The following is a 50,431-nucleotide window of genomic DNA, read 5'->3' on the forward strand; positions in this document are numbered from 1 at the left end:
GAGAGAAACAAGAGAGAAACAAGAGAGAAACAAGAGAGAAACAAGAGAGAAACAAGAGAGAAACAAGAGAGAAACAAAGAAGTAAAAATGCCTGGGCCGGGTTTTCAACCCGACACCAGGCAATCAGGATCAGCCTCCCCCGGCATCATGTCAGCCCAGGAAGAGCCTGATTAAAAATCAGACAGCAGCCAATACGTCGGTGCTATTGGCGATCCAGCCAAACAAATGGCCTTCACTCTGAATCGTGGTCAATGTCCCACGCTGCAAGCTCTCTTCGAAAGCACCACAACTGTCAGCCAGAGTCAGAACAAAATAGCCGCGATCAACCGCCTCCCGCAAAGTGCCTTCAACGCAGCACTGTGTCGTCACGCCACAGATGATAACGTGCGTTACCCCTTTGCTACGCAAGATAGAATCCAGCTCGGTGTAAGTGAAAGCACCAAAAGTGGATTTATCAATGATCGTTTCACCTGGCCGAGGCTTCAGTTCAGGAACAATCTGAAAACCGGGTTCGCCTTGCGTCAGAATGCGCCCCAAAGGACCCGCGGTACCATACTCTCCACCCGCTTCCTTGCTTTGTAACCGGACAGGCTCTGGCAGATCCGACATATCGGGTTTGAATCCATACCGTGTATGAACGACAGGAGCCCCCTTTTCACGGAACAGCTGCAACATGGATTGCACATGGGGAATAACGGCTTGCAGCGGTTTTACGTCAGCACCGCCAGCACCACAAGCGCCACCGTCTTCAATAAAGTCGCGCTGCATATCCACGATAAGCAGTGCCGTGTTGGCAAAATCGAAGGTGAATTGGCGTTCACCAAAAGCATTAATGGCCAGCATATGATTAATCCTGTTATTCAGCCGGTGCGGCAGCAATGGCGTCAATTTCGATCAACCAGGTAGGTTCAATCAGAGCCGGAACCGTAATAGAAACCGAGGCCGTGCGATGAGTGCCGAGCATCTTGGCGCGTACGGCATTGGCTTCCGGGTACATAGAGGCATCCGTCAGATATTGGGTAGTCCGTACAATATTCTCGATACCAAGACCTGCGGCCTTGAGAGTCGCTTCGATGTTTTGCCAGCAAACCGTTGCCTGACCTTCCATTGTCTCAGGCACGGTGCCATCGAAGGCAACGGGGATTTGTCCTGAAACGAAAACCATACGTGAACCGACCGGCGGCTCGATACCGTGTACGTAAGTGCCATAAGGATCGGAAATGCCTTCAGGCTTGTAGGTTTTGTACTGAGTCATGAGAAGTTCTCCATCGGTTGTCGTTCCCCAATAGAACGACGCCCGCGGCGAACTTGCAATTTTCAAATACTTAGCCCCTGGTATTTAAAAAACTTATACCAGGATAAAGCCTTATTTGACGATGCCTACCGAGGCCGCCTTGATAAAGCTCTGAAACTCCTGGGCACTGGGCGACAGCGTGGCCCCCAGCCGCCAGGACAAGCCGATATCCATTGGTGGCACCCGGGTGGCGAGATCCCGGGCTTCGATCCGGTCTCCTTCCAGCGACCAGGTCCGGAACACCATATCTGACAGGATAGTCACGCCCAGACCGCTGGCGACCGCCGTGCGAATGGCTTCGACGTTGGCGCTGCGTAATACGATGCGAGGTTCCTGGGGCAGATGACTCCAATAGTTCAAGGCGCTTTCTTCCGCTTCGTCTACTGTCAACATCACCATTGGCTCTTTGGCAACATCGGCCAGTGTAATGGACTGCTTCAACAGCAATGGATGACGTGACGGCAGCCACAAACGCCGCTGTGACGGGCGCAAAACGGACGCCGCCAGCTCATCCTGTCGCTGCAAATTGGACACCAGCATAACGGCAATATCGAGCGTACCGGCGATCAGGGCATCCTCAATCTGCTGCCGTCCCATCTCGATGATATTAACGTCGATATGTGGAAACCGTGATTTGAAACGTGCCAGATGCGGCATCAGAAAATAACCCATCACCGTATCGGTGGCCCCCACCGTAATCGAGCCACTGTGTTTGCTGGCTTCTGATTCAACGCTGGAAATCGCTGCATTGGAGACCAGCGAGAGAATTTCGCGGGCTTTGCCTAAAAAACGCTGTCCTTCAAAGCTGAGATTCACGCCGTGGGCGGTGCGCTCGAACAGGTCAAAACCGATCTGCTCCTCAAGGGATTTGATCGACAGCGTAATGGCCGATTGCGTCACATTACACATCGACGCTGCCGACGACATCATGCCCGACTCCGCTGCGCTGACGAAATACCGGAGTTGGCGTAGCGTTATAGACATAAATTTTTCTCATACAAGTTGGGAAGTATAATAAAATTGATTAATCACCTGCCGTCAACCCTAATACCTCCTGAACACACTTCACTGAGTTTAGGAGACATTAACGATGCGGCCACTGATCAACTGCGACATGGGCGAGGGCTTCGGCAAATACCGCCTCGCCAATGATGAGGCGATCATGCCCCTGATCGATCAGGCCAATATTGCCTGTGGTTTTCATGCATCGGACCCGGTCATCATGCAGCAAACCGTCGATATGGCGATTGAGCACGGCAAGCAAATCGGCGCACACCCGTCACTGCCAGACCTGCAAGGCTTTGGCCGCCGAGAAATGAAGATTGCACCGGCTGAGCTGCTCACCATGATCAAGTATCAGGTTGGTGCGCTGGACGGCATGCTGCGCGGACGCGGTGTCACCCTCTCCCATATCAAACCGCACGGCGCCTTATACGGCATGGCCTGCCGCGATCACCGCATTGCAGAAGCCATTGCCGATGCGGCACTGGCATTCAACTTGCCGGTGCTGGGTTTGGGCGGCACCTGCCAGGAAACGACCTATAAGGCCAAGGGCGTCACCTTTGTTGGTGAGTTCTATGCCGATCTGGACTACAACGAGCATGGTCATCTGCTCATCGTTACAGACCCGGGTTCCCTCGATGCAACACAAGCCGCCGCCCGGGCCCGTCAGGCCATCGCCAGCGGCTATACCACAGCGGTCAACGGTGCCACTGTGCGCGTCGATGCAGAGTCGATTTGTGTCCACTCCGACAACCGCGGAGCCATTGATTTACTCACCGCACTGCGCAAGGCCTTCCGCCTCGATGAAGCGATGGAGGTGCTCTCATGAGACTGGGCAATATTACGCTGGCCCTGATCCTGCTGGCCATCGCCACCACAGCAACGGTGTTTGGCAGTACCGCCATGAACAATACGGTGAGCTACTTCTTTATTCTGGTTGTACTGGTGGTGGCTCTGGGTATTTACGTCGGCAACACCGGAATTGTCAGCTTTGGCCATCCGGCTTTTATGGCCATTGCCGCGTATCTGACCGCGATTCTGGTCATGCCAGCGGCACGCAAGAGTGCCTTGCTGCCCAATTTGCCGGATTTTCTGAGTACTTTCAGCGCCCCGCCACTGCTGGGTATCGTGATCACTGTATTCGTGGTTGGGCTGATTGGTGCAGGTATCGGTCTGGCGATCTCGCGCTTGAACGGTGCTTCGGCCACCATCGCCACTCTCGGCTTGCTGATTGTTGCCCATAGCCTGCTGGTTGGCGGCACAACATTCACCCGGGGAGCACAAGCGCTCTATGGTATTCCGAAACTTGTCAGCCCGATATCCGCGGCCATCGGAGCCATCATCACCATTTTTGTTGCCGACTGGTTCAAGCACAGTCGCTGGGGCCTGGCTGCCCGGGCAGTCCGGGAAGATGAAGCAGCGGCGGCGGCATCCGGTATCTCGATCAAGCGTAACCGTACCATTGTGTTCTGTTTATCCATCGCCTTCACCGCGCTTGGCGGAGCCATGTTTGCGCTGCACCTGGGGGTATTCTCTCCCAAGGAATTTTATTTCACGCTGACCTTTTCCTTGCTGGCCATGTTGATCGTTGGTGGTGCCTCCAGTACTGCCGGTGCCGTGGTCGGCGTTGCCGTGATCACCATGATTACTGAAGTGCTCCGTCAGGCTGAGCCAGGTTTCAGTCTGGGGCCGATCCAGATTCCGGCGCTATTTGGCCTGACAACGATCGGTATCAGTGTCGCCTTGATCCTGACGCTCTACCGTCGCCCCGAAGGTATCTTTGGCCTGAAGGAGCTGGATGATTTTCTGCCGTTTGACATCAAGCCACGAGTCTACAAACGCTCCGTTATCAACACGCCTCGTCCCACAGCCAGTCAGACACCCAAATCGATCCGGGTCCAGTCACTGACCAAGCGTTACGGTGGCGTAACAGCACTGGATGCCGTCTCTATTGATCTTCAGCAGGGTGAGATTCTGGGCCTGATTGGCCCGAATGGCTCCGGCAAGTCGACCTTTCTGTCCTGTGCCTCCGGTATCCAGCGGTTTGATGAGGGCGAAGTATGGGTACATGACACCCAAATGGCACAGGGCAATCCGGTTGCCTATGCTCATAACGGGGTAGCCCGCACCTTCCAGAACATTCGCCTGTTCGCTCGCCTCAGTGTTGCAGAGAACGTCTCCGCAGCCATGGTATCGGTTCCCGGCCCGGCCAACAGTCCAACGGTCGCAGACATCCTGACACGGGTGGGTCTTGATGGCATGGCGCTGCGCACAGCCAGCACGCTGTCTTATGGCCAGCAGCGTCGTCTTGAAATTGCCAGAGCCTTGGCTATTTGCCCGGACTTTCTGCTGCTTGATGAGCCTGCGGCGGGTATGAACAGTACCGAAACAGATGATCTGGCCGCACTGATCATGTCACTGCGTGATGAGAATGGTCTGGGGATTCTACTGGTCGATCATGACCTGCCCATGATTTTGCGCCTGTCCAACCGGGTCGCAGTACTCAATGAGGGAAAACTGATCGCGCTCGCCTCGCCGGAACACATTAGAGAAAACCCCGAAGTCGCTGCGGCGTACTTCGGCGAAGGTCAATCCACCCTGTCCGAATAAACCCACAACCTCGCATAACAGAAAGGAAAAGCAGATGAAACAGTCTCAGATGATCCGCCATTTTGCCCTCTCGCTTGCCGTCTCCATGACAGCGGCACCCGCATTTGCCCAGGACACGTTGAAGATCGGATTCGCCGTTTCTCTGACCGGCTATCTTGCTCCTTACGACACGCCGACCGTTGAAGGCGCCAAGATTGCCATTGCCGACATCAACGCCAGCAATGGCCCCTATAAAGTTGAAGCCATCATCCACGATGTACGTTCCGACACAGTACAAACATCCGTGGTCGTGCAGGAAATGATCGATGATGGCGCCAACGTCATTGTCCTGCCTTGCGACGATGATCCGGCCATTGCCGGTGGCCTGATTGCCCAGGATGCCGGTATCCCATCGTTTTCGACCTGTGCAACCAACGCCAGCCTGACCCAGGCCATCGGTGAGTTCTACTTCGTCAACTACGCCGCCGACATTGTTCAGGGCGCAACGCTGGCCCAGTACGCCCACGAGCAAGAGTTGGAAACCGCCTATTTGCTGGTTTCTCCAGAAACCACCTACACCGGTAACCTGCCGCTGTATTTTGGTGAAGTTTTCGAAAAACAGGGCGGCAAGGTCGTCGGCAAAGGGACTTACTCTTTGGGTCAGCAAGACTTTTCCGCCGAAGTAACCCACATTACCAACCTCGACCCACAGCCAGATGTGGTCATGACGTCGGCCTATGAACCTGACTTTCCGGCCTTTTTGCGCCAGTTGCGTTCCGCTGGTGTTACCTCAGCCGTATACGGCAGTGATGGCATTGACTCTCCCACCACGGTATCACTGGGCACGATTTCCGAAGGCGTGGTGTTCACCAATGCGGGTTATCCAACACCAGGAACCCGGTTGGGTGATTTCTTTGACCAATACGAGGCCTTTTACGGCAAAAAGCTGAGCAACAGTTTTGCCGCCACCGGTTACGACATGATGCAGGTTATCGAAGCAGCGGCTATTGCAGCTGGCAGTGTTGATGGACGTGCCTTGCGCGATGCCATTGATGCCATTGATGGTCTCGACGTAGTAACCGGCAAGATCAGCTATGCCGGTCGCGAACGGGTTCCTGCACGATCCGTTTCGATCAACCAGGTATCAGACGGTGCTGTGATCCATCTGGATACCCGTGTGATTGACGCCGCCATTCTGCCACGGAGCAAATAAATGGAAGCCCCGACCCAAAGACACACACAGCCCGCGCTCGAGGTGCGCGGGCTGGACGTCAACTACAGTGGCATCAGAGCCGTTCGCCAGCTTGACCTGACAGTCAACGCCGGGGAAATCGTCACGCTGATCGGGCCAAACGGGGCAGGGAAGTCATCAACGCTGATGGCCATTGTGGGGTTGGTGCAGCGCTCGGGCCAGATATATCTGGATGGACAGGATGTGTCCGGCTTTTCGACGGAACAAATGGTACGGGCTGGGCTGACCTTGAGCCCGGAAGGTCGCCGGGTGTTCTCCGGGCTGACAGTGGCAGAAAACCTGCGACTGGGCGGTGCTTCCAACAAGGATCGTGCGGCCGAGCAGGTACGCCTGCTCGACACCTTTCCGGTGCTCAAGGAACGTTATCACCAGCGAGCGGGCACTCTCTCCGGCGGTGAGCAGCAAATACTGGCCATCGCCCGGGCGCTGATGTCCAGGCCCAGAATACTACTGCTTGATGAACCGTCGCTGGGACTGGCTCCAAAGATCGTCGATACGATTTTTCAGGTTATTGCCGAGCTGCGGCAATGGGGCATTTCTGTACTACTGGTCGAGCAGGATATCGAGCGGGCTTTACGCGTATCCGACCGCGGTTACGTGATGAGCCATGGCGAGATCCTCGCCACCGACACCGCCGCTAATATGTTGAGCGACGCCAACCTTAAAGATCTCTTTTTTGGAGCACACCAATAATGGAAGTGTTTGCACAACAGGCCCTCAATGCCATTGCTCTGGGTGGTGTTTATGCGCTGCTGGGGCTGGGCTTGGCGATGGTTTTTTCGGTACTGGGAATGATCAATTTTGCCCACGGCGAAATCATGACCTTGTCTGGCTACGCGCTGGTATTTGTCGCCACCACATTGGGCTGGCCATTTGGCCTGGCAGTCATCAGTGCTTGTCTGCTCGCCGGGGCGGCAGCGGCGATGACCGAACGCATTGCCTTTCGTCCCGTACGGGGTGCGTCGTTAACAACCATGCTGCTGACGACCTTTGCGGTCAGTTCAATCCTGCATGTGGTGTTCCAGAACTTTATCTCGCCCCGACCGATTGCGGTCCCGGTTCCAGAATGGCTCACCCAGTCATTGAATGTGGGCGGGTTACAAATAGGTACATTGCAAGCAATCTCAATTGCCGTCTCTCTGGTGGCACTGATTGGGCTGGTCGGCTTTTTACGGTTCTCAACCTTGGGGCTGGCGATGCGATCGGCGGCGCAGGATTTTTCGGTAACGCGTCTGATGGGAATTTCTGCCGACCGGGTGATTATTGGCGCCTTTGCCATTTCAGGCCTGCTGGCTGGACTGTCGGGCTTTTTATGGGTGGCACAACGCGGTTCGGTTGATCCACTGATGGGGTTTGTACCGGTACTCAAGGCGTTTACCGCTGTTGTACTGGGCGGTTTGGGCAGCCTTAACGGTGCCGTTCTGGGAGGATTCTTGCTCGGCATTCTGGAGGTCAGCTTGCGGGCTTCTTTGCCTCAGGAGCTACTGCCGTTCCGCGATGCCATCTCGCTGTCGATCGTAATTGGTCTGCTGGTGATGCGCCCTCAAGGCCTGATTGGTCGCGCTGAAGCAGTACGGTGATTGGGTTCTTTGAAATACCACCAGAAAACAGGATGACAGATTCAGTCCTGACTCCTGCCGGATCAGGAATCTGACCCGGCAAGTGGGCATTCAGGCACTTGCCAGTGGAAGTGTCTGAAACCTTCACCAGCAATATCGCTCAGAACGGCACATCATCATCGTAATTGGGCATGGTCTGGGCAAACGGAGAGCCGCCACCTGACTGCACCGCATCTCCGACACGCTCAACCCGCCAGGCTTGCAGGCTGGTAAAACATTTTTCCGGCTTGCCTGCCGCACTCCATAAACGACCCGACAGGTTGAAACTGACCTGCACTTCATCACCTGGGTTATAACTGTCCATCAAGGCACATTTATCCTTGATCAGCTCCAGCGCGATATAGTTCGGGTATTCTGGTTTCTCGCCATCACCGGTCAGCTTGACCACAAATTCCCGTTTGGTGAAGCCGTTCTGGCCGTAGGCTTTGGTTTCGTCAATGGAATGTACGATCCCCTGTAATTCAAATGCTTTCGACATAATGATCCCCTCAATATTGATGGCCAAATTATAACATTGAATCAATCGGAGGTTTTCTGCTGATGGCACAACCGCTGCCGGTTGGTTTATCGACGACAACACAGCTTCGGAATAACCAGGAGTCTGGAGGGTTCGGAGCAACAAAGAAGCTGGAGAAGCTGGAGAAGCTGGAGAAGCTGGAGAAGAGGAATACCGGTTGGGATTATGAACTGCGCGTCCGGAAGGACGCGCAGTGCAATCAGGCTATTTAGAAAGTAATGCTGACACCAGCCCAGAAGTTACGGGCCTTGTCTTTGTTGTTGTAGTCATCCGTGTAGATAACTTCATCATCATCACTGTCGTATACACCGTCGTTATTGTTGTCCTCAAACGCGGTGGTGTAGCTGGTAAAGTCTTCATCCAGCAGGTTGTTGATACGGCCATGAATGGTCACCGACTCGTTGAGTGCGATAGAGCCACCCAGGTGTAAGACCTGATAGCTTTTGTAGTAGAGGTGACGATCGTATTCATCCACCCCACGGAAGCGATCCGAGCGTTTTTCCATGGTCAGGAACAGGTTGGTGCGTTCATCAACCTGCCATTCCAGCGTGGCATTGGCCATGTGTTTGGCGGTATCGGTTAACGGCTGGCCTTTTTCAGAACCACTGGTTTGCTCGCTGTCGGTGTAGGTGTAGTTCATACGGAACGCCAGGTCATCCAGAATCTGGTAACGACCCGCCAGCTCAGCACCCTTGATTTCAGCTTCGTCGATGTTGATCTTTTGGCTATAGCTGTCGTAGCCAATATCTTCATACGCACCCAAGTTAGCACAAGGTTTCACGCCACCTGTCTGGGCACAGCTATAAACGGTGTCACCACTGACAATTTTATTTTCAAACTTGTTGTGGAACACGGTGATATTGGCATTATCGCGCTTGACCAATGATTCCCAGTACAAGGCCACTTCGGTATTGACGCTGGTTTCCGGTTCCAGATCCGGGTTACCGACAAACGGGCTGGTGCCCTGGCCACCAAAGCCGGTAATACCATCGTACAGATCGGTGGTTTTAGGTGTCTTGTAACCGGTGCTGACACCACCTTTAACAGTCCAGCCAGGCTGTACATCGTACACACCATAAAGGCGCGGGCTGGTATTGCTACCAAACTGAGAGTGGTCGTCGTAACGGATACCCGCGGTAATGGTCAGAGGGGTAATGGGAGTCCAGTTGTCTTCGACAAACAGTGAGTACATTTCGTGATCGGAAACAGCACCACTGCCTTCATCACCGTCTTCCATGCCAAAAACGCCGTCTTCCAGTTCGCCGTCAATATATTGGAGGCCAACCACCAGCAAGTGCTCGCCGGCCAGGTCTTCAATCGGCAGATCCAGTTTGGCATCCAGAGTGTACTGGCTACTGGTCATGACCCGGTCAGGACGAGGCAGGAATTCATCTTCCATGATTTCCATACGCTCTTCTTCACTTAAGCCTGCGTAATCGCCCGTTCCTTCGTAGATTTCCGTTTGCAGGGCGCGCTCGGTGGCTGTCAGCGGTAAGGTACGGCCTTTGTTGGCTGTCTCGATATACGCCAGAGAAACGTTGCTGTGACCGAAGTCCCAGTCGCCTTCGTGAGCCAGTGACCACTGGTCACGAGTAAAGCTCTGCTCTTCTTTGTAGCCTGCCCGAGGGCTGCTTGACCACAAGCGATCAATACTGTCCACCGTACCTAGCGGATAGCTGCCGTCAGAGTTCATTGAGTTGTCATACACCTGTTCCGAGGTGTCGATATCGAAGACGACGGTTTGACGGGCATCCGGCGTCCAGCTCAAACGGAAACCCAGGGATTTGTTGGTGTTATCGACGGTTTTACCACCGCCGCCAAAGCCCAGGGAACGGGTTTGTGTATCACCGTAGGGATCGATAACGGAATCATATTCCGGGTTGGACGCTTCACGGTCATAGAGGCTACCACGTACCGCAACACCGAGTTTGTCTTTGATCAGTGGCCCCATAACGTTGAAATCAATGGTGGTATCATCACCAAAGTCATCGTTTTCTTGCAGCGTACGGCTGAAGTTGATACCGCCGGTCCACTCGTCAGTGACCTTTTTGGTAATAACGTTAATCACACCACCCAGTGCATCGGCACCATAAAGCGTGGATGCCGGTCCACGAATCACTTCGACCCGTTCAATCGCAGTCAGTGGTGGAATGTGGTTGAACTGGTTACCACCAAAGCTGTTGGGGTAAATATCGCCGTGGTTATTCTGGCGACGGCCATCCACCAGAATCAGTGTGTAATCGGAACCCATGCCCCGCATGCTGATGGTGCCCTGACCGGTTTTGTCACGGGTTTCGCCAATGTCGACCCCTTCCAGCTCCCGCACAACATCCAGCAGCGTTGTGTAAGGACGGCTGTTCAGTTCTTTCTGATCAACAACCGAGATACTGGCCGGTGCATCGGTGAGTTTCTGCTCGAAACCTGCTGCAGAAACCACCATGGTTTGCAGCATCAGCGGGTCACCGGCGTTCAATACAGCCGCTGCAACCGGGGTATCAGTCAACAGGTAGCTGCCATTGGCTTGCTTGCTGGCTGTCAGACCGGTGCCTTCCAGCAACAGCTTCAGAGCTTGTCCGATACTATAGTTGCCTTCCAGGCCTTGGGTCTGGCGGTTGGCCAGCATGGATGACGAAACACTCAGTGATACACCGCTTTGCGCCGCAAAACGCGTAATGGCGGTACCAAGATCACCCGCAGGAATAGAGAACTGGCTAAGGTTCGTGGAGGCATCCTGAGCAACCGCAGCCGGAGCGGCAACACCCAATCCCATCGCTGCAGATAGCAGCAGTGCATGACATCCTACCCGCGGGCGGAAATTTCTAAATAACATCCATTACTCCTTTTTCAGGGCTGTTGATCTGTTTTTTGAGGAACTTATACAGACATATCGAATTAGCCATCAAAAAGGTGAACCATTCTCATAAACAAATGAGAATTAATCTTCTTATCAGCTATGAGTGATATTGACCCACCAGGGTAACGGGTACTCTACCTGCACCGGCAAGCTGGCACTGAGCATATCCAGCGCCATATCGGTATCCTGGGTCGGGAAGGAACCCGTCACCCGCAAGCGTGCCGCGGCCGGGTCAACATGAATAAAACCATGGCGATAGCGTTCCAGTTCTGCCGTCAGCTCTGCCAACGGCTCATCGTGGGCCAACAATAGATGATGTATCCAGGATTCATGGCGAGGGTCTGCCGGCCCCAGAGCGGACATACTCCCCCGGTGCACATGGCATTGTTGCCCTGCTCGCAGGTGTCGTTTTTTGCCATCACGGCCATGCAGTGTTACGGCACCCTCAAACACAGCCAACAGATCGCCGCCGGTGTTGCGACGACGCAAGGCGAAGCGTCCACCACGACAGCGCACATCGGCGTTTGCCGTCGCCGACTGCAACTCGGCAGACCCATGACTGGTTTCAACAAAAAGATCGCCTCGTTGCAGTAGGATTTGTCGCCGGCCATTGTGGAAGTCCGTATTCATACTGCTGTCGGTATTCAGCCAGGCCCGGCAGTTATCGGCCAATTGCAACTGCCTGATTTCTCCCACGGCGCTGCGTTCATCTGCCTGCCAGTGCTGGTAAGGCATGGCAACCCAGCAACCTCCAGCCACGGCTCCCAGCACAGCCAGACTCTTTAGTGCGCCGCGGCGACTCTGGCGCTGCTGTTGCAAGCCGGTCAGTGTTTCCCTGACCGGCAGCGCATTACTGGCACCACGCAGGCCATCAAAACGTTCAGCAACACTTTCGATATGACGCCAGGCCTGGCGATTGGCGTCACTGCTATCCAGCCAGGCTTGCCAGGCCTGCTGTTCAGCAGGGTCCAGCTGCTCATCTTCCAGGCAGGCATACCATTGCGAGGCCTCACGCAGGGCGCGCTGGCGATCATGATCCAGTGTCATGGCTGCGCTTCCATGGTGTTCATTTCCAGCAAGGCACATTCGTACATGGCACTGGCCATATATTTTTTGACCATGCGCTCAGAAACCTCCAGGCGTTGCCCGATCTCGCGATAGGTCAGCCCTTCCAGGCGTGAGAGCAGGAATGCCCTGGCCACTTTTTCTGGCATCTGCCGCAGCATGGTATCGACTTCACACAAGGCTTCGATAACCAGTGCTTGTTCTTCCAGCGAAGGCGTCACATTTTCCGGCCAGGCTGCCACCGCCTCTTGCCAGGCGTTCTCAACCTGACGGCGACGCCATAAATCGACACACAGCCCTTTTGCCACCGTGGTCAGATACGCTCGGGCTTCATTACCTTCCAGCGTCTGGGGCCGGTTCATCAGCCGGATAAAAGCATCCTGGGCCAGATCGGCGGCATCGTCGTCACAACCCAGTCGCCGCCGTAATAACAACAGCAGCCAAGGGTGGTGATCCTTGTAAAGGGCGCCGAACTGCTTCTGCGCCACCAAAGAAACCGGCATGACAAACCCTAGTGCTAAGAGAATGAGGGAGGATTAAAAATAGTAATGATTCGCATTGTAGTGAAAAGATACATAGCAGGCAACGCGTGTTCTATTTACCTTGCTCACTCTTTCTGACGCTTTGATCACACCTTCTGACCACCTGGTCAGACGGCCGGCACCGGTTTCCCAGGCCGCTCAAGCAGGCAACCGTCACCACCGCTGGCCTGCCAGCGTAATCCGTAGCATCATGTCACCAAGACAGTGTTTGCTGGTTAATCGTTATTTTTCAAGGAGACAGGCATGGCCATCATCTTGCACGGCAATCAGACTTCCCCCTTTGCCCGGCGTATCAGAATGCAGCTGGAAGGGGTTGATTACACATTCCAGCCAGTCGACATCCTGACGGACGAAGGCCGGGCTGCATTCGCCACGATTACGCCCATTCGCAAGATGCCGGTACTGGAAGACGATGGCAGCCGTATTTTTGACTCCCACGTTATCTACCAGCACTTGCAGCAACGCCTGCAACAGCCGCAACTGACGCTTGCACAGTACAATCAGATCAGTGTTATTGATGCAGTCAGCGACTCCATGGTCATCCTGCTGATGAGCCAGCGTTCTGAGCTGCCCGTAGAAGAAGACCGGCTGATTTTCAAACTGCAACGGGAACGTATCGAAGACTCCCTCCACTGGCTCGACCAGCAGGCTGCAGCAGGGCAGTTTGATGACTGGCATTATCCGACCATCTGCCTGATTTGCATGGTCGACTGGACACTGTTTCGAGCGCTGCACAGCTTGACCGACTACCCGAATCTGCTGGCCGCTGCGCGCCGCTTTGATGATCGGGACATTTGTACCAGCACCCGTCCGCAATAATACCTCTGGCCCGGCCGGGGCGGCCCACTCTGCCCCGGTCCGTTATATTCACCGCAAGCGGCCGATAATTGGCTCCATTTTCGATATACTGCCGGAATCCCCGAACCCGCAAGAAGACTTCCCTGTCATGATTGGTACTCTGTTTATTTTTTCTGCGCCCTCCGGCGCTGGTAAAACCAGCCTGGTCAACGCCCTGCTGAACACCACATCCCATATCGGTGTCTCGGTATCCCACACCACCCGTGCTCCCCGCCCAGGCGAAGAAAATGGCACGGCCTATCACTTTGTCAGCCATGCAGAATTCCAGCAAATGGTCGACGCGGGTGCCTTTCTTGAACATGCCCAGGTATTCGATAATTACTACGGTACCTCACAGCGCTGGGTGGAAAGCGAGCTGGCTGCTGGCCGTGATGTGATTCTGGAAATTGACTGGCAAGGAGCACAGCAAGTGCGGCATTTGATGCCCGACGCCGTCTCGGTCTTTATTGCGCCGCCATCAATCGCGGCATTAAGGGAGCGGCTGCAAGGCCGTGGCCAGGATAACGAAGCCACAATCAATCGCCGCATGCAGGATGCCCGATCAGAAATGAGCCATTATGGCGAATACGACTACCTGATTATCAACGACGAATTTGACAACACCCTGGCAGAACTGCGTGCGATTATTATTGCCCGCCGCCATCGCATCGAGGCCCAACAAGCCCGCCATGCCGATACTCTGACGTCATTACTGCTTGGCGACACGCAAAGCTGAAATACACTGCTTACATATCGCTCAAAATCCGCTAATATACTCTGTTCTAACGATTTCTTACTTGACGGAATGTTTATGGCCCGCGTAACTGTTGAAGATTGTCTGACCAACGTTGATAACCGCTTTGAATTGGTAATGCTGGCGACCAAACGCGCCCGCCAGCTTGCGGTCGAAGGCTTTGAGCCATTAGTACCGGAAGAGAACGATAAACCAACGGTTATTGCCCTGCGCGAGATTTCAGCGGAGCTGGTTACCCCTGCGACGATTGCTGCCCAGGAAGAGGCCGCTAAAGCCGACCAATACTGAGCCCAAGCCAATGCATCAATTTTTCGGAGAACCTAATGCCCACGATTGATGCCTTGTCCGAACGCCTGTCGCATTATCTCAGCCGCCAGCAAGTCCAGCAGGTGCGCCGAGCTTACTACTACGCCGAGCAGGCCCATGATGGCCAGCGTCGGCGCAGTGGCGAGCCCTATATTATTCACCCCCTCGCCGTCGCCAGCATCCTCGCCGACATGCATCTGGATTACCAGAGCCTGATGGCCGCCATGCTGCACGATGTGATTGAAGATACCGGCATCCCCAAACCCGCCCTTGCCACCCAGTTTGGTGATGTGGTCACGGACCTGGTGGATGGTGTCTCCAAACTGACCCATATTCATTTTGAAGACAAACAGCAGCAGCAGGCAGAAAACTTCCAGAAAATGGCCATGGCCATGGCGAAAGACATTCGCGTCATTCTGGTCAAGCTCGCCGACCGCTTGCACAACATGCGCACCCTCGGATCATTACGCCCCGACAAGCGCCGCCGTATTGCCCGCGAAACCCTCGATATCTATTCCCCGATTGCCCATCGTCTGGGTCTCAACAGCATTCGTGTCGAAATGGAAGACCTGTGCTTTGAAGCCATGCACCCGATGCGCTCGAATCTGATTCGCAAAGCCGTCAAGAATCATCGCGGCCGCCATGCCGAAATCATTTCACAGATATCAAACAGCATCCGGAACCGTCTGAGTGAATACAATATTTCGGCTCGGGTTGTTGGTCGCGAAAAACATCTGTACAGCATCTACAGCAAGATGGCGCGATCGAAGAAAAAAGACATCGACGAAATCATGGATGTCTATGGCTTCCGTATTATCACCAGCGAAGTAGACACCTGCTATCGGATTCTTGGCCTGATGCACGGCCTTTACAAACCGATTTCCGGCCGCTTCAAGGACTACGTCGCCATACCCAAAGCCAATGGTTACCAATCGCTGCATACCACCCTGTTCAACGCTGGCGATGTACCGATTGAAATCCAGATTCGTACGGAAGAAATGGATGCCATGGCCAACTATGGCATTGCTGCCCACTGGCTGTATAAATCTGAAAGCGACCAGATCAGCGGTTCCCAGCGTGCCCATCAGTGGGTACAGAACCTGCTGGAATTACAGAAAAATGCTGGCAGTCCGCTGGAATTTGTTGAGCACGTCAAAGTGGATCTGTTCCCGGATGAAATCTACGTCTTCACTCCCAAGGGCAAGATTCTCACACTGACCGCTGGCGCTACCGCCATCGACTTCGCCTACGCGGTGCATACCGATGTTGGCAACCAGTGCATCGCCTGCCGTATCGACCGACAACTGTCGCCCTTGAGTGCCAAACTGCAAAGCGGCCAGACGGTACAAATTGTGACCGCTGCCAATGCCCAGCCCAACCCGGCCTGGCTCAACTTTGTGGTCTCGGGCAAAGCCCGTTCCAATATCCGCAGCTATCTGAAAAACCAACGGCAATCCGAATCCGTCGCACTGGGCGAACGCTTGCTCAACAAGGCCCTGGCCGGACTCGACAAGTCGCTGGACGACATCAGCCATGACCAGATCGATCTGGTGCTGAAAGAAACCGGCCTCGAACATCTTGACGATCTGCTCGAGGAAATTGGTTCCGGCAATCGTATGGCACCATTAATGGCACGACGTTTTCTTGCCGCTTACCGGGATACCGATATCGACCTGCAAGCCAGTGCCGAACAGCCGTTGTCCATCAGTGGTACTGAAGGCCTGGTCGTCAGTTTTGCCAAATGCTGCAGCCCGATTCCCGGCGATCCGATTATCGGCCATGTCAGCTCCGGCAAAGGACTGGTGGTACATACGGAAACCTGCCGCAATATTGAAGATTTGCGTAACAACCCGGAAAAATGCGTCACGCTACGCTGGGAAAAAGACATCCACAGCGAGTTTACCGTCAACCTCAAGGTGTATATGGAAAACCGCCGCGGCTTGATTGTGGATCTTGCCAGTGCGATTCATACCGCCGATGCCAGTATCGACAAAATCAGCGTTGAGGAGCGTGATGCCCGCCTCAGCGTGACCCAACTGAAAGTCAATATCCAGGGGCGCAAGCACCTGGCACGGGTGATCCGCAAGTTGCGTAACGTATCCGGTGTCAACAAGATCGTGCGCCTGAAAAGCTGACACCGAACCCTGAGCCGGTGTCAGTCTGTTGGTCTGCCAGCGAGACTATCCCGATCGAGCGATTGTCACTCCCCCTTTGCCTGACCGTTCAGAGATACCCCAGCTCGTCCAACAATACGTCATAACCTGCGCGGTAATTCCGGAAGCGAAACGCATAGCCCAATGCCTTGATACGGTCGTTACGACAACGGCGATTGGCCCGACGCGAAACTTCCGGCACATCGTGATCCGGCTCAACGTCGGCAATCCGGTCCTTCATCCATTCCAGCACATCAAATAGCGTCGCCGGTTCATCATCGGTGGCCAGATACACCGACTCCAGCGGCTCTCCGGCCAGTGCTTTTTCACACAGCAGCGTCAATACCCCCACACAATCATCGCGATGAATACGATTGGTCCACACTGGCGGCTCAGGGTCGCAGTGGCCACCATGGCGGGCTTGCTCAATCAGGCGATTACGACCCGGGCCGTAGATACCGGTAAACCGTACCGCGGTGGTCGCGATTGTGCTATTGAGCAGTAACTGTTCTGCCTGCAACAACTCCTTGCCCGCAAACGAGCGTGGCTCGGTGGCCGATGTCTCGTCTACCCACTCACCCCTGGACTGGTGATACACACTGGAGCTGGACACAAAAATAAACCGTCGCACCGACTGTGGAGCCAACGCTTCCAGCACATGCTGCACACCATTGACGTAATAGTCGTGATAGCCTTCCTGGGTAAATAATGGCGATGCCACGCTGTAGATCACCAGATCCAGCCCGGATGGCAAATCCTGCAGTGTTTCCGGCCTGGTTACATCAGCCTGAATCCATTGCAGGTTAGTGCTGTTCTCTGCACTGCTGCGTCGCAGCCCCCACACCTGATGCTGCTGGGCCAATTGCCTGGCCAAGGTACCGCCTACATCGCCTGCCCCCACAATCAGAATACGTGCCATCACCTTCTCCTGCTTGATCCAACCACGGTTACTGACGCCCATGTACTAAGACACAGGTCAACTTATTTGCTGCACTGCTTCATTAGCAGGCATCTGAAAAAAATTCTCGAGCGCCAGCTCTCTCAATCACACGCATAATGCCAGCGACCCGGATCACAGCTCAATCCGGTTATTTGTGTTATCCGTACTGAGATCAATAGCCAGCTCGCTAGCGGTGGAAAAATGACCCGTCGTTCAGGCTTTTACTCCGCCCACTCCATAGGTAGACTAAATCAAACTCAAAATAGCCATGAAGGCAGCCAATTATGACCCTGACCGAACTCAAGTACATTGTGACGCTCGCCCAGGAGAAGCACTTCGGCCGCGCTGCCGAGAAATGTTTTGTCAGCCAGCCCACTCTCAGTGTCGCCATCAAAAAGCTGGAAGGTGAACTGGATATTGCCATTTTCGAGCGTAGCAAAAGTGCAGTTTCGATCACACCGATCGGTGAACGTATCGTGGCCCAGGCACAACGGGTGTTAGAAGAAGCCCGTACCATTCGGGAACTGGCCAGTTCAGGCAAGGACCAACTCAGCTCGCCGCTGAAACTGGGAGCTATTTTCACCATTGGGCCATATCTGTTTCCTCATCTGGTACCACAGATTCACCAGCGTGCCCCGACCATGCCGCTGTACCTGGAAGAAAACTACACTGGTGTATTACGTCGCCAACTTCGCGACGGAGATCTCGACGCCATTATTGTGGCGCTGCCGTTTAACGAACCGGATGTACTGACCCGGTCGCTCTATGATGAAAATTTTGTGGTCGTGTTACCCAAGAATCACCCGTGGAAATCCCAACAGACCATCGCCCCGGAACAACTGGCAGACGAAGACCTGCTGATGCTGGGGGAAGGCCATTGCTTTCGCGACCAGGTGTTCGAATATTGCCCGGTGTTGAGCCACAAGCACCACACCCGCCTGGGCAGCGTACTGGAAGGCAGCTCGCTGGAAACCCTGAAACACATGGTCGCCTCCGGACTGGGCATTACCGTATTGCCCGAAAGTGCCGTTAACAATCTCGACCTGACACTGGTAATCACTCGCCCGTTTACCAACCCACAGCCATTCCGTACCGTTGCCCTGGCCTGGCGCGCCAGCTTCCCCCGCGGGCAAGCTGTCGACTTGCTACTGGATACTGCCCGTCAATGCCGTATTGGCTAGGCCCGTCTCGTCATGGACAAACAGCTTGATCTGACCCGGCTTAAAGGCGTTGGCCCAAAACTGCGCGAGCAGCTGCAGCGACTGAATATTCACTCGCTGGCTGATCTGGTGTTCCACTTGCCATTTCGCTATGAAGATCGCAGTCGTATCCAGATGATTGGCAACCTGCAGCATCAACAACCTGCCGTGGTACAGGGGGAAGTGCGTTCAGCCGATGTCTTGTTTGGCAAACGCCGCAGCTTGCTGGTCAAGATTGCTGACCACAGCGGCGTACTCAGCATTCGTTTTTATCATTTCAGTGCTGCCCAGAAAAACCAGTTTCGTCGTGGGGCGCTGGTACGTTGTTACGGCGAAGCCCGGCGGGGAGCCAGTGGTCTGGAGCTCTATCACCCGGAGTATCAACTGCTCGACAATGGCCTGGACGACCTGCCCGAGCCGCAACTGACTCCCGTTTACCCAACCACCGAAGGCATCAGCCAGCAGCGCCTGCGGCTGTTGATGGATCAGGCGCTGGAACGACTGGCCGCAAACGAAATTCCTCTGGATGACCTGTTGCCACTCGACTGGCTGCAACAATGGGGGCTGCCTTCCCTGAAGCAAGCCTTGCTGTTTTTGCACCGCCCTCCCCGGGAAGTCGAACTGGCAGAAATGGCAAACGCACACCACCCGGCGCAGCAGCGCCTGATTCTGGAAGAGCTGTTGGCACATCAACTGTCGATGCAACGCCTGCGGGCCAGTGCACAGCAGCCTGGAGCACCTGTCATTCAGGGAACCCGGACCCTCCATCAGGCATTGCTTGCACAGCTGCCTTTTACCCCAACCGCGGCCCAGCAACGGGTAACCAACGAGATCATCACCGATCTGGCCCGGCCATTACCCATGTTACGGCTGGTGCAAGGCGACGTTGGCTCCGGCAAGACCCTGGTAGCGGCGCTGGCAGCCTGCCACGTGCTGGAAGCCGGATTTCAGGTCGCCCTGATGGCACCGACAGAAATTCTTGCCGAACAGCATTTCCAGAACTTGAGTGACTGGTTCGAACCACTGGGTATCCCGTGTGGCTGGCTGGCCGGAAAAACCAAGGGCAAGGCACGTGTTGCCGCTCTGGAAGCGATTGCCGCAGGCCAGGCCCAGCTGATTGTTGGTACGCACGCGCTGTTTCAGGAAGAAGTGCATTTTCATCGTCTGGCACTGGTGATTGTTGATGAGCAGCATCGCTTTGGTGTCCACCAGCGTCTGGCACTGAAAGACAAGGGGAATCTCGATGGCTTGTCACCACACCAGTTGATCATGACTGCCACTCCCATTCCCCGTACCCTGGCCATGAGTGCCTACGCCGACCTGGATACCTCCATCATTGACGAACTGCCACCAGGGCGCAGCCCGATTACCACCGTCGTGGTATCCGACCAGCGCCGCGAAGAAGTGATTCAGCGAGTCGATCATGCCTGTCGTGAGCAGGCCCAGGCCTACTGGGTCTGTACCCTGATTGAAGAAAGTGAGGCGCTGCAATGTCAGGCCGCTGAAAACACCGCCGAAGACCTGGCGACACAACTGCCGCATTTACGTATCGGGCTGGTGCATGGCCGCATGAAAGCTGCCGAAAAAGCCGCCGTTATGGCGGCCTTCAAAGCCCACCAGCTGGATCTGCTGGTCGCGACAACGGTGATTGAGGTCGGTGTCGATGTACCGAATGCCAGTCTGATGGTAATTGAAAACCCGGAACGTCTGGGGCTGGCACAACTGCACCAGTTGCGGGGCCGGGTTGGCCGTGGCTCTGTCGCCAGTCACTGTGTCTTGCTGTACAAGGCGCCGCTCTCGTTCACCAGCAAGCAACGCCTGCACGTGATGCGAGAAAGCCAGGATGGTTTTTATATTGCCGAACAAGACCTGATGCTGCGAGGCCCGGGGGAAGTGCTTGGCACGCGCCAGACCGGCTTGCAAATGCTGCGCGTCGCCGACCTGCAACGTGATGCCGAATTATTACCCCAGGTACGAGAGATGGCGACTCAGCTTTGGCACCAGCACCCGCAACGGGTCGAGCCCCTGATTCTCCGATGGCTGGGCGATGCCGAGCGTTATGCTGCCGTGTAGGGGACATCTGTTTAGTCCGGTGCTCACTCTGGGCGCGGGTTGCCGCCGTGCAGGATTAAATAGATGTACCCTGTAGCATACCAACCAATCAATTCTGTTCAGAAACATATCAAAAATGAGACCTAATTAACAAAACTGTCAAAAGTTATCCAATGGTCGTATCAATAAAGATTGAAAAAATACATCTCATGGGCCATATCTACCCCTTATTGATCCAAATATGATTCTCTCAGTACCAAGCCAATGTCTTTTTTTATGCTCCAGTGGGCACATATCAGCGGTTACTGATCCAGCCCAAGTAAATACGCTCATCTGATCTATATTGTATGTACCCACACTGATTGGCCGCGGCAATTTTGCCGCTTGCTCACAAGGCACAAGGCCTCTCCGTACAAGCCACCCGAGACGACATTACAGGTGACCGACCATGATCAGTAAAAGTGCCATGCCATCCGGCAATCTGGCCAGCGTTATCTTCCTTAAAGATAGCTATAGCAAGATACAGGTGCTGATCCCGGCCAACCGCCTGTTGGACCTGAAACAGCTGACGCACCAACTGGGTCGGCAATATACAGCACTCCTGCCCAATGAGGTGCAATCCCTCAAGAACACACTGGGATTGGATAATTTTCCGGCTCCACCACAGCTTACCCATATCGAAACCCTGGTGGATCACTCGTTACTCGAAAACAACTCCCTGTATATTCCCTCTGATACCAACGACACGTTATTGCAACTACCAGCCGAGCAGGTACGGGCACTGATCGCCCATTCGCAGCTGGGACATTATTCGGCCCCACCAAAAGAGGACCCATTCCACGCAACAGCCAGCGAGGACATGGAGGATATCAACACCGCAATACAACAGTTTACTTTGCTGCGCGTTCAACCACGCTTGCAGGACACTCTCGACCTGCCACCGTTACCAGAGACCGTACGGCGTATTATTGAGCTGCGAATCGACCCGGATGCCAACCTCGAGAGCCTGGCGCACACGCTTCAGCAAAACCCCGCTATCAACGAGATAATCCTTAACTGGAAGCACTCTCCCTGTTATCAATCCAAAGATACCGAGCCAACCATCAAAGAGACCATCCTGCACGTACTCGGGGTTGAACTGGTCTCGCATCTGGCACTGGGACGTCATATTGATATGCCCCACGAAGGCCCCAGAGGCTATACCCCGTTCTGGCAACAAGCAGCCATGGGAGCCGAGCTGGCCAGTGAGCTTTCCCGACGCTGTCCAGAAGACAAGCAGCTGGACTGCAGCCTGGCCAATCTGGCCGGGTTACTGCATAACTTCGGTTTTTTATTGCTGGCTCATGTCTTTCCACATCAACTGGCGCTGATCAATCGCTATATTGAAGCCAATCCACATATCAACCGTTCTTGCATCGAACGTCATGTACTGGCTCTGACACGTGAACAGATTGCCGCCTGCCTGATCGATCAGTGGCATCTCCCGGATGAGGTCGTCACAGCCCTGCGGCAGCAACATAATTCACGCTACAACGGCGCCCACGCCCATTACGCCCGACTGCTGAATATCACCACTCGTAGTTTACGCGCTCATGGTTACGGCGATGGCCCGAAAGAAGCACTGGATACCAAAATCCTCCAGACTCTGGGTCTTGACAAAGAGACGGTACGCGACGCCACGGAAACGGTGATCCAGCGAGCCAGGGAATCAATGGGCCAGTCTTCCGTACTGTCAGCCTGATCGGCGGCAATCGGATTTGCCAGGCAAATCCCGGTGGTTATTTCGGCCGCCAGCCCTGCGCTGACGGCTGATCAGACAATACTTCCGTGTTTGCCAGCTCTGGCATCAACGCCAGCACACCGGCAATACCCAGGCGTCGCAGGTGCTTCTGGTTGCGTTCGGGAATACGTTCAGGAAAGGGAACCGAGGCCAGCGCCTGCTCTATATGCGCCTCGCGGATAATGTGCAGCATGGGGAAGGGAGAACGGTTGGTGAAGTTGCCCGGATCATCCAGCGGCTCACCATCAAAACAATAGTTAGGGTGAAAGGTCGCTAACTGTAGCAGGCCTTCGTAACCCATTTGTACCAGTAACTGTTCGCAAATCAGACTCCAGTTCCAGTACTCATCAAATTCCTTGACCAGCCCAGGCACAACAAACAATGCCGTTGGCAATGTCTCGCTGTCTGCCCTGGCCACTTCGGTGAGTAAATCCATAAACTCGGCCGTGGCCTGATCAAGGTCAGGATGCTCACAAATATCGATCCGCAGTGCTGGCATCACTGGCGCAGCAAAAGGGCATAACCCCTCGCCGATAACCAATGTTTCCACCCAGTGCCGGGTCAGCGTTGCGGCATCCATCATATCGGCTTACTGCACCGAATCTTTCAGGGCTTTACCGGGTTTGAAAGCGGGTACCTTGGCTGCCGCAATGGTGATGGCTTCCCCTGTTTGCGGGTTTTTGCCCTGACGTTCAGCACGCTGACGTACTTCAAAGGTACCAAAGCCAATCAGGCTGACGTTCTCGCCTTCGGAAAGTGCCTGGGCAATACGATCGGTGACAACGGTGATGATTTCTGTTGCTTTTTCTTTGCTCAGGTCTGTTTTTTCAGCAATGGCGGCCGCCAGTTCTGGTTTACGCATGGAGATGAATCCTCTCGATAAGTTAGGCATAACGCCTGGTTGTACGGCCTGCTTCGCAGGCTCAGGAATATCGGTTATCTGTTACCGTCAGCGCAGTGGCTACCGACAGCACTATTCATATTAGTACTTTGTATACGGCGGCGGCTGCTAACGAATACCGTTATGGCTGGCGCTTGTGGTCACACAAGGCTTGCTCGGTATCAACGTTATCCGCCAGATGAGCAGGCGCGACAATCAGTGTTTCGAAGTCAAATCGCCCCAGCGGCGTCTCAAGGCAGCGGCCAGAATGGTCGATCCTGGTCACCGGGGTGTTGTTCAGCACCACGATTCCCAGACGCTCCGCCATATCCGCTGCGCTGGACTGTTCTTGCTGGCCATCATTGGCACAAATCAAGAGCACCGACGCGGGTCCATGGCGTTGACAGTAGTCGTGCACCCGTTGGTAGCCAGCGGCGGTGCTCGCATCGGCAACCGCATCGGCAACCGCATCGGCAACAACAATCAATGCCCAGCGGGCATCGGCAGGGGTTACCGTTGGGGGACAGCAGGTCGGAATCAATGGTCAAATCTCTATCATTTCAAAATCATCTTTACCGACACCGCAATCCGGGCAGGTAAAGTCTGCTGGCACGTCCTCCCAAGGGGTACCTGCCGGGATACCTTCTTCTGGTGCGCCTTCAGCTTCATCGTAGATCCAGCCGCACACCACGCACTGCCATTTTTTCATGTCACACCTGTCATAATAACGGCTGGAGCCGATGTTGCATCAGCCGACTCGATACTTCGGCCGCCTAAGCTACTGTCCAACCCGCATAAAATCAATGGACAGAGCAATCCTCTTGCCACTAAATGCGATTTGACGCATGCTGCGCCGCCATGAAAAGCACTATACCCAGATACCATGCGCAACTTCTGGCCACAACACCACGCTGGAGCGGGCGCTTTTGTGTAACACCAGCGAGCATTCCCCGCGAGTGGCGTCACTGGCTCAATGACGCCGGGTCACTGACCAAGCGTTTGCAGGCACTGGACCCAAGCACATTTTCGGTCAAGGTTATCCGACAATATTGCGGCCCGGCTTTACCAACCGAACAGGCAGACCTGAAGCTGCACGGACGCCAACCCGTTTGGGTACGCGAGGTTTCCTTGTGCCTGGGACAAACGGAACTGGTGCGAGCCCGCACTGCCATTCCATTGACCAGCCTTGCACGGGTAGGACAACAGATTCGCCATCTTGGTAACCGCTCGCTTGGCAGCTATCTGTTCCGCCAGCCCAGTTTGCGCCGCCAACCGCTGAAATTCAGCCGCACAAGGGCGTCAACAGTCAACCAGCCCAACCCGTTTGGCTGGGCCAGGCGTTCGGTATTTACAATTCATGGTGCACCACTGCTGGTAACGGAAGCCTTCTCGTCCTTGCTGGTATCCGCCTCCTTTCCTTTGTCAGACGACACAAGGCGTTGATTATGCAATCACCTCTGTCCGCCTCACTCAACAAACTCTGGCCCAACTGGTATCAGTGGGTGCAGCTGACACGCCTGAACCGGCCGATTGGCTCTTATCTGCTGCTCTGGCCAACCTTGTGGGCGCTGTGGATTGCCGCCGAGGGCATTCCCTCCATTGCCAATCTGGTGATTTTTACTCTGGGCGTATTTCTTATGCGGTCGGCCGGTTGTGTTATTAACGACTACGCCGACCGTCATATCGACCGCCATGTCAAACGCACCCAGGACCGTCCCCTGACTCAAGGACGCATCTCTGACCGCGAAGCATTATCCGGCTTTATTGTGCTGTGCCTGATCAGTCTGGCGCTGGTGCTGTTGACCAATGCCCTGACCATCTGGTTATCCCTCGGCGGGGTCGCTCTGGCAGCACTTTATCCCTTTATGAAACGCCATACCCATTTGCCACAGGTGTTTCTCGGCGCTGCATTTTCCTGGGCGATTCCAATGGCCTTTGCCGCACAGGCCAATGAGCTGACCGCTGTCTGCTGGTTATTGTTTATTGCCAATGTTTGCTGGACGGTCGGTTACGACACAATTTACGCCATGGTCGACCGCGACGATGACCTGCTGATTGGTGTCAAAAGCACGGCGATCCTGTTTGGCGACCTGGATGTCACCATGATCGCCATTCTCTACGGAATGGCGCATTTTTGTCTGTTACTGACGGGCAATCAGCTGGAAGCAAGCTGGCCGTTTTATCTGGCCTGGTGCGTCGCCGGAGGGTATCTGGTCTGGCAATTATGGTCTATCCGCAGTCGCCGCCGGGAAGCCTGCATGAAAGTGTTTCTGGCAGCCCATTGGTATGGCACGCTGATCTGGGCCGGACTCCTGTCACACTACGCCCTGTCCAGCGCGTAATTGGTGTCAGGCTTGACGCCAATGCCAACAGTGTCACATGCTTGTAACACTAGGTCAGTGTAATACCTCCGCATTATTCCTATTGTGACATTTGCGTGACGAGCCTTATGACCAAAGCTGGCAAGACCGTTCTTATTGTGGACGATGAAGCCCCTATCCGGGAAATGATCGCCGTGGCCCTGGAAATGGCCGGGTATGAATGCCTTGAGGCTGCCAATGTACAGGAAGCACATGCGCAGATTATCGATCGAAAGCCTGATATGATTTTACTCGACTGGATGCTGCCAGGCACCAGTGGCGTCGAATTTGCCCGGCGCCTCAAGCGTGAAGACCGCACCGCTGAGTTGCCAATCATCATGCTGACGGCCAAGGGCGAAGAAGATAACAAAGTACAAGGGCTGGAAGCGGGGGCAGATGACTACATCACCAAACCGTTTTCCCCTCGAGAACTGGTCGCACGACTGAAAGCCGTCTTGCGCCGTTCCACCCCACAAGGCATCGAAGAGCCCATTGAAGTCAGCGGCCTGATGCTGGACCCGGTCTGCCATCGCGTTACCGCTCATGGCGACCCGATTGACATCGGCCCTACGGAGTATCGTTTGTTGCAGTTTTTCATGACCCACCAGGAACGGGCCTACTCCCGAGCCCAGCTGCTCGATCAAGTCTGGGGTGGTAATGTGTACGTTGAAGAGCGCACCGTTGACGTGCATATTCGTCGTCTGCGCAAAGCACTCGGTGAGTCTCACGAACAACTGATCCAAACCGTGCGTGGCACCGGCTACCGCTTTTCGACCAAAGCCTCCTGAATTTTGATGTCCCCCGTCTGGCGCAGAGAATTGCGCCGCCTTGTCTACTTGCTGATTCTGGCCGTTGGTTGTGGTTACGTCTTTTTTGACCGGCCGCTGGAAGCATTGTGTTTGATGATGGGGGCCTATATCACCTGGCAATGGCTGCAACTGTACCGCCTGCACCGCTGGCTGGATCAGGGACAAACCACCGTATTACCGCGAACACTGGGCATCTGGGGAGCGATTTTTACCGAGAACCAGCGCTTGCAGCAAAGCAATATCAAACACCAGCAGCGCCTGCAGGCCATTATCAATCGTATCCAGGACTCAACCGCGGCCCTGCAAGATTCTGTCTTGATGGTGGATGCCAGCGGCGCGCTGGAATTCTGGAACCAGGCCGCACAAAACTACCTGGGGTTACGCAACCCGGTAGACATTGGCCAGCCCATCACCAACCTGATCCGCACACCAGAATTCAAGGCCTACTTCGACAAGGCCGATTATCAGGAACCGCTCACGATTCGATCGCCCATCAATCCGCGCATTTACCTGCAGTTCAATATCACCCTGTTTGGCCGCAAGGATCGCCTGATCCTGATTCATGACATCACCCGTTTGAAACAACTGGAAGAAATGCGCAAGGATTTTGTTGCCAACGTCAGCCATGAATTACGTACACCGCTGACCGTGATTGCCGGTTACGTCGAAACCATGCAAGCCGCTTCCGAGATGCTGCCACCACGCTGGGGTCGCATGCTGCAGCAAATGAGCGAACAAAGTCATCGTATGGAAAACCTGCTCAAGGATTTGCTGATGCTGTCACGGCTGGAGACCGGCAAGACGGAACAGCCTCAGCCTATCGAGCTGCAGCCGCTGCTGGAAGCCATCCGTCGCGATGCCGCATCACTCAGCAGCAGCAAGCACACCATTACCCTGACCATCGATCAGGATCAAAAAATGATGGGCTTTTATAATGAGCTGCGCAGTGCATTTTCCAACCTGGTATTCAACGCCGTCAAATACACCCCGGAAGGGGGTGACGTCACCCTGCGCTGGTATACCGAAGGCGGTAAAGGGCATTTCAGCGTCTCGGATAACGGCATCGGTATTGCCCAGCATCACATCCCCCGCCTGACCGAGCGCTTCTATCGCGCCGACCCCAGCCGCAGCATCGCCACTGGCGGTACCGGACTGGGACTGGCTATTGTCAAACACGTCTTGCTGCACCATGACGGCGAGCTGAAAATCAGCAGCATCGAAGGCAAGGGCAGTACATTCACCTGTGTTTTCCCCGCAGCCTGCTTATCTGACAACCGTGATGAGGCCGGCCAATAGATCAACCGGCCCGTGACTGATCGGCCTGCCGTTGCAATTGCCACAGCGTAGCCCCGATCACCGCCGCCGGGGGCACCAGACAGTTCAGTAATGGTACCGCCATCAGCACCGACACCGCCCCACCAAATCCCCAGGCCGTCCAGCGCTGGGTAGCCACCTGCTCTCGGCTGGCACGGAAATTCTGCTGCTGGTTATCCAGAGTATAATCACTGTATTGCAACGCCATCACCCAGCTGCCAAACCAGAACCAGACGAAGGGCATCAGCAAGTTGACGCCCGGCACAAACGACAACAACAGCAGCAACAGATAACGCGGCAGGTAATAACCCATCTTGACCAGCTCCCGTATCACCGTACGCGGGATCAACGCGGCAATGGATTCGTCCTCGACCTCATGCCCCAGACGCTGCTCGATCTTGCCCGCCAGCAAGCCATAAAACGGACTCGCCAACAGCAACAACACCGCACTGAAAAAATACCCCGAGATCAAGGTCGACAGTAACAGCAACAGAGGCACCACCAGCCAGGCCAGCCAACTGATCCAGCTGGAATCAAAGCCATCCCACTGGCTGACTGCATCAATCAGCCAATAGCTTCCAAACGACAACACCAGCAGATTAATCAGAATGGGCAACCAGACATAACGGCGTATTCCCGGTTCATTCAGCAGTGTAAAGCCACGCCACAAATAGCCGGCTCCTATCAATAAATTGTCTTTCATACCTGTTCCGTGCATAAAACCGGAAGGTTTTATACAATGCCGCTCCGTTTTGAGCCAGAGAGACGTAACCGAACATGACGCCAGAACGCCTGAGTTGTGTGATCAACACCCTCAACCGACGCCAGCCAGACCTGTCGGTCATTACCGATGAAGTTTACAAATCGCACAATCTGGCCGCCATTGCCCGCTCCTGTGACGCCTTTGGCGTGCAAGACATCCACTGCGTATGGCCAACCGACACTTTCCGCCTTAATACCGTCACCAGCGCCGCTGCAGCTGGCTCAGAGAGCTGGGTCAGCGTTAGCACCCATGCCGACATCGAAACCGCCATCCGCACGCACCAGCAACGCGGTATCAAGGTCTGCGCAGCTCATCTGACAGACAGAGCGATCGACTTTCGGGAATATGACTTCACTCAACCCACCGCCATCCTGATGGGCACCGAAAAAGAAGGCGTCAGCGACATCGCCTCCGAACTGGCGGACGAGCACCTGATCATCCCCATGCTCGGCATGGTGCATTCTTTCAACGTCTCCGTGGCTGCCGCGATTATTCTCTGCGAGGCCGCACGTCAACGCCAGCAGGCAGGCCTGTTCGAGCAGCGCCATCTGGATGACGACCGCTTCAATACCTTGCTGTTTGAGTGGTGCCAGCCCTCCGCAGCCAAGCTCTGCCAAAAACATGACTTGCCCTATCCGGCACTGCGCGAAGACGGTGAAATCGCCGACCCGCAAGCATTTTCCCGACAAGTGAACGCTCGTAGCCAGGGTATTGCCCGCTAATACTCTCCCGCGCTTTTGATACCCAATGCCTCTGCCAGAGACATTCGCCCACAGGCTTGTGCGAGATATCTCACAAGCCTGTGGGAAATACGTAGTCTGGACTACCCGTTTCTGTTCACTTTCATGCTACATAAAACACAACCTGTTGTTTTGTATGAAGTTTATTTTTCATTTCATTCCTGTTGCAAGCATACCGCCGTCCCGCCTCCATCCTGACCATCAGCTTTTTTGGTAAAGTGTGACCACACGGACAGGAGATCAACGGAAGATTGCCAGGATGGCAACCACTTCAGGATGAAGCGGTAACAGGAAAGGCACAGGAGTGCAGCCAGGACGGCAAAGGAAAGGGACACGGTACATGACGTACCGCAGGAACACGCCAGGGAAGGGTTATAAGGGAGCAGGACGGCTCAGACGAGCAACACAATGGAATGTCAGGACATGCCTCAGGATGAGGTACAAGGATATTCATCAGTGGATGACCTGCCAGGACGGCACGGCAAATGGATTGCCCAAGGAAGATGGCCAGAAGGCTTGCCAGGAAGGCAAATGGACAGTAAGCAACGGACAGCACAGGGATGACCAACACGACGGATTGTGGCAAGGATGATGTATACGGAACCAGGATTGTTCCAGGGTGCTGTGGCGGCTTGTACAGGATGTACCTGCCGTCCAATTTACCCAACCCCCTTCTCCACCCCAGATAGACGTCCCACAGCCTGACAGCCGCCAAGACGACTACTTCTTGTGGTAGCCCTCTGCCAGAATTCCCAACACCACAAAGCTGCCAACAATCGACGCCACATAAACCGGCGCAGCCAGACTTATCAGTACTCCCGCCAGAACAGGCACCAACCAGACCGTCAACGTGCCATAGCCAAAGGTACACAGAGCGACAAAGGCCAGCACCCGAAATCCCACCCAATACGGCCTGACCAGCTTGCGCACCAGCCGATTGATCCGGTCACCAAAGACCACCAGCAGCGTGGCAATAATCGCCAGCGCGATTTCATCATTGTAAGGCCGCAGCCAACCGGATACCGACACCAATAACGTCATCAACTACTCACTCCCACTCTTTCGCCACCCCGATGGATCTCACACCCGACAACCTACATAAATCACGGATGGTATGTACCGGCAAGGCTCACATCCGGAAAAATTTCCGACAAGTTACAGCAGCACAGAGAATGGCGTGACGCCTGTTGACTGAATAATTGTATGAGCCGCTATCAGTTACTACGAGCGATGATATACACCACAAACGGTTTGGGAAGTATCAATCCCTGAGGCACATTAACCATCGTTGTGAAACGCAGGTTTGGCATGCCAATGCCGTTGAGCAGCTAAAAGCTACACGACAGACCACGGACAAAAAGCCACAGCGCTTGATTTATGAAGATTGGGGATAACTGGAATAAGCACCCAGAACAGAACTAAAGCGTACCAGCAGAAAAGAAAAAGGGCCTCCAGATTGCTCTGGAAGCCCTTAATCATTTTACTGGTGCCGGCACCAAGAGTCGAACTCGGGACCTACTGATTACAAGTCAGTTGCTCTACCAACTGAGCTATACCGGCTAAGTGGGCGGGAATACTATAGATGCCGCTGGCATCCGTCAATATCTTTTTCCCCTAACATACTGAAAAATCACTCTTTCTGCGAAATTTCCACTCCAGTACGCGTTACGCTCCTGTAGATGACGAATCATCTTTGTCTTTATGGGCTCGCTCTTCCATTTCGGAGATCGAGCTGTGCCGTACATCGGCTCCACTGACCACGTAAATCACCTGTTCGGAGATATTACGGGCATGGTCGCCAATCCGTTCAATGGCGCGCAGAATCCAGAGAATATTGATCGCCTGGCTGATAGATCGCGGGTCTTCCATCATATAGGTAATCAGTTCCCGCAGCGCCGCGGAGTACTGTTGGTCGACCAGTTTGTCATTACGCACCACATCCAGTGCGCCATCCACATCGTTACGGGCAAAGGCGTTCAACGCCCCTGAAATCATTTTGCCAACTTCAGTGCCCATGTAACGTATCGATTGCTGGCAGTAACCGCCGTTGGTGGAGCCACTCACTTCCAGGGCGTGAACCGCAATTTTGGTCGCTTCATCTCCGATACGCTCCAGGTCACGCACAACACGGGAAACCGCCAACACCATACGCAAATCAGAAGCGGCCGGCTGCCGACGTACAAGAATCTGGGTGCACTCCTGGTCGATAGCCACTTCCATCCGGTCAACATCATCTTCACGACGAATAATGTCATCAGCCGGGGTGGTATCACCGGTCGTGATTGCTTCAATGGCATTAGCCACCTGACGTTCAACCAAGCCACCCATTTCCATCATTTGACTGCGAATGGCTTCGAGGTCTGAGTTGAACTGTCCGGATATGTGTTGGCTGAAATTCATTTCAACCGGTATGCCCTTGTTTGCCACTGGAGCTCTCCTTTTAGCCGAAACGGCCTGTAATATAAGCCTCGGTCAACGCATGTTGGGGTTTGGTAAACACGAGGTCAGTCGGGTTTACTTCTATCAGCTGACCCAGGTGAAAATACGCCGTACGCTGGGATACCCGAGCAGCCTGCTGCATCGAGTGGGTAACGATAGCGATGGTGTAGTTATCGCGCAACTCGTCAATCAACTCTTCAATTCTAGCAGTTGCAATCGGATCCAGTGCAGAACAAGGTTCATCCATCAGGATTACTTCCGGATCAACAGCAATCGTGCGGGCAATACACAATCGCTGTTGTTGGCCACCCGACAGGCCGGTGCCCGGTGCATCCAGCCGGTCTTTTACTTCAGACCACAACCCAGCGCGACGCAAACTTTGCTCCACGATTTCTTCCAGTTCATGGCGGTGGTTCACCAGCCCGTGAATACGTGGCCCGTAGGCAACGTTATCAAAGATGGTTTTTGGAAACGGGTTGGGCTTCTGGAACACCATACCGACCCGCGCCCGCAGCGGCACAACATCGATCTTGGGGGCATAAATGTCTTCATCATCCAGCAGGATCTCGCCAGTAATGCGACAGATATCAATCGTATCATTCATGCGATTCAAGCAACGCAGAAAGGTCGACTTACCGCAGCCGGATGGGCCAATCAGGGCAATGACTTCATTGGCACCAATATCCAGGCTGACGTCAAAAATCGCCTGTTTGTCCCCATAAAAAACGCCAACACCACGCGCCTTCAGCTTGGGTGAGTCGCAAAACGGTTCGCCGTCGGTTTGGTGGTTTTCGATAATACTCATAACAAGGAATCCGAATAGTTTAGCGTTTACCAGCGTCGCTCAAGACGACGACGCAGCCTGACAGCGACAGTGTTCATCATAATCAGGAAGGTCAGCAATACAATAATGGCTCCTGATGTACGCTCGGTGAAAGCCTGCTCCGGGCTGTCAGACCAGAGAAAGATTTGAACCGGCAAAACCGTCGATGGATCAGTAATAAATCCGGGCACATCCACCACAAAGGCGATCATCCCGATCATCAGGAGCGGTGCGGTTTCACCCAGAGCCTGTGCCATACCAATAATGGTTCCCGTCAGCATACCCGGCATTGCCAGAGGCAAGACGTGGTGAAAAACCACCTGCATTTTTGAGGCACCGAGACCAAAAGCAGCTTCCCGTATGGAAGGCGGTACCGACTTGATCGCCGCGCGACCGGAAATAATAATGGTCGGCAAGGTCATCAGGGTCAGCACCAGGCCACCAATCAAAGGGGTGGAACGGGAGACCCCGAAAATATTGATAAAGATCGCCAGTCCCAGCAAACCAAACGTAATACTGGGCACTGCCGCCAGGTTGTTGATGTTGATTTCAACAATTTCTGTGATGCGATTTTTAGGTGCAAACTCTTCCAGATAGATCGCTGCCGCAACCCCGATCGGGAACGACAACAGGAAGGTCACCATCAGGGTCAGCAACGTACCCATAATGGCACCATGAACACCCGCCAGCTCCGGCTCCCTTGAATCACCATTGGTAAAGAAGGTAGTACTGAAACGGCTCTTCAAGCGCCCTTCCGCCACCCATTGTTCGAGCCAGCCCAGCTGCAATTCATTCAACCGTCCGGCACCGCCCTCGTCCCGCTCATGCTTGAACCACTGATCCACGTTATCGTCCATGATCAGTTCAATGCTTAATGTACTACCCAACAAATCCGGGTTGGCCAATACCGCATCCTGCAACTGCCAATGGGCACCGACGCTGACGAGGCCGTACAACGCCCGGCGCTCGCTGCGACTGGAAACCTCAGCCGTGTTTCTCAGATACTGTTTGATCAGGCCCTCGTAATTGCCATTACGCAGCTCATTAACCGGCGACTGGTTATTCAGTCCCAGATACTCCTGATCGAGCAGGATCTCTGCTTGCAACACGGTTTGCCGGAAAGCCGAACTGCCCTGAGACAGAATATTGCCAAACAGCACCACCAGGCATAACAGGCCAAATCCGACGGATAACACGCCATACAGGCGGAATCGCCCTTCGGCACGGCGACGGCGCGCCATGCCCTGTTCTACTTTGGAGCGAGTCGTTGTGAGTTGATCAGTCATATTGCTCCCGGTACTTCTGTACCACTTTCAGCGCCACGTAGTTAAGAATCAGAGTCACCAGGAACAACACCAGTCCCAGTGCAAAGGCAGCCAGTGTTTTGGAGGAATCAAACTCCTGGTCTCCCACCAGCAAGGTCACAATCTGCACAGTCACGGTGGTCACACTGTCGAGCGGGTTGGCTGTCAGGTTGGCTGCCAGACCCGCCGCCATGGCGACAATCATGGTTTCACCAATCGCCCGGGAAACCGCCAGCATAACGGCCCCCACAATACCGGGTAATGCGGCCGGGATAACCACTTGCCGAATGGTCTCGCTCTGGGTCGCTCCCAGCCCGTAACTGCCATCACGCAAGGCTTGTGGTACAGCATTGATTACGTCATCCGACAGGGATGAGACAAACGGGATGATCATCACCCCCATGACCAGACCAGCAGCCAACGCACTTTCAGACGATACCTCGAGGCCAATATCAGCCCCCAGGCTTTTCAGTATCGGGGCAACAGTCAGGGCCGCAAAAAAGCCGTACACAACGGTTGGAATGCCCGCCAGCACTTCGAGTGCAGGCTTGGCATAGCTACGCACCCGAGGGGTGGCATATTCCGACAAATAAATGGCCGACATCAGGCCGATCGGAACCGCGATAAACATGGCAATCATGGAAATCATCAGGGTACCGGCAAACAGCGGTACCGCCCCAAAACTGCCAGAGGAGCCAGACTGGTCAGCGCGCAAGGCGACCTGTGGCGACCAGGTAGTACCAAACAGGAAGTCAAACACGGGCACCCGGCCAAAAAACATCCAGGCTTCATACAACACACTGCTCAGAATACCGACAGTTGTCAGTACCGCGACACCCGAGCTGCAGAACAGCAGCACTTTGACAATGCTTTCCACTTCATTACGAGCCCGTAACGCAGGAGCGAGACGTCGCAAGCCGAAGCCAAAACCAGCCAGGGCCAGAGCCAGCACCAGCGTCGTACTCAGCATGCTGTTACGCGACTGCAGGTCTTTCAGATGCAGCACCACAGGGGCCAGTTCCGGGTCGGCTTGTACATTGGCACCACCGGCCAGGTTACGCACCTTGCTCAGTGCCAGACTGATACGATTGCCCCCTTCTGCCTGTACTTCTGCGGGTAACTGCGCCGCCAACAAGCGATCGATCACCGGGGTTTCGAGCACCCCCCAACACAGCATTAACAACAGCGGAGGCAAGCAGGTCCAGAGGGCGACCAGCGAACCATAATGGCCAGGCAGTGAATTCAGGGTCACACCAGGAGTGACCAGAGAACGCGCGCGGCGGGCACCACTCACGTATGCGATAACAAATAATACCGCGATGACAAGTAGCAAAATGCTGAAGGTCATAATGACTAGCCTGAACAGAACAAGAAACAGCCGGTGAGTTTACCGGCCGGAGAATACATCCATGTGACACGCAGCAGGGCAGCACCCTGCATTCAGGCTTACTGACCCAGCAGAGTCAGTGCCTTGACATCCGCAGCCATGGCCCGGCGACGGGATTCATCCATCGGAATCATGCCTTTGTCGGCGAGATAGCCATCTTCACCAATGGCACGCGAGGAGGTGAACTCAGCCAGAAATTCTTCAATCCCCGGAATCACCCCTACGTGGGCTTTTTTAACATAAAAGTGCAGTGACCGACTGACCGGATACTCACTACTGGAAATATTGTCGAAGGTTGGTTCAATCCCATCAATCAGGGAGCCCTGAACCTTGTCTTCATTCTGTTCCAGGAAACTGTAGCCAAAAATACCGTAGGAATCCGGGCTGGCCGCCAGTTTCTGAACAATCAGGTTATCGTTTTCACCGGCTTCAACGTAGCCACCATCTTCACGCAGACCGTGGCAAATGGCCTTGTATTTGTCTGGATCGGATTTTTTCAGCGCCTTGATAAACGGGAAGGCAGAACAACCCCCTTCCATCGCCAGCTCCACAAACGCATCACGGGTACCGGATGTCGGTGGCGGCCCCAGTACCTTGATTGGCGTGTTATCCAGAGCAGGATTTATTTGCTGCCAGGTTTTATAAGGGTTGGCGATCAGTTTTTCCGAGCCATTCGCAGCCGGTACCATTTTGGCCAGTGCCAGGAAGATTTCCTTGGTAGAAAAGGAAGCCTGGGCGTGTTCGGCGGCATTGGCAAACACAATACCGTCAAAGCCGATGGTCACTTCAACGATCTCTTTAACGCCATTTTTTGCGCACAGCGCAACCTCGGATGCCTTGATACGGCGCGATGAGTTCGTAATGTCTGGGGTTGTGTCGCCAACACCGCTACAAAACAACTTCAAACCACCACCAGAACCCGTGGATTCAACTTTAGGAGTACGAAACTTGCTCGATTTGCCAAAACGTTCAGCAACAACTGTAGAAAATGGATAAACCGTCGATGAACCGACTATGCTGATGTAATTACGCTCAGCAAAAGCACTTTGGCTGAAAACTGATGCCAATAAAACCACACCGGCAGCGAGAGAATGTTTCATGCGATATCCTTCAATGTGACCTGATGATGTCCAGCAGGCAAATCGTTGTCGAAAGGAGGAATTGTCCCGGAGCTGTGTTACAGCTACGTGACGACCCCTTGTTTATTACAAATATGTTGCATTTTGGTTACAGGGGCCTTTTTTTTACCAGACACCAGAACAGTCATACCCCGGTCGAGGCATTACTTTTGTCGTATTGTCTTAAATATTTTTTGACATCATTGATCTCGAGTGCGTCTGTATTGCCCGCGCTAAAAAAGAAGTAAACTTCCTAAAAATAATTTCAAAATCAGGAATCCCTATGAAAGCCAGACCAAAAGACGATTGTGAGCCGAAACCGGATGGAGAACTGACGTTACGGCTGATCCCGTCAAGAGGTGACACCAATACTCATGGGGATATCAGTGGTGGTTGGGTCGTCGCACAAATGGATCACGCGGCCGAAACCGTTGCCAATCGTCTGGCCCAGGGGCGCATTGCCAATGTGGCGCTGGAATCCGTTGTATTTATGTCTCCGATACGTATCGGAGCGGCGGTGTGTTTTTATACCCGCGTGCTGGAGATCGGCTCATCGTCGATCCGGATTGGCATCGAAGTATGGACCCAGAACCCGAATGAAAACGAGCGCAGAAAGGTCGTGGATGCCGTCTTTGTTTATGTGGCCATTGATGACACCGGGCGTATTCGCCGGGTCCCTCGCTGACCAGGATTCGTCGCTCCTCGATTCCAGAGCAACGTATGCAGCAGCCTGACCGGCCTCGTCACACCAGACCGGTCAGCCGCCAGTTGTATCAGCGTCTACAGCGCCTGTAACTTGGCAAAACTGAGCACCAGCCATTTGCTGCCGACATCTTCAAAGTTCACCTGTACCCGCAACCCCGGCCCCTGGCCTTCGAACTGCATTACCGTGCCCTCCCCAAACATCTCATGGTAGACCCGACTGCTCAGGCCAAAAGGCCAGTCCGCCGATATATCTGCTTGCAGTCTGTGATTCCCCGTTCTTGATCGTCGGGCACTCAGAGGTCGTGATACTGTATTTTTCAAACGCACTTCATCCATCAGTTCTGTCGGGATTTCACGAATAAATCGCGAAGGAGTACTAAAATTTTCTTGCCCATGCAAACGTCGGCTCTCGGCGTATGTGATCACCAACTGATCCATCGCCCGGGTGATACCGACGTAAGCCAGACGCCGTTCTTCTTCCAGTCCATCGGCATCATCCATCGACATCTTGTGAGGAAACAAGCCATCTTCCAGGCCGGTTAATACCACCTGGGGAAACTCCAGTCCTTTGGCAGAGTGCAGCGTCATCATCTGCACCGCATCTTCATGTTCATCCGCCTGCCCCTCTCCGGCATCCAGCGCGGCGCTATCGAGGAACTGCGCCAACAGGCTGATATCCTCATCATCACCACCTTCGAACACCTTGGCGGCATTTACCAGCTCTTCCAGGTTTTCGACTCGGGCCTGGCCTTTCTCACCTTTTTCCTTGCGGTGGTGCTCAATCAGGTTGGTTTGGGCAAGTACCTGCTCCACCAGCTCATGCAATTCAAGGTCGTCAATGCCGACACTCATTTCATCAACCAGCGTCATAAAACCAGCGACAGCCGTACCAGCCCGTTTTGACAGGCCGCCGGCCGCTACCACCGAAGCACAGGCATCCCACAGCGAACAACCCTGATCCCGCGCCACTGAGCGCAAGGTATCGAGGGTTTTTTCGCCGATGGCCCGGGCTGGAATATTAATCACCCGCTCAATGGCTGCATCATCCTGGCGGTTGAGCAGCAAGCGCAGATAGGCCATGGCGTTCTTGATTTCCAGACGCTCGTAAAAACGCTGGCCACCATAGATGCGATACGGAATCCCTGCCCGCAGCATGGCTTCTTCCAGCGTTCTGGATTGCGCATTGGAGCGATAGAGAATGGCCATATCGACCCGGGCACGCCCCTGCTTGGCCCAGACATCCACCAGATCGGCGATATAACGTGCTTCGTCCTGCTCATTAAACGCACGGTACAGACGAATCGGATCACCCTTGGCACCGGTGGTATGTAACTCCTTGCCCAGGCGGCCACTGTTGTTCTTGATGACGGCATTGGCGGCATCCAGAATCGTCGCCGTGGAGCGGTAGTTTTGCTCCAGCTTGATCATTTCTGCACCCGCAAAGTCCTGTTGGAAGTTGCGGATATTGCCCACATTCGCGCCACGCCAGCCGTAAATCGACTGATCGTCATCCCCTACTGCCATAACTGATACGGTGTTACCGGCCAGCAAACGAATCCAGGCATATTGGATATTGTTGGTATCCTGGAATTCGTCCACCAGAATATGGCTGAAGCGTTGCTGGTAATGTTGCAGCAAATCGGGGTTATGCAGCCAGAGCTCGTGGGCACGCAGCAGGATTTCACCAAAATCGACCATGCCATTTTGCTGACAGTTGTCTTCATAGATTTGATAAAACTGCTGCAGGGTGCGAGTAAAGTTATCGGCCGACGGGATAACATGCGCCGCACGACGCCCTTCGTCTTTCTGTTCGTTGATAAACCACTGCAATTGTCTTGGCGGATAACGACTGTCGTCGATGTTGTTGGCTTTCATCAGTCGCTTGATCAGGCGCAACTGGTCATCGCTATCCAGAATCTGGAAGTACTGGGGCAAGCGGGCTTCACGCCAGTGATGCTTCAGCAATCGATGCGCCAGGCCGTGAAAGGTACCGACCCACATGCCACTGGCAGGTACATCCAGCAGTTGCTCCAGCCGGCCACGCATTTCCCTGGCCGCCTTGTTGGTAAAGGTTACCGCCAGCACAGCAAAGGGTGAGACGTTTTCCACCTTGAGCAACCAGGCAATCCGGTGCACCAATACCCGTGTTTTACCCGAGCCGGCACCGGCCAATACCAGCTGGTGAGGAGATTGGGCAGCCACCGCGTTGCGCTGGCCGTCATTTAATTGATCAATTATCAGTGAAGTATCCATGTCGCGAGTTTACCAGATTGCAACCGTCACGGCAGATTCTGATCGACAATCACCCTGTTTATCCGTACAGCGGGAGATTTAACAGGACGATGACAGTGAGGCACTCTATAATCCGTGACCAAATTTTAATTATTCGGACTCATTAGAGTGAGAAATAGCCCGATTCTGGCCGAAATATCCGCAGCTATCCCCAACTTACGTAAATCTGAAGTCAAGGTGGCTGAATACGTACTGCGGTCGCCACAGCAAGTGATGCATATGCGCATCGTCGACCTGGCTCAAGAAGCCCAGGTCAGCGAGCCAACGATTGTGCGCTTTTGCCGGGGCATCGGCTGCAACAGTTTTCAGGAATTCAAGGTGCGAGTGGCTCAGGAAATGGCCATCACCAACAATATTGGTCAATTTGCTATCGCCACAGACGACAGCATCGACAATATTTGCAGCAAGATTGCCGATACCACCATTCAGCGGCTGCATCAGGTCAAATCACAACTGAAACCGGAACAGGTTGGCGTCGCCGCCAATGCCATCAGCATGGCAACCCGAGTCGAATTCTACGGCTATGGTGCCTCCGGTGCGGTAGCGATCGATGCCCAGCACAAGTTTTTCCGTCTTCAGGTGGCCACCGCGGCCTACAGTGACCCGCATATGCAAGCCATGTCTGCGGTCACCCTCGGGCCTGAAGATGTCGCAGTGGCCATTTCCCAAAGTGGTCGCACCAAGGATTTGCTTAACTCGATTGCCCTGGCCCAGCATCATGGCGCCAAGGTAGTGAGCCTGGCACCCGCCAATACTGCGGTCAGCAAACAGGCCGACTATCCGATTCATATCAATATTGAAGAAGATACCGATCAGTTTACGCCAATGACATCCCGCATTGCTCACCTGATGGTGATCGACATGCTGGCGGTTGCTGTTACCCAGCGTCGCGGCCCTGAATTTGCCCGCCACCTCACCAACATCAAGCGCAGCATCAAATCGCTACGATTGGAGCAGGGCAACGAGCCGTTTGATCCCAAAAACATCACCCGCTAGCCTCTCACCTGCCCGCAGCAGCAACCAGGTCATGGAAACATCAATCTGTCTTGTCACTGTCATTGGAATGCAACTTCGAGCATCAAACATCGTCATAGCCAAATCAATCCAAGGAGAGTGACGATGTCAGCAATAACCAAACTTGAATCTCATGAACAGGTTGTGACGTTTGATAGTCAGGGCAAGGTCGTTGTTAACAAGACCAGCAAGGTGTCTTCCAAAGTCATTGCCCGGCGGGCAATTGAAGCCCATAGCGAACGCAAGCATCTGGAACAGGACTTTGACCGCTACTACGACAACCTGCTCGACCTCTAAACTCTTGTTATTTTGCCAGCCCGACCAGTAACACTCTGTCGCTACATTGATCAGTAACCCAAATAACAGACATAAAAAAACCCGGCAAATCATTGCCGGGTTTTTAGCGGGAATCCGTTACCGCAGATTACTGTCTCAGACGAACTTACTTGCCAGTAAATTCAGGGTACGCTTCCATACCACATTCTGAAATATCAACACCTTCGTATTCAGCTTCTTCGCTCACACGCAGACCCATGACGGCTTTGATAGCGCCCCAAGCGATCAGTGATGTGATAAAGACCCAGACGAAGATAGTGATTGCACCCATCAGCTGGCCACCGATAGAAGCGCCGCCATTAGTGAACGGAACAACGATCAGACCAAACAGACCAACAACACCGTGAACAGAGATCGCGCCAACCGGATCATCAATCTTCATTTTGTCGAGAGTCAGGATGGAGACAACAACAATCAGACCACCGATAAAGCCGATGATGGTTGCAGCGAAAGGCGTCGGCGTAGAAGGCTCAGCAGTAATTGCTACCAGGCCAGCCAGTGCACCGTTCAGACACATGGTCAGATCCGCTTTGCGGAACAACACATAAGCCAGCAACAAGGCACCAATCAGACCACCAGCAGCCGCAGCATTTGTGTTAGTGAACACAACAGCAACCGCATTGGCATTGGCGATATCGCCCAGTTTCAGAACAGAACCACCGTTGAAACCGAACCAGCCCATCCACAGGATGAAACAACCCAGTGTAGCCAGTGGCAGGTTAGCGCCAGGGATTGCACGGATTTCACCGTTTGCACCGTACTTGCCTTTACGTGCACCCAGCAGTATCACACCAGCCAGAGCTGCAGCAGCACCTGCCATGTGAACAATACCGGAACCGGCAAAGTCAGAGAAACCGAAGTCATCGCCCAGGCTGAACATACCGAAGACGGACGCACCGCCCCAAGTCCAGCTGCCTTCCATCGGATAGATGAAGCCAGTCATAATGACAGCGAAAACCAAGAAAGCACCCAGCTTCATACGCTCAGCAACCGCACCAGATACAATCGACATGGCGGTAGCTACGAACACAACCTGGAAAAAGAAGTCAGACGCACCGGAGTAGATTGAACCACCCTGGAAACCGTCTTCACGTGCTGCAAAATCACCCAGTACAGCGGCTGTATCGACATCTGCAATACCAGCCAGGAAGTAACCACCGCCGTACATCAATTCATAACCGCAAACCAGATACATGGTACAAGCGATTGCAAACAACGCGATGTTTTTGGTCAGGATTTCAGTTGTGTTTTTGGCACGAACCAGACCTGCTTCCAGCATGGAAAAGCCAGCAGCCATCCACATAACCAACGCGCCACATACCAGGAAATAAAAGGTATCCATGGCGTACTGCAATTCGTAAATATTATTTTCCATTCTAAGCCCCCCGCATCAGGCCAGATTTTATCTATTAGTTAGAACTGAAAAGGATCAGAGCGCGTCAGCACCGGTTTCACCAGTACGAATGCGAACAACCTGCTCCAGAGTTGTAACAAAAATCTTGCCATCGCCAATTTTGCCAGTGTTGGCAGCCTTGGTGATCGCTTCAATAACCTTGTCAGTCAGGTCATCATCAACCGCTACTTCTATTTTTACTTTAGGCAGGAAATCAACCACATACTCGGCACCACGATACAACTCGGTGTGTCCTTTCTGACGACCAAAACCTTTGACTTCGGTAACAGTGATGCCTTGTACGCCGATCTCGGACAATGCTTCACGCACATCGTCCAGCTTGAATGGCTTCACAACAGCAGTAATGAGCTTCATAGAAAACTCCTTTTTGAGCTAAAGGGATGGGAATGGCCTATGCGAGGGCACAGGCCATTGTATGCTTTTTACATCTCGATAGGCAGGCTGTAAGACACAACGTATTTTGCAGACTCATCGATGTGACCGGCTTCATTCATCTCGATGTCCTGATCCAGGATTTTCGAGATAGTGAAAGCAACGGTATCGTTGTAAGCGTAAGTTACGTCAAGGTGCATGAAGTCATTGCCTTTATCGACTTCGCCACCCAGAGAAGCGGAGAAAGACGTGTCAGGAATATCAGCACCTACTACGAAGTAGAAACCATCAGCATCGGAATCGCTGCTTTTATCGAAGCGAATGCTGGCCATGCTGTAAGAGAAGCCCAGAGAGAAGTTGGCAGAATCGTCGAATTGATCGTATTCATCTGTTTCTGGGTACAGGTAAGTTGCGTAACCAATGTCGTAACCCAGATCACCAACGGCACCAGCATAACCAATGTACAGGTCAGTTTCTGTACCCAGGCTGGTATCACCTGAAGAAGTCCAAACACCAGCGTACAAGCCAGACTCGTGGCTGTAATCCAAAGAACCGGAAACAACAGGAGCGCCGCCGCCCAGATCCTGACCGTGCCACAAGTACACGCTGGCCAGATCAACAGATGCAGAGATTTCTGCTTGAGCAGTTTGAACAGCAGTCAGTCCTGCCGTCATGGCACCAGCGAGAACGATTGCTTGAGACAGTTTTTTCATCGTTTTTTTTCCTTCATCGGTTAGCGAAGCTAGTCATTAAACATGTTCGATGCTTTGGGGCCAGGAACTGCACCTTGAGCATCGTTGTAATTCTGTGAGAGAGAGTTAGCAGTGACCGTGCCAACTTTGAAAACCCCCGATATTAGCGGCTTTCCTGATATAATCTTCAGGATCCAGAGATCCTGATTGCTCCAATTTTGTGCGCGAATAAACAAAATGCATCAATTTTTACCACCCCTAAAAAACACTTGGCTCCAGATTGGTGCCAATAAGCCCTTAAAGCCCCTCAATGGCGCAACAATAACCCACGCAATGAGAGCCAAAAAATGAATGCAGATGAAATACGCTTTAAAATCGAACAGTTACTGGCACAGTCACCCTTTGCATCCCTCTCACAAGAAGCGCACAAGAATATGGCATCCCAGCTGCAGTTGCTGTTCAGTAGTGCCGATTTGGTCACACGAAAAGAATTTGATGCCCAGCAGCGCGTTCTGGAAGAATACCGCGCACTACTGGCCACTCTGGAAAACCGGCTTGCCAAACTGGAAGCTCAGCCTTCTGATGATAAGGACGCCTGACGCTCTTTCCAGACGTCATAGCCATTCACCGCCAGGTGTAGACCCAGAGCCAACCCGGCAGCGGTAGCAATGGCGGTGAGGCCACGAAATTCCAGCAAGAAAAAGCCACTAGAAAGCATCAGGAAACTGGGATAAAAAAGTGTCCGCTTAAGGACAAGTTGCAGTTTATTCATAGTGTTTCTCCATCAAATAGCAGCAAATAACGTCATTAGGTGTTGGGTGTTTTCAAGAGCAAATTGCCCGACTTGCTGGCCAGCGACGGCTGACCATTGTCTGATTCATCTTTCAGGGCCACCCCGGACAACGCCCGGCGGTCAGCCTCCAGCAGCAGATACATCAATTTATGAGTCGCCTCTTCATAACGCAGTCCTTCGTGGCGCACATTGGAGATACAGTTACGATTTGCATCGTGCTTGCCGCTGGCAGGCTTCCACGTGAAATAAATGCCCAGCGAGTCTGGCGAGCTTAATCCTGGCCGCTCACCAATCAACATCACCAGCATCCTGGCCTTGAGGGTTTCACCAATCGGGTCGCCAATGGCTACTCGCCCTTGTTCCACCATGACAACCGGCCCCACCTTCAATGAAGTATCAGCCAGTGATGTCAGCAAGCAGTCCAACATCGGGGCGGCATGCCGCTGCACCGCCAATGATGACAAGCCATCAGCCACCACCACAGCAATATCAAAAGCGGCCGGAGGACTGTCTGCCATCCACTGTGTCAGTGCTTCCTGACTACTTGATGAAAGCTGGCGACCGTAATCGGGTCGTTGTAAATACTGCGGCCGTCCATCGGCCTGACTGGCCAGCTTCAAGACCGGCCCCGGCAATCCGGCTTGCGCCAGCACCTGTTCCAGATCCTGTTGCAACTGCACAAAACCCAGCGGCAGATGCACGGCATCCCTGGCTCTGGCATGGGCCAGCTGAAACTCCAGATGTGCCCGGGTCGGTAAACTGATTCCGGCCCGGCCGAGACCAATGCGGGCATCGGTGTATTCACGCAAGGTCTGCCATGGGTTTTCTACCAGAATGGTATCGGGTTTATCAGCCATATCAGTGACCTCCCCGGATCACATGTTCAAACGGTGCCGGCAGAGACTGGTTGCCATACGCCAGATGATTCTGTTGATCAAAAATACCAATGGTCTGCAGCCAGGCTTCAAACTCCGGTGCCGGTTTCAGACCCAATAATTCACGGGCATACAAGGCATCATGGAACGACGTCGTCTGATAATTCAGCATGATGTCGTCCGAACCAGGAATACCCATAATAAAGCTACCGCCAGCGGCGGCGAACAGGGTGAGCAACGCATCCATATCATCCTGATCAGCTTCCGCGTGATTGGTGTAACAAATGTCGCAACCCATCGGAACGCCCATCAGCTTGCCGCAAAAATGATCTTCCAGACCCGCCCGAATAATCTGTTTACCGTTGTATAAGTATTCAGGGCCAATAAACCCAACCACGGTATTCACCAACAGCGGTTTGAATTCCCGGGCAACGGCATAGGCACGGGTTTCACAGGTTTGTTGATCCAGACCAAAATTGGCATCGGCGGACAGGGCACTGCCCTGTCCGGTTTCAAAATACATGCAATTCTGGCCAACACTGCCACGCCCCAGGGTTTGTCCGGCAGCGTAAGCTTCTTTGAGTAAAGCCAGATTGATGCCAAAACTGTCGTTGGCTTTTTCGGTACCGGCAATGGACTGGAAAATCAGATCGACCGGAGCACCCCGGTTTATCGCTTCAATATGGGTGGTCACGTGTGTCAGGACACAACTCTGGGTAGGAATATCGTAATGCTGAATCACATCATCCAGCATTTTCATCAGGGTGATCACCGCTTCGGTATTGTCGCTGGCCGGGTTGATACCAATGACCGCATCACCACTGCCATACAGCAAGCCATCCAGAACAGAGGCGGCAACACCGGCCGGATCATCGGTCGGGTGATTGGGCTGTAACCGTGTCGACATGCGGCCCGGCAAGCCAATGGTATTACGAAACCGGGTGACCACCTGACATTTGGAAGCCACCAGCACCAGATCCTGCAGTCGCATGATCTTGCTCACCGCGGCAGCCATTTCCGGCGTCACACCCGGTGCAATACGTACCAGCATCGCGGTTGAGGCTTGTTCACTCAACAACCAGTTACGGAAATCCCCTACCGTCAAATGCGCGATCGGCGCAAAGGCCAAGGCATCATGCCGGTCAATAATCAGTCGGGATATCTCATCGGCTTCGTAAGGAATCACCAGTTCATTCAGGAAAGTTTTGAGCGGCACATCAGCCAATGCCAATTGTGCAGCGACCCGTTCCTGCTCATCCAGAGCAGCCACACCCGCCAGGCAATCCCCAGAACGCAACGGTGATGCTTTTGCCAGCAAGCTTTTCAGGTCATTAAATTGCCAGCTTTTCTGGCCAAGTGAAATCTGATAACTCATATCGACGGGCCTTTGCCAAAGATAATGGATTCCAGCGTCGGGTTGCTGTCGCTCTTGTCAGTACCACCGGAATCCGTTGTACATTCCCAAAGGGATAAACAGAAAGCGCCCGGAACAAGCCGGGCGTACAAGTCGGATGTAACGGACGCTTCCGTCATGCAGACTGACGAATCAGCCTTCGTGCTTATCAAACGCGTCGTTCTCGTGCTTGATCAGGGCGTACATAAAACCAACAAAGGTTACGACAGCCAAACCACACAGAAAAGCCACAACGCCAGGTTGGTCTGCGAAGGTAAAGTAAGCGCCTACGCCTTCCCAGCTATCAATCGGTGAAGTATCCATAATGTATTCCTCTTTACTAACAGCAAGTTAAGACAAGCGGGGCAGCAGCGCCCCGCCCGTTTGAGAATCAAGCGGTCGATCAGCTACCCAGCACACCATTCGCAGGCAGACCGGCGGCATCCGCAGGAACAGTACCTTCAATGATGTCGCGGGAAGGCACACGCTCTGGGTAAGGAATGGCTGGAATTTCAACCAGATCCAGACCTGCAGCTTCTGCCTTGGCAGGAACACGCAGCATGTTCATTTTCTTCAACAGCAAGGAGATGCCATAGCCAGGTACAAAACCAGTGACACACATAACCACGGCGCCCAACAGCTGACCGAAGAAAGTAATGTCTGGAGCACCTTCTGGAACACTTGGGTAACCGGAGGCGAAGACACCAACCAGAACCACACCCAGGAAGCCACACCAGCCGTGTACCGCTACCGCGCCAACTGCGTCATCGATACCGCACTTCTCAACGAACTTGCCAACGATTGGCATGGAAATACCACCAACAACCGCCAGGAAGAAGGTCAGTCCCGGATAGTAAAGATCCAGACCGGCCGCAACAGTAATGATGCCAGCCAGGCCACCGGACATGGTCATGAACGGCTCACGAGAAGACAGGTAAGCACCAATCACGCCACCGGCAAAACCCATCAGTGTGTTGAATGCAAAAGCAGACAAGTTGGTTGGGTTACCGTAAATAGTTGTCCAGCCAGTTTCACCACCGTTAAAGATGATGCAGCCACCCAGGAAGCCAAAGAAGCCGACAATAATCATCATCAGACCAATCAACGCCATTGGCAGGTTGTGAGGCACAATGGCCATCGCCTTGCCGTCGACGAATTTGCCCAAACGAGGCCCCAGATTGATCAGCACACCCAGCGCAAAGAAACCGGCGATGGCGTGAACCACACCTGATGCACCCACATCGTGGTAGCCCAGATCCAGCAGCAACCAGCCATCAGGATGCCATCCCCAGGCACCGGCCAGAATCCAGACACCAGAACCCACCACAATGGTCAGGATCAGGTACGCACTCATGCGAATACGCTCGATCACCGCACCCGACAGAATGGAACCGGTTGTGGCACCAAACATGGCGAAAGCAGCCCAGAAGATACCGGTGCCCATATCAGAGACATCAGGACCCATACTGGCAGCCCATGGCAGGGCACCAGAAGCATCAATAGGAATCAGACCACCAGGGAATGCGTTATAGATCCACCAGCCGAAGAAGTAGAAAGTAGGCACAACAACGGCCAAAGTCAGAATATTTTTCATACCGGATGCCAACGCGTTTTTGACGCGCGACGCACCAATTTCATACGCAAGGAAACCGGCGTGGATCATGAACATGATGGCAGTGCACCACCAATAGAACACCTCGACATTCATCGCCTGATGCATTTCGAAAGCCGCTTTAAAGGCTTCCAATTCTTCTGGAGTCATGGGATTTCCCCTCTCTGATTGAGTAAGTTTTTAGCTAAACCAATTCAGACTGGTCAGGGTCGTACTGGGTACGGGAATACTGACCAGACAAAAATATTCTCAGAGGGAATATTGCATGGCCGGTGCCAAGCCTGTCGCAAGTTCAAATATTCAGACAATGACAGATTTGTCCGCTTTAGAATGGGTAGATAGAGGTATAAGCTTGCAATCAATGTCCACATTGCCAACACCTGTTTGGCCTGGCATTGAGATCGAGACCGATTTTGTTTGCCAACACAATCGGCGCATGGTGTTGCGCGCACCAAAAACAGGCAAAAACCTCCCGAAAACGCCCTGCGACAGAGCAACGCCTATTTTTCTGCCCAGCAGTCACAAGTACTCAGGATAAGGTCACGCCAAATCAGGGAAACAACAGAAATTCCAGCCGTTGTTACCCATGTGTAAAGACTCCGTCTCATGCTTGGTAGATAATACTTTCGTATCACACCCTGCACTCCACCGTCCGCCAGGAGATTCCTCATGTTAAGACGCACCAAAATTGTGGCCACCCTTGGGCCCGCTACCAACACCGATGAAAAAATCGAACAACTGATCGAAGCGGGCGCTGATGTATTCCGTCTCAATTTCTCCCATGGTGACGCTGACGATCACCGCGACCGTGCCGCCATGGTGCGACGAGCAGCCAAAAAACTGGGACGTCACGTCGCCATCCTGGGTGATCTGCAAGGCCCGAAAATCCGCATATCCCGCTTTGCTGAACAAAAAGTCCATCTGGATGTTGGCCAATCCTTTGTACTGGACGCCACTCTCGACCGTGACGCCGGTAATAAAGAACAGGTCGGCATCGACTATAAAGCACTGATCGAAGATGCCCACGTGGGCGATATCCTGCTGCTGGATGATGGCCGCGTTGAACTGGAAGTCACCGAAACCTTTCCTTCAAAGCTGAACACCCGTGTTCGTATTGGTGGCTGGTTGTCGAACAACAAGGGCATCAACCGACTGGGTGGTGGCCTGTCCGCCAAAGCCCTGACCGACAAGGACAAGGTTGACATCAAGCTGGCTTCAGAACTGCTGGTCGATTACCTCGCCGTTTCTTTCCCCCGTGACGAACACGACATGATCGAAGCCCGCGAGCTACTGACGGCCGCAGGTGGTCATGCCGGGCTGGTCTCCAAGATTGAACGGGCAGAATGTGTTGCCGACGATGCCGTACTGGATGGCATTATTCGCGCTTCCGATGCCGTTATGGTGGCTCGTGGTGACCTGGCCGTAGAAATCGGTGATGCCGAACTGGTCGGCGTACAGAAAAAAATCATCTCCCGCTCCCGTCAGCTGAACAAGCCGGTGATCACGGCGACCCAGATGATGGAATCCATGATCGACAGCCCAATGCCAACCCGCGCTGAAGTCTCCGACGTTGCCAACGCCGTTCTCGACTACACCGATGCCGTTATGCTGTCAGCCGAAACTGCTGCCGGTGACTACCCGGTTGAAGCCGTTGCCGCCATGACCCGCATTATTATGGGGGCCGAGCGTCACCCATTGGCCAAACGTTCCAAGCATCGTCTGTATGAAGACATGCACAGCATCGAAGAGACCATCGCACTGTCGGCCATGTATGCCGCCAATCACCTGGTTGGCGTGACCGCAATTATCTCGCTGACCGAAACCGGTGCAACACCACGCCTGATGTCGCGACTGCGTTCAGCTCTGCCGATCTTTGCCTTCTGTCGCCGGGAAGACACCCAATCCCGGGTGGCACTGTATCGTGGTGTGCAAACCGTGCCATTCTACGCCGACCAGCTGGAACCGGATGCCATCAACCCCTCTGCCATCGCCATCCTGAAAGAATCGGGTGAAATCAGCAGCGGCGATTACGTTGTGATTACCCGGGGTGATTATCTCAACGCCCAGGGCGGCACCAACACCATGAAAATTGTGCGTGTAGACTGACCCAGACACCGGCCGGGTACTCTCTCCGGCCGGGTGTTTTCCATCCCTCCTGATCCCACTCCTGATCCCACTCCTGATCCCACTCCTGATCCCACTCCTGATCCCACTCCTGATCCCACTCCTGATCCCACTCCT

Annotated in this window: 51 protein-coding genes and 1 tRNA gene; 23 read left to right on the forward strand and 29 right to left on the reverse strand. The window is 53.8% G+C overall.

The window, feature by feature from the left end; translation table 11 throughout:
- Positions 1–177: 177 nt before the first annotated feature.
- From Q4551_RS13905 to Q4551_RS13915, 3 genes are all read right to left on the reverse strand, one after another.
- Complete coding sequence (locus Q4551_RS13905) at positions 178–843, reverse strand: cysteine hydrolase family protein (protein ID WP_303434471.1); 666 nt, start codon at positions 841–843, stop codon at positions 178–180.
- Positions 844–856: 13 nt separating this feature from the next.
- A complete protein-coding gene (locus Q4551_RS13910) occupies positions 857–1,255 on the reverse strand; it encodes a RidA family protein (RefSeq protein ID WP_303434472.1) in 399 nt (132 codons plus the stop codon).
- Positions 1,256–1,366: 111 nt separating this feature from the next.
- Positions 1,367–2,278 carry a LysR family transcriptional regulator gene (locus tag Q4551_RS13915; RefSeq protein ID WP_303434473.1) on the reverse strand — a complete coding sequence of 304 codons (912 nt, stop codon included), beginning with the start codon at positions 2,276–2,278 and terminating at the stop codon, positions 1,367–1,369.
- Positions 2,279–2,384: 106 nt separating this feature from the next.
- Between Q4551_RS13915 and Q4551_RS13920 the strand changes: the two genes are divergently transcribed.
- From Q4551_RS13920 to Q4551_RS13940, 5 genes are read left to right on the forward strand one after another with little or no spacing between them, the layout of a single operon-like run.
- Positions 2,385–3,125, forward strand: coding sequence for a 5-oxoprolinase subunit PxpA (locus tag Q4551_RS13920; protein WP_303434474.1), 741 nt, complete (start codon positions 2,385–2,387; stop codon positions 3,123–3,125).
- Positions 3,122–4,906 carry a branched-chain amino acid ABC transporter ATP-binding protein/permease gene (locus Q4551_RS13925; protein ID WP_303434475.1) on the forward strand — a complete coding sequence of 595 codons (1,785 nt, stop codon included), beginning with the start codon at positions 3,122–3,124 and terminating at the stop codon, positions 4,904–4,906. Before Q4551_RS13920 ends, Q4551_RS13925 begins: the two co-directional genes overlap by 4 nt.
- 34 nt (positions 4,907–4,940) lie before the next feature.
- The gene (locus tag Q4551_RS13930; RefSeq protein WP_303434476.1) at positions 4,941–6,098 is read left to right on the forward strand and encodes an ABC transporter substrate-binding protein; all 1,158 of its coding nucleotides are present in this window, start codon (positions 4,941–4,943) and stop codon (positions 6,096–6,098) included.
- On the forward strand, positions 6,099–6,830 hold the full coding sequence (locus Q4551_RS13935; protein ID WP_303434477.1) for an ABC transporter ATP-binding protein: 732 nt from the start codon (positions 6,099–6,101) through the stop codon (positions 6,828–6,830).
- Positions 6,830–7,717: a branched-chain amino acid ABC transporter permease gene (locus Q4551_RS13940; RefSeq protein ID WP_303434478.1), complete on the forward strand. Its 888-nt coding sequence runs from the start codon at positions 6,830–6,832 to the stop codon at positions 7,715–7,717. Before Q4551_RS13935 ends, Q4551_RS13940 begins: the two co-directional genes overlap by 1 nt.
- A 139-nt stretch (positions 7,718–7,856) precedes the next feature.
- Here Q4551_RS13940 and Q4551_RS13945 read toward each other — a convergent pair whose 3' ends face one another.
- Positions 7,857–8,234, reverse strand: coding sequence for a DUF3127 domain-containing protein (locus Q4551_RS13945; RefSeq protein ID WP_303434479.1), 378 nt, complete (start codon positions 8,232–8,234; stop codon positions 7,857–7,859).
- Between the two features lie 62 nt (positions 8,235–8,296).
- Here Q4551_RS13945 and Q4551_RS13950 point away from each other — a divergent pair, with 62 nt between their 5' ends.
- Complete coding sequence (locus tag Q4551_RS13950) at positions 8,297–8,485, forward strand: hypothetical protein (RefSeq protein ID WP_303434480.1); 189 nt, start codon at positions 8,297–8,299, stop codon at positions 8,483–8,485.
- Here Q4551_RS13950 and Q4551_RS13955 read toward each other — a convergent pair.
- From Q4551_RS13955 to Q4551_RS13965, 3 genes are all read right to left on the reverse strand, one after another.
- The gene (locus Q4551_RS13955; RefSeq protein WP_303434481.1) at positions 8,482–11,103 is read right to left on the reverse strand and encodes a TonB-dependent receptor; all 2,622 of its coding nucleotides are present in this window, start codon (positions 11,101–11,103) and stop codon (positions 8,482–8,484) included. The genes Q4551_RS13950 and Q4551_RS13955 overlap by 4 nt on opposite strands.
- A gap of 117 nt (positions 11,104–11,220) precedes the next feature.
- Complete coding sequence (locus tag Q4551_RS13960; RefSeq protein WP_303434482.1) at positions 11,221–12,174, reverse strand: FecR domain-containing protein; 954 nt, start codon at positions 12,172–12,174, stop codon at positions 11,221–11,223.
- A complete protein-coding gene (locus Q4551_RS13965; protein ID WP_303434483.1) occupies positions 12,171–12,695 on the reverse strand; it encodes a sigma-70 family RNA polymerase sigma factor in 525 nt (174 codons plus the stop codon). The genes Q4551_RS13960 and Q4551_RS13965 overlap by 4 nt, the downstream gene beginning before the upstream one ends.
- 282 nt (positions 12,696–12,977) lie before the next feature.
- On the opposite strand from Q4551_RS13965, the gene Q4551_RS13970 reads away from it, so the two are divergent.
- The 4 genes from Q4551_RS13970 to spoT all read left to right on the forward strand — a co-directional run bounded on the left by Q4551_RS13970 (position 12,978) and on the right by spoT (position 16,766).
- Positions 12,978–13,553: a glutathione S-transferase family protein gene (locus tag Q4551_RS13970; protein ID WP_303434484.1), complete on the forward strand. Its 576-nt coding sequence runs from the start codon at positions 12,978–12,980 to the stop codon at positions 13,551–13,553.
- Positions 13,554–13,680: 127 nt separating this feature from the next.
- A complete protein-coding gene (gmk, locus tag Q4551_RS13975; RefSeq protein WP_303434485.1) occupies positions 13,681–14,307 on the forward strand; it encodes a guanylate kinase in 627 nt (208 codons plus the stop codon).
- A 75-nt stretch (positions 14,308–14,382) separates the two neighbouring features.
- Positions 14,383–14,613, forward strand: coding sequence for a DNA-directed RNA polymerase subunit omega (gene rpoZ / locus Q4551_RS13980; RefSeq protein WP_303434486.1), 231 nt, complete (start codon positions 14,383–14,385; stop codon positions 14,611–14,613).
- A 35-nt stretch (positions 14,614–14,648) separates the two neighbouring features.
- Complete coding sequence (spoT, locus tag Q4551_RS13985; RefSeq protein ID WP_303434487.1) at positions 14,649–16,766, forward strand: bifunctional GTP diphosphokinase/guanosine-3',5'-bis pyrophosphate 3'-pyrophosphohydrolase; 2,118 nt, start codon at positions 14,649–14,651, stop codon at positions 16,764–16,766.
- Positions 16,767–16,854: 88 nt separating this feature from the next.
- On the opposite strand, the gene Q4551_RS13990 is transcribed toward spoT, so the two are convergent.
- Positions 16,855–17,703: an NAD(P)H-binding protein gene (locus tag Q4551_RS13990; RefSeq protein ID WP_303434488.1), complete on the reverse strand. Its 849-nt coding sequence runs from the start codon at positions 17,701–17,703 to the stop codon at positions 16,855–16,857.
- Positions 17,704–18,008: 305 nt separating this feature from the next.
- On the opposite strand from Q4551_RS13990, the gene Q4551_RS13995 reads away from it, so the two are divergent.
- The 3 genes from Q4551_RS13995 (at position 18,009) to Q4551_RS14005 (ending at position 22,716) form a co-directional block, all read left to right on the forward strand.
- Complete coding sequence (locus Q4551_RS13995) at positions 18,009–18,905, forward strand: hydrogen peroxide-inducible genes activator (RefSeq protein ID WP_303434489.1); 897 nt, start codon at positions 18,009–18,011, stop codon at positions 18,903–18,905.
- Positions 18,906–18,917: 12 nt separating this feature from the next.
- On the forward strand, positions 18,918–20,996 hold the full coding sequence (recG, locus tag Q4551_RS14000) for an ATP-dependent DNA helicase RecG (RefSeq protein ID WP_303434490.1): 2,079 nt from the start codon (positions 18,918–18,920) through the stop codon (positions 20,994–20,996).
- 427 nt (positions 20,997–21,423) lie between these two features.
- Positions 21,424–22,716: an aminoacyl-tRNA deacylase and HDOD domain-containing protein gene (locus Q4551_RS14005; RefSeq protein ID WP_303434491.1), complete on the forward strand. Its 1,293-nt coding sequence runs from the start codon at positions 21,424–21,426 to the stop codon at positions 22,714–22,716.
- 37 nt (positions 22,717–22,753) lie between these two features.
- Here Q4551_RS14005 and Q4551_RS14010 read toward each other — a convergent pair whose 3' ends face one another.
- The 4 genes from Q4551_RS14010 to Q4551_RS14025 all read right to left on the reverse strand — a co-directional run bounded on the left by Q4551_RS14010 (position 22,754) and on the right by Q4551_RS14025 (position 24,344).
- Positions 22,754–23,338, reverse strand: a complete 585-nt coding sequence (locus Q4551_RS14010; protein WP_303434492.1) for a DUF1415 domain-containing protein — start codon at positions 23,336–23,338, stop codon at positions 22,754–22,756.
- Between the two features lie 6 nt (positions 23,339–23,344).
- Entirely contained in the window at positions 23,345–23,617 is a 273-nt protein-coding gene (locus tag Q4551_RS14015; protein WP_303434493.1) for an HU family DNA-binding protein, read from the reverse strand.
- 160 nt (positions 23,618–23,777) lie between these two features.
- Positions 23,778–24,176, reverse strand: coding sequence for a hypothetical protein (locus Q4551_RS14020; protein WP_303434494.1), 399 nt, complete (start codon positions 24,174–24,176; stop codon positions 23,778–23,780).
- A gap of 3 nt (positions 24,177–24,179) precedes the next feature.
- A complete protein-coding gene (locus Q4551_RS14025; RefSeq protein WP_303434495.1) occupies positions 24,180–24,344 on the reverse strand; it encodes a rubredoxin in 165 nt (54 codons plus the stop codon).
- 149 nt (positions 24,345–24,493) lie between these two features.
- On the opposite strand from Q4551_RS14025, the gene Q4551_RS14030 reads away from it, so the two are divergent.
- The 4 genes from Q4551_RS14030 (at position 24,494) to phoR (ending at position 28,100) form a co-directional block, all read left to right on the forward strand.
- Positions 24,494–25,078, forward strand: coding sequence for a chorismate lyase (locus tag Q4551_RS14030; protein ID WP_303434496.1), 585 nt, complete (start codon positions 24,494–24,496; stop codon positions 25,076–25,078).
- Between the two features lie 2 nt (positions 25,079–25,080).
- Positions 25,081–25,977: a 4-hydroxybenzoate octaprenyltransferase gene (gene ubiA, locus Q4551_RS14035; protein WP_303434497.1), complete on the forward strand. Its 897-nt coding sequence runs from the start codon at positions 25,081–25,083 to the stop codon at positions 25,975–25,977.
- A gap of 107 nt (positions 25,978–26,084) precedes the next feature.
- Entirely contained in the window at positions 26,085–26,783 is a 699-nt protein-coding gene (phoB, locus tag Q4551_RS14040; protein ID WP_303434498.1) for a phosphate regulon transcriptional regulator PhoB, read from the forward strand.
- A gap of 6 nt (positions 26,784–26,789) precedes the next feature.
- Complete coding sequence (phoR, locus tag Q4551_RS14045; protein WP_303434499.1) at positions 26,790–28,100, forward strand: phosphate regulon sensor histidine kinase PhoR; 1,311 nt, start codon at positions 26,790–26,792, stop codon at positions 28,098–28,100.
- Position 28,101: 1 nt separating this feature from the next.
- Here phoR and cysZ read toward each other — a convergent pair whose 3' ends face one another.
- A complete protein-coding gene (gene cysZ, locus Q4551_RS14050) occupies positions 28,102–28,821 on the reverse strand; it encodes a sulfate transporter CysZ (protein ID WP_303434500.1) in 720 nt (239 codons plus the stop codon).
- Positions 28,822–28,895: 74 nt separating this feature from the next.
- On the opposite strand from cysZ, the gene trmH reads away from it, so the two are divergent.
- Positions 28,896–29,603, forward strand: a complete 708-nt coding sequence (trmH, locus tag Q4551_RS14055; protein WP_303434501.1) for a tRNA (guanosine(18)-2'-O)-methyltransferase TrmH — start codon at positions 28,896–28,898, stop codon at positions 29,601–29,603.
- A gap of 738 nt (positions 29,604–30,341) precedes the next feature.
- Here the strand turns inward: trmH and Q4551_RS14060 are convergent.
- From Q4551_RS14060 to Q4551_RS14090, 7 genes are all read right to left on the reverse strand, one after another.
- Positions 30,342–30,662 carry a DUF3392 family protein gene (locus tag Q4551_RS14060; protein WP_303434502.1) on the reverse strand — a complete coding sequence of 107 codons (321 nt, stop codon included), beginning with the start codon at positions 30,660–30,662 and terminating at the stop codon, positions 30,342–30,344.
- Positions 30,663–31,105: 443 nt separating this feature from the next.
- Positions 31,106–31,181: transfer RNA gene (locus tag Q4551_RS14065), tRNA-Thr, on the reverse strand.
- 105 nt (positions 31,182–31,286) lie between these two features.
- Positions 31,287–32,048, reverse strand: coding sequence for a phosphate signaling complex protein PhoU (gene phoU, locus Q4551_RS14070; protein ID WP_368501403.1), 762 nt, complete (start codon positions 32,046–32,048; stop codon positions 31,287–31,289).
- A 13-nt stretch (positions 32,049–32,061) separates the two neighbouring features.
- Positions 32,062–32,865, reverse strand: coding sequence for a phosphate ABC transporter ATP-binding protein PstB (pstB, locus tag Q4551_RS14075; protein ID WP_303434503.1), 804 nt, complete (start codon positions 32,863–32,865; stop codon positions 32,062–32,064).
- 26 nt (positions 32,866–32,891) lie between these two features.
- Complete coding sequence (gene pstA / locus Q4551_RS14080; protein WP_303434504.1) at positions 32,892–34,169, reverse strand: phosphate ABC transporter permease PstA; 1,278 nt, start codon at positions 34,167–34,169, stop codon at positions 32,892–32,894.
- On the reverse strand, positions 34,162–35,535 hold the full coding sequence (gene pstC / locus Q4551_RS14085; RefSeq protein ID WP_303434505.1) for a phosphate ABC transporter permease subunit PstC: 1,374 nt from the start codon (positions 35,533–35,535) through the stop codon (positions 34,162–34,164). The genes pstA and pstC overlap by 8 nt, the downstream gene beginning before the upstream one ends.
- Positions 35,536–35,633: 98 nt before the next feature.
- The gene (locus Q4551_RS14090; RefSeq protein ID WP_303434506.1) at positions 35,634–36,674 is read right to left on the reverse strand and encodes a substrate-binding domain-containing protein; all 1,041 of its coding nucleotides are present in this window, start codon (positions 36,672–36,674) and stop codon (positions 35,634–35,636) included.
- A 301-nt stretch (positions 36,675–36,975) separates the two neighbouring features.
- Between Q4551_RS14090 and Q4551_RS14095 the strand changes: the two genes are divergently transcribed.
- On the forward strand, positions 36,976–37,377 hold the full coding sequence (locus Q4551_RS14095; protein WP_303434507.1) for an acyl-CoA thioesterase: 402 nt from the start codon (positions 36,976–36,978) through the stop codon (positions 37,375–37,377).
- A gap of 95 nt (positions 37,378–37,472) precedes the next feature.
- On the opposite strand, the gene uvrD is transcribed toward Q4551_RS14095, so the two are convergent.
- Positions 37,473–39,650 (reverse strand): DNA helicase II, encoded by a 2,178-nt coding sequence (gene uvrD, locus Q4551_RS14100; protein ID WP_303434508.1) that lies wholly within the window; start codon positions 39,648–39,650, stop codon positions 37,473–37,475.
- A 147-nt stretch (positions 39,651–39,797) separates the two neighbouring features.
- On the opposite strand from uvrD, the gene Q4551_RS14105 reads away from it, so the two are divergent.
- Together Q4551_RS14105 and Q4551_RS14110 are read left to right on the forward strand one after the other, a co-directional pair.
- Positions 39,798–40,685: a MurR/RpiR family transcriptional regulator gene (locus Q4551_RS14105; protein ID WP_303434509.1), complete on the forward strand. Its 888-nt coding sequence runs from the start codon at positions 39,798–39,800 to the stop codon at positions 40,683–40,685.
- 123 nt (positions 40,686–40,808) lie between these two features.
- Positions 40,809–41,000 (forward strand): PA3496 family putative envelope integrity protein, encoded by a 192-nt coding sequence (locus Q4551_RS14110; RefSeq protein WP_303434510.1) that lies wholly within the window; start codon positions 40,809–40,811, stop codon positions 40,998–41,000.
- A 145-nt stretch (positions 41,001–41,145) separates the two neighbouring features.
- Here the strand turns inward: Q4551_RS14110 and Q4551_RS14115 are convergent, their stop codons facing one another.
- The 3 genes from Q4551_RS14115 to Q4551_RS14125 all read right to left on the reverse strand — a co-directional run bounded on the left by Q4551_RS14115 (position 41,146) and on the right by Q4551_RS14125 (position 43,538).
- Positions 41,146–42,414: an ammonium transporter gene (locus tag Q4551_RS14115; RefSeq protein WP_303434511.1), complete on the reverse strand. Its 1,269-nt coding sequence runs from the start codon at positions 42,412–42,414 to the stop codon at positions 41,146–41,148.
- A 54-nt stretch (positions 42,415–42,468) separates the two neighbouring features.
- A complete protein-coding gene (gene glnK, locus Q4551_RS14120) occupies positions 42,469–42,807 on the reverse strand; it encodes a P-II family nitrogen regulator (protein WP_303434512.1) in 339 nt (112 codons plus the stop codon).
- A gap of 68 nt (positions 42,808–42,875) precedes the next feature.
- A complete protein-coding gene (locus Q4551_RS14125) occupies positions 42,876–43,538 on the reverse strand; it encodes a TorF family putative porin (protein ID WP_303434513.1) in 663 nt (220 codons plus the stop codon).
- Between the two features lie 326 nt (positions 43,539–43,864).
- On the opposite strand from Q4551_RS14125, the gene Q4551_RS14130 reads away from it, so the two are divergent.
- Complete coding sequence (locus Q4551_RS14130; RefSeq protein WP_303434514.1) at positions 43,865–44,116, forward strand: accessory factor UbiK family protein; 252 nt, start codon at positions 43,865–43,867, stop codon at positions 44,114–44,116.
- Here the strand turns inward: Q4551_RS14130 and Q4551_RS14135 are convergent.
- The 5 genes from Q4551_RS14135 to Q4551_RS14155 form a co-directional block, all read right to left on the reverse strand.
- Complete coding sequence (locus Q4551_RS14135) at positions 44,089–44,289, reverse strand: hypothetical protein (RefSeq protein ID WP_303434515.1); 201 nt, start codon at positions 44,287–44,289, stop codon at positions 44,089–44,091. The genes Q4551_RS14130 and Q4551_RS14135 overlap by 28 nt on opposite strands.
- A gap of 35 nt (positions 44,290–44,324) precedes the next feature.
- Positions 44,325–45,167: an ethanolamine ammonia-lyase subunit EutC gene (gene eutC, locus Q4551_RS14140; RefSeq protein ID WP_303434516.1), complete on the reverse strand. Its 843-nt coding sequence runs from the start codon at positions 45,165–45,167 to the stop codon at positions 44,325–44,327.
- Between the two features lies 1 nt (position 45,168).
- Positions 45,169–46,560 carry an ethanolamine ammonia-lyase subunit EutB gene (locus tag Q4551_RS14145; RefSeq protein ID WP_303434517.1) on the reverse strand — a complete coding sequence of 464 codons (1,392 nt, stop codon included), beginning with the start codon at positions 46,558–46,560 and terminating at the stop codon, positions 45,169–45,171.
- A gap of 171 nt (positions 46,561–46,731) precedes the next feature.
- Positions 46,732–46,902: a hypothetical protein gene (locus tag Q4551_RS14150; protein ID WP_303434518.1), complete on the reverse strand. Its 171-nt coding sequence runs from the start codon at positions 46,900–46,902 to the stop codon at positions 46,732–46,734.
- 79 nt (positions 46,903–46,981) lie between these two features.
- Entirely contained in the window at positions 46,982–48,340 is a 1,359-nt protein-coding gene (locus Q4551_RS14155; RefSeq protein WP_303434519.1) for an ammonium transporter, read from the reverse strand.
- 519 nt (positions 48,341–48,859) lie between these two features.
- Between Q4551_RS14155 and pyk the strand changes: the two genes are divergently transcribed.
- Complete coding sequence (gene pyk / locus Q4551_RS14160) at positions 48,860–50,296, forward strand: pyruvate kinase (protein ID WP_303434520.1); 1,437 nt, start codon at positions 48,860–48,862, stop codon at positions 50,294–50,296.
- Positions 50,297–50,431 lie beyond the last annotated feature (135 nt).

The sequence above is a fragment of the Oceanobacter sp. 5_MG-2023 genome (genome assembly GCF_030548165.1).
Classification (GTDB): Bacteria; Pseudomonadota; Gammaproteobacteria; order Pseudomonadales; family Oceanobacteraceae; genus Oceanobacter.

Coding starts and splice junctions, on each gene's coding strand:
- Q4551_RS13905 (WP_303434471.1), bottom strand. CDS start 843: ATGCTGGCCATTAATGCTTTTGGTGAACGCCAATTCACCTTCGATTTT.
- Q4551_RS13910 (WP_303434472.1), bottom strand. CDS start 1,255: ATGACTCAGTACAAAACCTACAAGCCTGAAGGCATTTCCGATCCTTAT.
- Q4551_RS13915 (WP_303434473.1), bottom strand. CDS start 2,278: ATGTCTATAACGCTACGCCAACTCCGGTATTTCGTCAGCGCAGCGGAG.
- Q4551_RS13920 (WP_303434474.1), top strand. CDS start 2,385: ATGCGGCCACTGATCAACTGCGACATGGGCGAGGGCTTCGGCAAATAC.
- Q4551_RS13925 (WP_303434475.1), top strand. CDS start 3,122: ATGAGACTGGGCAATATTACGCTGGCCCTGATCCTGCTGGCCATCGCC.
- Q4551_RS13930 (WP_303434476.1), top strand. CDS start 4,941: ATGAAACAGTCTCAGATGATCCGCCATTTTGCCCTCTCGCTTGCCGTC.
- Q4551_RS13935 (WP_303434477.1), top strand. CDS start 6,099: ATGGAAGCCCCGACCCAAAGACACACACAGCCCGCGCTCGAGGTGCGC.
- Q4551_RS13940 (WP_303434478.1), top strand. CDS start 6,830: ATGGAAGTGTTTGCACAACAGGCCCTCAATGCCATTGCTCTGGGTGGT.
- Q4551_RS13945 (WP_303434479.1), bottom strand. CDS start 8,234: ATGTCGAAAGCATTTGAATTACAGGGGATCGTACATTCCATTGACGAA.
- Q4551_RS13950 (WP_303434480.1), top strand. CDS start 8,297: ATGGCACAACCGCTGCCGGTTGGTTTATCGACGACAACACAGCTTCGG.
- Q4551_RS13955 (WP_303434481.1), bottom strand. CDS start 11,103: ATGTTATTTAGAAATTTCCGCCCGCGGGTAGGATGTCATGCACTGCTG.
- Q4551_RS13960 (WP_303434482.1), bottom strand. CDS start 12,174: ATGACACTGGATCATGATCGCCAGCGCGCCCTGCGTGAGGCCTCGCAA.
- Q4551_RS13965 (WP_303434483.1), bottom strand. CDS start 12,695: ATGCCGGTTTCTTTGGTGGCGCAGAAGCAGTTCGGCGCCCTTTACAAG.
- Q4551_RS13970 (WP_303434484.1), top strand. CDS start 12,978: ATGGCCATCATCTTGCACGGCAATCAGACTTCCCCCTTTGCCCGGCGT.
- gmk (WP_303434485.1), top strand. CDS start 13,681: ATGATTGGTACTCTGTTTATTTTTTCTGCGCCCTCCGGCGCTGGTAAA.
- rpoZ (WP_303434486.1), top strand. CDS start 14,383: ATGGCCCGCGTAACTGTTGAAGATTGTCTGACCAACGTTGATAACCGC.
- spoT (WP_303434487.1), top strand. CDS start 14,649: ATGCCCACGATTGATGCCTTGTCCGAACGCCTGTCGCATTATCTCAGC.
- Q4551_RS13990 (WP_303434488.1), bottom strand. CDS start 17,703: ATGGCACGTATTCTGATTGTGGGGGCAGGCGATGTAGGCGGTACCTTG.
- Q4551_RS13995 (WP_303434489.1), top strand. CDS start 18,009: ATGACCCTGACCGAACTCAAGTACATTGTGACGCTCGCCCAGGAGAAG.
- recG (WP_303434490.1), top strand. CDS start 18,918: ATGGACAAACAGCTTGATCTGACCCGGCTTAAAGGCGTTGGCCCAAAA.
- Q4551_RS14005 (WP_303434491.1), top strand. CDS start 21,424: ATGATCAGTAAAAGTGCCATGCCATCCGGCAATCTGGCCAGCGTTATC.
- Q4551_RS14010 (WP_303434492.1), bottom strand. CDS start 23,338: ATGATGGATGCCGCAACGCTGACCCGGCACTGGGTGGAAACATTGGTT.
- Q4551_RS14015 (WP_303434493.1), bottom strand. CDS start 23,617: ATGCGTAAACCAGAACTGGCGGCCGCCATTGCTGAAAAAACAGACCTG.
- Q4551_RS14025 (WP_303434495.1), bottom strand. CDS start 24,344: ATGAAAAAATGGCAGTGCGTGGTGTGCGGCTGGATCTACGATGAAGCT.
- Q4551_RS14030 (WP_303434496.1), top strand. CDS start 24,494: ATGAAAAGCACTATACCCAGATACCATGCGCAACTTCTGGCCACAACA.
- ubiA (WP_303434497.1), top strand. CDS start 25,081: ATGCAATCACCTCTGTCCGCCTCACTCAACAAACTCTGGCCCAACTGG.
- phoB (WP_303434498.1), top strand. CDS start 26,085: ATGACCAAAGCTGGCAAGACCGTTCTTATTGTGGACGATGAAGCCCCT.
- phoR (WP_303434499.1), top strand. CDS start 26,790: ATGTCCCCCGTCTGGCGCAGAGAATTGCGCCGCCTTGTCTACTTGCTG.
- cysZ (WP_303434500.1), bottom strand. CDS start 28,821: ATGAAAGACAATTTATTGATAGGAGCCGGCTATTTGTGGCGTGGCTTT.
- trmH (WP_303434501.1), top strand. CDS start 28,896: ATGACGCCAGAACGCCTGAGTTGTGTGATCAACACCCTCAACCGACGC.
- Q4551_RS14060 (WP_303434502.1), bottom strand. CDS start 30,662: ATGACGTTATTGGTGTCGGTATCCGGTTGGCTGCGGCCTTACAATGAT.
- pstB (WP_303434503.1), bottom strand. CDS start 32,865: ATGAGTATTATCGAAAACCACCAAACCGACGGCGAACCGTTTTGCGAC.
- pstA (WP_303434504.1), bottom strand. CDS start 34,169: ATGACTGATCAACTCACAACGACTCGCTCCAAAGTAGAACAGGGCATG.
- pstC (WP_303434505.1), bottom strand. CDS start 35,535: ATGACCTTCAGCATTTTGCTACTTGTCATCGCGGTATTATTTGTTATC.
- Q4551_RS14090 (WP_303434506.1), bottom strand. CDS start 36,674: ATGAAACATTCTCTCGCTGCCGGTGTGGTTTTATTGGCATCAGTTTTC.
- Q4551_RS14095 (WP_303434507.1), top strand. CDS start 36,976: ATGAAAGCCAGACCAAAAGACGATTGTGAGCCGAAACCGGATGGAGAA.
- uvrD (WP_303434508.1), bottom strand. CDS start 39,650: ATGGATACTTCACTGATAATTGATCAATTAAATGACGGCCAGCGCAAC.
- Q4551_RS14110 (WP_303434510.1), top strand. CDS start 40,809: ATGTCAGCAATAACCAAACTTGAATCTCATGAACAGGTTGTGACGTTT.
- Q4551_RS14115 (WP_303434511.1), bottom strand. CDS start 42,414: ATGGAAAATAATATTTACGAATTGCAGTACGCCATGGATACCTTTTAT.
- glnK (WP_303434512.1), bottom strand. CDS start 42,807: ATGAAGCTCATTACTGCTGTTGTGAAGCCATTCAAGCTGGACGATGTG.
- Q4551_RS14125 (WP_303434513.1), bottom strand. CDS start 43,538: ATGAAAAAACTGTCTCAAGCAATCGTTCTCGCTGGTGCCATGACGGCA.
- Q4551_RS14130 (WP_303434514.1), top strand. CDS start 43,865: ATGAATGCAGATGAAATACGCTTTAAAATCGAACAGTTACTGGCACAG.
- Q4551_RS14135 (WP_303434515.1), bottom strand. CDS start 44,289: ATGAATAAACTGCAACTTGTCCTTAAGCGGACACTTTTTTATCCCAGT.
- eutC (WP_303434516.1), bottom strand. CDS start 45,167: ATGGCTGATAAACCCGATACCATTCTGGTAGAAAACCCATGGCAGACC.
- Q4551_RS14145 (WP_303434517.1), bottom strand. CDS start 46,560: ATGAGTTATCAGATTTCACTTGGCCAGAAAAGCTGGCAATTTAATGAC.
- Q4551_RS14150 (WP_303434518.1), bottom strand. CDS start 46,902: ATGGATACTTCACCGATTGATAGCTGGGAAGGCGTAGGCGCTTACTTT.
- Q4551_RS14155 (WP_303434519.1), bottom strand. CDS start 48,340: ATGACTCCAGAAGAATTGGAAGCCTTTAAAGCGGCTTTCGAAATGCAT.
- pyk (WP_303434520.1), top strand. CDS start 48,860: ATGTTAAGACGCACCAAAATTGTGGCCACCCTTGGGCCCGCTACCAAC.